Source organism: Paenibacillus sp. EKM301P (assembly GCF_011800295.1).
Lineage (GTDB): Bacteria > Bacillota > Bacilli > Paenibacillales > Paenibacillaceae > Paenibacillus > Paenibacillus polymyxa.
The window spans coordinates 173,015-221,920 of sequence record NZ_JAALFM010000008.1 but is presented as its reverse complement, the minus strand read 5'-3'; the positions used below and the strand labels follow the sequence as shown (position 1 = coordinate 221,920).

Genomic DNA, 48,906 nt, shown 5'->3' with positions numbered 1-48,906 from the left:
TGGCGCGCGGGTACTTGAACCGTCCGGAGCTGACGGAAGAGAAGTTCGTAGACAGCCCGTTCGCCGCGGGCGAGCGGTTGTACCGCACGGGAGACTTGGCCCGGTGGATGGAAGACGGGAACGTGGACTTCATCGGCCGGATCGACAACCAGGCGAAGATCCGGGGGTACCGGATTGAGACGGGGGAAGTCGAAGCGAAGCTGCTGAGTGTAGGTGGCGTGAAGGAAGCGGTCGTCGTCGTCAGGGAAGATCAAGAAGGTCAGAAAGCTTTGTGCGCTTATTATACAGCGGAAGAAGGCTTGACGGTGGCGGACCTGAAACGGGCGATCTCCAGCGAGCTGCCGGGGTACATGATCCCGTCGTACTTCGTCGAGCTGGAGCGCCTGCCTCTGACGCCGAACGGGAAAATCGACCGGAAGGCGCTGCCGGCGCCGGAAGGGGGAGCAAGCGCAGGCCGCGAATACGTGGCGCCGCGCACCGAACTGGAGGCGAAACTGGTCGCCATCTGGCAGGGCGTGCTCGGGCCGGTCACGATTGGCGTGACGGACAACTTCTTCGACCTCGGCGGGCACTCCCTGCGGGCGACGACGCTAGTCAGCAAGGTGCACAAGGAACTGAGTGTGGACCTGCCACTGCGCGATGTGTTCCGGCACTCGACCATCGAAGCGATGGCCGAGGCGATCAGCCAATTGGAGCGGCAAGAACACCTCTCCATTCCGGTTCTGGATAAGAGGGATTACTATCCGCTTTCCTCCGTGCAAAAACGGCTGTACATCCAGCAGCAGATGGAAGGCGCCGAGCTTAGCTACAACATGTCCGGCATGACGGTTCTCGTCGGGCGCTTGGAACGGAATCAATTCGAGGCGGCGCTCAATGGATTGATAGCTCGTCACGAAATTTTGCGAACCGGCTTCGAAATGGTCGACGGCGAACCGGTACAACGGATTTATCCGGACTTGAAGTTTGCCGTCGAGTATACGAAAGCGACGGAAAGTGAAACGAAGAGCATCGTAGACGGCTTTGTGCGCGTCTTTGATTTGGAGCGGCCGCCGCTGCTGCGTGTGGGCTTAGTCGAATGGGAAGCGGAACGGCATCTGCTCATGCTGGACATTCATCATATCGTCACGGATGGCATGTCGATGGGCATCTTCGTCGAAGAGCTGCTGCGCCTGTATAACGGTGAGACTCTGGAACCGCTTCGGATTCAATACAAGGAATTCGCCGCTTGGCAGCAGTCAGAACCTGTAAAAGAGCGGCTGAAACGTCAGGAAGCCTACTGGCTGGACGTGCTGGAAGGCGAACTGCCGACGCTTGAACTGCCTACGGACTTTGTCAGACCTGCCGCTCGCAGCTTTGAGGGAGATGTGCTGCCTTTCAGCATCGACAAGCAGATGACCGACAGCTTGCAGCGCATCGCCGATGAGAACGGTGCCACCCTTTATATGGTGTTATTGGCGGCCTATTCAATCCTGCTCAGCAAGTACTCGGGACAAGAAGACTTCATTGTAGGCATGCCGGTTTCGGGCCGCACACATGCCGACCTGGAGCCGCTCATCGGAATGTTTGTCAACACTTTGGCGATTCGCCATTATCCGTCCGGGGAGAAGGCGTTCCTCGCTTACTTGAACGAAGTCAAAGAAACGATGCTGGGGGCCTACGACCACCAGGATTATCCGTTCGAGGAGCTTGTGAAAAAGCTGCAGGCGCCGCGAGATCAAAGCCGCAATCCTGTATTCGATGTCATGTTTGCTTTGGAAACCAAGGAAGATAACGTTCAAAGCTTCGGGGATATCAAGATCGAATCTTATCCGGAAACTCATACGGTTTCCCAATTTGATCTTACCTTGGTCATTTCGTTGCTGGATGAGGGAATGAACGGGCAGTTTGAATATGCCACCAAGTTGTTTACGCGCAATCTGATCGACAATTTCGCTCAGGACCTGCTCGTAATCATCACCCAAATTTGCGAACAGCCTTCGGTGCTGTTGAAGGATATTTCCCTGAACGGGCAATCCGAACAGGAGCAAGATGTGCTAGAGGCCATTGATATTATTTTCTAATCCCTTACCCGGCTTGGGTGTATGCCGTATTTCTCTCGGCACGCATCCTGCCGGGTGTTTTTTTAAAAATGAAAAAGAAAAATCCACCACAGGAATCTGACGTCAAGTGCCACTGAGTAACTATTTCGATTTATTGGAAAATCGACAAAACACAACAGAAATCGTAGTTTACCTTTGGTATACTAAGAATCAAACCATTTAAACAGAGATAATTCCACCATAAAATCCGAATACCCGAAAAACGAAAAGAAGTAATTGCCGATCATTGCAGACGAGTTTAATTTTTTGACTATGACACCAGAAGAACAACAAAAGGCACACGAAGACTACAGGAAGAAATACAGATATCTAAAACGTGCGCCGCGGCTACTCGTTTACTACTAACTTGGAAGGATGTGCCGAATAGCTATTGGGCAGCGCGCGACATCGCAGCTGCTGCGATGTCTCTCAATAGCGCAACAAAAAACGAGTAGCAACCGAGAGTCGACAATATGACGTTTTTAAGAGGGGCTACCGCTATGTACTCGGTAGCCCCTCTTGTGAGCAAAAAGCCATTAATGTGTCATTCAATCGGGAAACTGTACCTGTCACTTAGAGCATCTTTCCTCAACTCGAATTTCTTCATCATAAAAGAAACGCCCAAGTGGAGAGCAACAAATCACCTGTAACCCCACTTACAGTTATTTCTTTCTAAGTATTACTCCAATAACCCCAGTTCCTTTTATACATTTGATCAGACTCTCCTAATACATGTCCATATATTGTTAATTTTGTGCCTAGGGGGACCAGATTGTATAATTCCATGACATCGTGGTTCCGCATTCGAATACAACCATGGCTCTGATGCTGTCCAATAGAATATGGTAGGCTTACCACAAAAAAACACTTTCAAGGTTGTGCCATATCTTACGACATGGTGCATTTTCTTGAAGGTGTTTTTCAGTCTCGCTCTATTTATTTTAAAAAGACAGCACTTCGGCATATGATCAGCCTTTCATGCCCTCGGAAAGTTAAGGATTATCATCCGGCGGTAAAGGGAATGAAGCTCGAATATAAGTTGTTGGAGCTATTTTTTGATGAACAGGCAACAACCGTTCATGTAGGTTCTTCTGGGATAACGATTTATAAAGTATAGATATAGCTGCAGCGGCTATCTGCTCAGATGGTATATCGATGGCCGTAATGGGTGGTGTAGAATACTGGGTAGCGTCTGGTCCGGTCATCCCGATCGATATGATAGCAACTTCCTCAGGGATTTTAATTTTCAAACGGTTAAATTCATGGATCATTCCCATAACGATAGTATCCGATTCACAGAATATCGTTTTAGGTCTATCCGTCATTTGAAGATATCTCTCTGCAGCTGTAACTCCTCCGGCAAGCGAATTCGGTGCTGTTATAATGTGTGATTGATCAACCACAATATGCTGCTTCCTGCACTCTTCAAGAAAAGCATTTATACGCTGGTTGGAAGCAACATAAGGACTTTCCACTGCGACTACTCCGATATGTTGTACCGACTGCTTAGTAAGCAAAGAAACCGCCTCTATTGCAACTTCGCCAGAGTCAACATAAACTGTGGAGAATTTTTTAGACTGGCGATTAATCAAAACGATTGGCATGCGGGGCGACAATGACTCCAAATACGCCAGATCTGCCTCGGAAGTAGCACCAATAATAATTCCATTATACGTATTATTCATGATCTCTTTAGCGTCTTTGGCGATTTGATCGTTCGTATAAATACGTATAACAAGCTCGAAATCAAATTGTTTTTTTTCTATTTCGGATTGAATCCCTGCCAACAATGCCGCCAGCATGTTCGTCCGGGCATCTAATGTCCAATATAAGGCAATGATCGGCTTGGCCCGATCTAAATTGCGCAGACGTCTTGCACTAACATTCGGCTGATATCCCAATTCATCTATGGCTTTCATGACTTTATTGTAGGTTGTCGAGGGAATACTTCGTTCCTTAGATTTGCCGTTAATGACAATGGAAACTGTCGAAACAGATACCTCAGCCAACTTAGCAACATCTTTCAGTGTAACCATCTTAGGTCTCCAATCTAATAACTAATTGGTCATACTTTCCTTAAATATAATCATAATCTAATTTTCTGTAAATGTGAACAATTGTGAAAAATAGAACATGTCCTTGATTTGCTCATTTTATTGATATAAAATGAATTTGTCAACGAGTACAACGTTATACTAAAACGTTGTACTCAACTTAATTTCAAAATGTGTCCGAAACCTTAGAAAGGAGAAGCGTGAATGCCTTATGTGTAGTGGATAGATAAGAATATTGATTTTTAAGTACAACGTTGTACTTACTGTGTAATCGTAATTATTGTTATGTTTCGGCAAATCCAAGGAATATAACGGTGATCTCTTTGGATGATTAAAAATATGATTCCGTAATATTAAAAAGAGAAGATGAGGTAGATGGCATACAATATCTCGGTTATTCATGGAGATGGTATCGGCAAAGAAATCGTTGACCAAGCGATCAAAGTAATGAATGAAGTCGGCAACGTATTTCATCATACCTTTCATTTTGAAAGATGTGAAGCCGGAACCGAGGCCGTTCAAAAATACGGTGAACCCCTTCCTGATAAGAGCCTAAGGCAATGTCAAGAAAGCGACGCGATATTACTCGGAAGCCTGTGGCTCGACAAGTATCCGGAATTGCCACAAGAAAAGCGTCCAAGCTATGTTCTTTCTCTACTTAGGAAAAAGCTAGAGCTTAAGATAAATCTTCGGCCGATCTCCGTGTATAAATCATTGGCGGAATTGAGCCCACTGAAAAACAGTATCATTGGCGAGGGATTTAATATTCTTATGCTTCGTGATCTGGCCGGCGGCATGCTCATGTCCCAAAGATACCGAGGAATCGGGGATTATGGCAAAGAAGCATTCGATAAAGAGTACTATAACGAAGAAATGATCAAAGCGAATGCTTGCGCTGCGTTTGAAATTGCTCGTGGGCGCAGCAAGAAGGTCACAAGTTTGGATAAGGCGGTCATCCTGGAAAGTTCGAAGTTGTGGCGTGAGGTTGTCCAAGAGGTTAGTGCAGATTATCGGGATGTAGCTCTGGTGAATCAGTACATTGATGATGCAGCCGCGCAGGTCATTACCGATCCTCATAACTATGACGTTATTCTAACGTCTGGCATGTTCGGAGATATCCTTTCGGATGAAATATCCGCATTGGCAGGAACACCGAATGTACTTCCGTCAGCGGAGCTCAATCGCCAGGGCAAAGGTCTGTTTACACCTAACCAAATACACAATAAAGATTATTCCATTGTAGGCAAGGATATCGCTAATCCAATCGGATCTATTTTATCCGGTGCGATGATGCTACGTTTTGCTTTTGGTTTGGAAGAAGAAAGCCAAGCCATCGAGGGAGCGGTTAAACGGGTACTAGATGAAAAATACGCAACAAAGGACATTTGCTTACCGGGAAGTAAACGGATTGGGACAAGCGAAATGGGGTCTATCATATCCGAAAAGATAAGAGAAATTGGGAAGGAGCTAGTTTGATATGACGATGATCGAATCCATTTTGAACGAAAAGTCCGGAGTAACCACAGTTATTGAACCGAACTATATCGTTTTAAGTGACAGTTTACCATTAGAAATTGTAAATGAATTAGAAAATATAAAGCGGCTTGAAGCGCCTGAGCGGGTGATCGTAATGCTCTATTTTGACACTCCCGCTGGGAATTTCATATCAGCTGAAATACAGAAAAAACTCATCCAGTTTACTCGCAAGCACGAACTGAAATTTGTCCAATCCCAAGGCATCGGATATCACATTCTGCTGAATCAATATGTAAAACCTGGTGACATCGTTGTTTCTTCAGGTAAGCATAACAGCATTTTCGGTGTAAAGCAGGCTCTCGGAATACATGTGAATCCATCCGAATTGCTTCATGTGTGCACAAACGGCAAGATGAATATAGTGGTTCCGGAAACCGTGTACATCGAACTTACGGGCCAACTAAAATCAGAAGCGTCCATCAAAGACTTCGTAATCTCCTTTTTAGCATCAAATGAACTTAAATACGCTGGCAAAGCCATCGAATTTTATGGAGAGGGCTTAAATTCCTTATCCCCGAAAGAAACAACAGATCTTTGCCAATTGGCTTCGAGAAGCGGTGCTGTGACAGCATTTCTTCATATGGATTTTCAAGGACCGGGCCAAGAAAGCTATGATTTAGGAGATGTGCAACCCATGGTTGCTCTGCCGGGGTCGATCCATCAATCGCAACCTGCGGCTGAATTGGCAGGTACTCCATTATCGGCTTGTTTCATCGGCGGATGCACAGGAGGCAGTATTGAGGATTTGAGAACAGCCGCAGCGATTTTGAAAGGAAAACGGATTCCCATAAATATGCGGTTATCGATTGGACCACAAACTAATGAAGTTTACAAGCAGGCTATTTCCGAAGGGTTAATTCAGACCTTTATCGATAGTGGTGCGCAAATTTTGAGCACAGGCTGTGCCAGCTGTGTGACAACGTCAAAAGGTGTTATTGCCGAAGGCGAAACGATGCTATCGGCTAGTTGCTGGAATTATAAGGGATGCAACGGCTCAAAGGACTCGCTGGTTTACCTCGCTTCCGCAGAATCCGTCGCTAACTCCGCGTTGAAGGGCTGTATCACATTAAATTCGAAGGGATGAGAAGATTTATATGGAAAAGAAATTTAACGGAAAGTTATGGAAACTCCCAGATGATGTCGATACAGATACTATTATTGCAGGTCGGCACGGAGTTATTCTCGATAAAAAGGAAATGGGCTCGCACTGTCTTGAAACCCTTCGCCCCGAATTTGCATCCCAGGTACAACCGGGAGACATTATTGTAGCTGGCAAAAATTTTGGCTGCGGATCATCGCGGGAAATGGCCGCCGAAGCGATCAATGTACATGGTGTTTACTGCATCATCGCTAAATCCTTTGCCCGCATTTTCTTTAGAAATGCGATCAATAACGGCATGCTACTGATTGAAAATGCAGAAATACCTGAGCACTGCGAAGAAGGGGACATCCTGACCGTCGAAGTGAACCAGTCAGTTACAGTCAACGGCAAGAGCTTCAGCATTCCCAAGGTGTCCAATAATTTGTTTGAAATTATTCAAGATGGCGGACTAATCCCCAATATCATTAAACGCATGGAAAAAGCCGAGGCAGAAGGGAGATAACAAAACAATGGGACATACACTGGCTGAAAAACTATTAATGAAAAATACGGGAGAACAAAGTCTGGCCCCTGGTGACATGGTAATCGCTCGGCCCGATCGATATATGATCCATGATATTTATACCTCGTTCCTGAAGCGCGCGTTAAAGGACATGCATGTGACCAAAGCGATCTACCCGGACCGCGGAGTAATCATCTTTGACCATTTGATGCCGACCAACCAGGCGGATACCGATCCTGCCCATTTTGTGGATGGACTTGAGCTGGCTGAAAAATTTCAAATTAAAAATGTTCATAAGGGCGAGGGAATCTGCCACTCTCTGATGCATGAACTAAGATACGCAAGACCAGGTGAAATCGTCGTAGCGACAGATAGCCATACAACGACCTATGGCGGAGCAGGTTGTTTTTGTACTGGCATTGGACATACCGAAATGGCAGCAGTTGTGGCAACGGGCGAGATCTGGCTCAAAGTTCCTTCGGCCATCAAGATTGTGCTTGATGGTGAGTTTCCGAAAGGTGTCGGAGCAAAAGATATTATTTTAAGAATCCTTGGTGACATCAAATCAGACGGCGGTCAGTACAAGTCGATGGAATTTACAGGAGCTGCCGTGCGCAGCATGAGTATGCAGTCACGATTCACTATAGCCAACATGGCTTTGGAAGCCGGTGCAAAGGTAGGATTATTCGAAGCAGATGAAAAAACAGCCGAGTATTACGACATGGACTACAATGATATTTCCTGGCTGAAAGTAGACGAAGACGCCAAGTATGAACAAGTTCTTCATTACGATGTCAGTAAGCTTGAGCCCCAATTGTCATGTCCGCAAGGCGTTGATAATGTTCATCCTATTTCCGAAATCGAAGGAACGAAACTGAATCAGGTTTATATTGGTTCTTGCACCAACGGTAGCATTGAAGATATGGAGACGGCAGCCAAAATTCTTGAAGGTAAAAAAATTGCTCCTTTCCTGAAAATGATCGTGATTCCGGCAACCATCAATGTTTACAAAGAAGCGATGGAACGCGGTTATATTCAAACCTTCATCGATGCCGGCGCCAGTGTATCGCACCCTTGCTGCGGATTATGTTGCGGGCAACCCTATGGTCTAATGAGTGACGATGAGGTGGTACTAGGTACTAACAATCGCAACTTTATTGGCAGAATGGGAACCAAGAAGTCGCTGATTTATTTATCTTCCCCGGCAGTGGCCGCGGCATCCGCCTTAACGGGGGTCATCACTCATCCAGCTAAACAATTTGCGCTACAACAATAATCAGATGGGAGTTTACTATGGATAAGCAAATTGGGGTTACCGCCATTCCGCCGAAGTCGAATTTCATAGCTCAATTTAAAAAAATAAAGATTTCAGGATTGTCGCTAAAATATTATATTCCCTTTTCTATCATTATATTGCTTGCGGTCTATACCGGGAATTTGAATAAAGATATTATCGGTTCGATTGCATTTCTCTTGATGGCTGGTGGTTTGTTCTCATATATTGGGGGCGTCATTCCTATTTTCGGCAGTTGGATGGGAGGGGCGATCCTCCTGCCGTTATTTGGCGGTTCCGCACTCGTGTATTTTGGTCTGATCCCGGATTACGTACAGACGAATATTTCTGGTTTAATCGGATCGGGCTTTGTTAATTTATTTTTGTCGGCAATCATCATCGGTTCGATTCTTAGTATGGATCGGAAGGTGCTTGTCTCCATCTCATTACGGCTATTACCGTGCATTATTGGTGCTCTGGCCTTTGTATTCATCTTCTTAGTTCTAGGATCGCTCTTAACAGGCTCAACGTTGCTGGAAGGTCTGTTTATGATCGGTTTGCCGAATTATTCTGGAGGCTCTTCTGGTGCAATCGCCGTTGTTCCGTCCATTTACAGCCCAATTTTTCACAAGCCGGCAGGAACTTTTTCGGGGCAGTTCCTAGTATACATGAACATTTCGAACCTGATTTGCGTCATTTTCGCTGGCTTGTTGCATAAACTTGGTAAGCGTTATCCTTCGCTAACAGGTAATGGCGAATTGCTGAAGAATGTGCGCAAAAGTGCAGACCAACCTGCACAAGAAAAAGCTAAAGTCTCGAGTGATTTGAAAAAAGATATTACAAAGTTAGGTACAGGCTTGTTTGTTTCGGTTGTTTTTATAATCGCCGGTAACATTTTGCAGAGCCTTATACCACAGCTTAACTTTATAGCCTGGGCTGTAATTTTGGTCATTATCGTGAAAGCAACAGGCTTTTTGGATGATACCTTGTGCCAATCTAGTGACTATTGGCAAGGATTTATGGTTCGAAACTTTTTACCGTTCCTGATCACGGGGATTGGGATTGCATCGCTTGATTTGAGCCAAGTGTCCTCCTATTTTACAGTTTCGAATTTTATCATTATCTTTTTTGGGGTTATCGGTTCTGTGGTAGGTTCATTAATCGTCGGCAAGTTTATGAAATTCCACCCCATTGATTCGATGATCGCCGTAGGTCTTAATTTAGGAAATCTGGGAGGAACCGGCGCTATCGGGGTATTATCAACTTCAGAGCGGATGGGGATGATGCCATTTGCAACGATCGCCAACCGGATCGGCGGAGCCATAATGGTTATTGTTATCAGTTTGCTGTTGCCATACTTTTTATAATGCACCAATTAAAAATGTTTCCGCTATTCGGCTGACATTGGACGATATATGGGCAGTATTAATGTGAAAATGTTCACAATTTACTGCCCGATAATAACGCATTTCCATTTTCCATTATAAGGCCAATCACCGAAAGGAGTTTTCACCTTGAATAAAATCGTAGTTTATCAAGCTCGTCCTGACGAAGCGGCATACTTCAAAAAATTTGGGAATGAGTTTGATTTGGATATCAAATATGTGAATCAAGAGTTAAATGCCGAGACCGCAATTCAAGCGCAAGACGCTGAGGCTGTAACGATACAAGGGAGCAATAAAGCGGATCGAGCAACTTTGCAAGCTTTAAGTAAGATTGAGGTCAAGTATCTCGCTTTAAGAAGCGCCGGATACAATTATGTAGATAGAGCTGCAGCTAAAGAGTATGGCATTCGCTTTTCTAATGTTACCTACTCGCCCAATAGTGTCGCGGATTTTACTACGATGTTAATTCTAATGTGTGAACGTAAAGCACAACAGATTTTAATGCGAGGCACCGTACAGGATTACACTTTGGCAGGTATTCAAGGTAGAGAAATCAGAAACTTAACTGTGGGAATTATAGGTACTGGCCAGATCGGAGCTACTGTTGCCAGAAATCTTTCTGGATTTGGATGTAACATTATAGGTTACGATATTTACGAAAATGATAATCTAAGGGATTTGATAGAGTATGTTTCGCTGGAAAAGCTAATCTCCACTAGTGATGTGATCAGCCTGCATGCACCATTATTCGATAGCAACTACCATATGATTAATCGGGAAAGCATCGCTAAAATGAAGGATGGCGTCTGCATCGTGAATTGTGGGCGGGGACCACTAATTGATACCGAAGCGCTGATTTATGGCATTGAGACAGGCAAAGTAGGGGCTGCAGGACTGGATGTCATAGAAGATGAATTGGGAATATTTCATGAGGATCACCGTTTGAATGTTCTGAACAATCACCAACTGGCTATTTTAAAATCATTTCCCAATGTCATTGTAACGCCACATATGGCATTTTATACTGATCAAGCGGTGAGTGATATGGTAGAAATTGCGCTAAAATCGCTCAACTCTTTTATGAATAATGGCACGAGTCAGTGGGAAATCAAGAGTTAGTTATCTTGACTCAAGTGGTCATTTTCATTTTGGGTAGTACCAGCGCCGTTGATACCACTCGCAAATGTGTGGGTTAAACTAGGGATTTATTAAACACCTAATTATATTCAAGCTACGCATCGGTGATCGCCAGCTTTGAATAGACTTTCAGCGATTTTCTTTACGGACGGAGCATGGCTGAATCAATGCATCAAAAAAAGCAGCCACTACAGGCTGCTTTTATATTACAGGCTAATTGCTCGTGTCTTTACCTAAAATTCAATATCTATTCAGAACTCGTTAAGCCAAGCTCCATTTTGCCATCGTTAGTAAGATTGACATTGTTGGAACGCCAAGTGCAATTAAACATGTTCCCATTTGAATATCCATCCGCTTTTTTCATGCTTTTTAGTGATTATGAACTGGAGCTTCTATCTGTAGGTAAGTTCAACTGAAATATAAATGTGTTATTGGTGTGATTGAGCGTTAAGGTGCCTTGATGTAACTCAACAATATTCCTTGCTATGGAAAGCCCCAGCCCTGCTCCTGTTTGGATACCTTCGCTGCTTCTTGAGTGGTCAACTTTATAAAAACGGTCAAACAGCTTCTCTTTTTGATCTTGCGTGAGAGGAATTCCTTCATTTTCGACCTCAATCGTAATTTGCTCAGGAGTTGCTTGTAGTCGAATGCAAATGCGTCCCGGCTTTAAGGAATATTTTAAGGCGTTCATGAGAAGATTATCGATTGCTCTGGCCATTTTATCGCTGTCAACGGAGGTAATGATCGAGGAGTCACCGATATCCTTTACGATATATACACCGTTTTCTTGAGCAATGGGTTCGAACTCGAACAACAATTGATCCAAAAGTTGAAATAAATTGATCCTTCTCAGATTTAAATGGGTATCGACCGAAGTGAGCCGTGTATATTCAAACAAGTCATCCAGCAACTTCTTCAAATGAATCGCTTTGTTATAGGTGTTCTGAACAAAGCGCGTATATTCATCTTTATCTTGATATGAGTCTGTTCTTAAAAGCTCGATATAGCCGATAATGCTGGTCAGAGGCGTACGCAAGTCATGTGAAATACCAGTGATCAGCTCCATCTTGGATTTTTCTATTTCACGTTCCTTTACAATCTGCTGCTCTAAACGTTCGGTCATTCGATTGATGTTGTGCGCGACCCGTCCAAGTTCATCTTGCCGAACCACAGGTACCCGATAATGTAAATTGCCTTCAGAAATAAATTGAAGCCCTTGCTCCAATGTAATTAAGTCTCTAACGATTCGTCGTGTCAAAACTAAAAAAGTAAAGATAAATATTACCATAAACAAGGGGGTAAGAAGATAAGGAAAAAAATTGCGAAACCAATGCCATTCCGTTATACTGCTAATTTTCTTGAAAAGTTGAACAAGAAGGCTATTTATAGCAATAGCGATAATGAGACTCAGCACCATCCTGATTAAAATGTTGACCTGGATGCGTTTTTTTCGTTTTGGCTTTTGTATATGTTCATTCAATTTTGTAGCCAACTCCCCACACCGTTTTAATATATTGTGGATCTCTTGGGAATTGCTCTAATTTTTCTCGTAAATTACGAATATGAACCATCACCGTATTGTCAGAGAACCCGTATGGCGCTTTCCATACATTTTCGTAAATGTGCTCTGAACTAAAAACCTGTCCAGGGTGGCTGGCAAGCAAGATCAGGATAGAAAACTCTAGAGGAGTCAGTGAAATTTCATTCCCCTTTAACTTTACCGAATGTTTACTCTTATCAATCACCAGGTCCTTAATAAGGATAAGCGAATTAAATTCTTCTTTTCCTATTAATGACTGACGCCGTAGCTGCGCTTTTACGCGAGCAAGCAATTCTAACGGATTAAACGGTTTGATCATGTAGTCATCGGCCCCGGTAGTCAGCCCATTGATTTTATCAATATCTTCTTCTTTGGCTGACAGCATGATAATCGGAATATTCGAGATTTCCCTTATTTTAAGACATGCTTTGATCCCGTCCATTCGTGGCATCATGACATCTAGGATAACCAGATGAATTGATGTTTTCTTTATAGCATTCAGAGCTTCCTCCCCGTCAGCCGCTTCAATCACCTGGTATCCTTCATTGCGTAGATATACATGAATGACATCTCGAATTTCGGAGTCATCATCCACAACAAGGATTGTACTCATTACTGATTGCTCCTTTTTTAAAAATTGGTAGAATTAAGATATTTAAGGTGCCATATTAAATTGTTATCCATAATTAGCCCACGTTCATTCCACCGTTTACATCGTTTCCCTTTTACGACAGACGTAAACGAAAGCAGGAGGGATATTGAGAGGCACCCAATCAATTTTTTCGATGATAAATTTTTCGGAAAGCTGCTTTTTCATTTGAAGCGAATATTGAAAGGCGATAAATAAGCCTCCAGGTTTGAGAGCTTTATAAATCTGTTCAACCAAGGTATCTCTCAATTCACGCTCAAAATTAAAAAAAGGTAGCCCGCTAAAAATACAATCCAACTGTTGAATGTTCTCTTGCTTCATTGCGTCTACTAAACGTGCAGCGTTCGGATGACAGGAGAAGTCTGGATATTCTGTCTGTAAATTATTCCTCAACGTCTCATCCATCTCAAATAATAACACTTTTGTTGCCTCACTTACCTGGGTATTGATACAACGCGTGATGGCACCAGTACCCGAACCGAGCTCTGCGACTGCCCTAACCTCGTTCCAAGGCGCTTGTTTAACCATTTTGGTCGCCAGAAACCGGGAGCTTGGTATAACACTTCCCACATTTTTTGGACTGTGAATAAAGCTTCGCAAAAATAAAAGATTTTCATTGAGTTTCAACTGATTATCCTCCATTACGGTTTATATACACAAATCATATTGAAAAAAACTAAGGATTTTATGAGTATATTTCTAAAGAAAATCTAAAGAATTCATCTATGGAAGGCTTAAAGTCTATGTCATCCAACCCAAAAAGCCTTACCAATCAAGTTGGTAAGGCTTTTTTATAAGAAGAAACAGTTAATTACTTTAGAATTTCTTTAGAAATATCCCTATAATCTCCTAAGATTTTTATACTAATATACTCTCATCGACATAACGAGGAGGGTTAGAACATGATTAGCGATATCGTCATACAGCTAGTCAATCAGTATGGATATTTGTTTTTTTTCCTAGCCTTCTGCTTAGGCCCATTCGGGATCCCAGTTCCTAATGAGTTAACTATACTAACAGGTGGAATTTTGAGTAACAACGGAGTTTTAAACCCGTGGATTGTATATATGGTTATCCTCGCTGGTTTGTTTGTAGCAATTACATTTGCTTATTTTGCAGGCAGAATTTTTGGAGAGAAATTCAAACCCAAGTTTCAAAACAACCGTCATTTCTTGAAAGCAGAGAAACTTTTTGAGCAACACGGAGATATTGCAATGTGTCTTGGAATGTTAATTCCAGTCGTTCGGTATATTCTGCCTGTATTTGTTGGTCTCAACGGTGTCTCGTACAAGAAGTTTGCTTTGATTTCGTATTTGAGCGCGTTTGCTTGGACCACTACATTCTTTGCTTTTGGCAAATTCTTTGGACATCATATATTAAATTTGCTAGATACAATCGATCCTAAATTAGCCGTGGCTGCCCTAATAATAGCCGTTGGCACTTTTATCATAACGAAGTGGTTCAAGTTGATCTTTACTGCATGAGACGATAAATGAAATAAATAAGACAACACGGTTTGATTTTTTGAAACGATATAAGGAGAACTGTAATCAATGAAAAAAGTAAAGAAAGAAAAAATATTGATTCTTACCGGAAATTATGGAAATGGTCATAATCAAGTAGCCCAAGCACTGCAAGATGCAGTGCAGATTCGGTTTCCTCATATGGAACCTGTCGTTATTGATTTTATGGAATGGATTCATCCCTATGTGAATCATTGGAGTCGATTGCTTTATCTGCAAGCCGTCAAAACATTCCCCCAAGTGTATGGATATCTATATCAGAAAACACGGAGGCCAAACGCTCTATCCCATATCGTAAAAATCGTTTTCTCTACTGGAATCGGACGAATGATGAAATTAATTGGTAAAGTACAACCCACTATAGTAATAAGTACATTTCCTTTGGCCGCAGGCGTGATGTCGAAGCTAAAATCATATGGATTAATCGATATTCCTACTGTTACTACGATTACCGATCACACCGATCATAGCTCATGGATCTATCCCTATACCGATCAATATATCGTAGGCTCCAAAATTGTTCGTGATTCTTTGATTCAGTTAGGTGTTGAAGAGATGCAGATTTCGGATACAGGAATTCCTATTCGGCCGCAATTTTCTCAGTCCATGGAAAGAGTGAAAACGGCAAAGAAGCATGGTTTAGATCCTTATATGCCTACTGTGCTTGTGATGGGAGGAGGTTGCGGCATGATTGGCGATGGGAGCTCTACGATTCAGGAATTTGATCAATTGCCTCAACCTGTACAATTCATCATTGTTTGTGGGCATAATGAAAAGCTTCGAATTAAATTGAGTGAGAAGCTGAAAGGTTCCAAACATCGCATCCATTTAACAGGTTATATTCATTATGTTCATGAATTAATGGCCGTATCTGACATTATGATTACTAAGCCAGGAGGAGTTACGACTTTTGAGGCGATTGCTATGGAACTGCCGATGCTACTTTGTAAGCCAATTCCTGGTCAAGAACAGGATAATGCCGATTTTTTAGTTCGCTCCGGTGTAGCCATTCATGCAGAGACATCTCGGGATTTAACAAAGCGGCTATCGAAATTGCTAAATGATGCAAAACTTCTTCAGGAATTGAAGACAAATACTAAACGGTTCCATCCTAAAGAGTCCGCGTTTGCGTCATTAGAAGTTATTTTTGGAATTGTGAAAATGAACAATAGAGTCAATGGAATAAATATATGCTCCTAAAGAAAGACAAGCATTGATTCATTACTGTTAAAAAGGAGCAGGATTATGGAGCAGACATTCATAATTATCATCAGTGGATTACTCATCTACACGATTATTCCAACCCTTATGGTTCGACTATTTGGAATCGGGGTTTATAAAAGAGGAACGAGCAAGCAGCCCATTGCTTTGACCTTTGATGACGGTCCAGACCCAGAATATACACCTCTTTTGCTTGATTTATTAAAGAAGCACAATATAAAGGTAACCTTTTTTGTTCTTGGTCAAAAAGCGGAGCAATACCCCGATCTAATTCAACGAATGCACAGTGAAGGACATCTTGTTGGAATTCACAATTACGTGCATTGGTCCAATGCCTTGATGAGTCCAAAGAAGGTTCGAGAGCAGGTAAACAAAACGGCCAACGTCATTGATCGTATTATTGGGAAAAGAACCTTTTACTATCGGCCCCCATGGGGAGTTATCAACCTGTTTGACTTTTTTTTGATGAGGAAATTTCGTATGATTCTTTGGTCTGTTATTGTAGGTGATTGGAAAAGCTCTGGCGGCAAGCAAAAAATTAAGCAAAGGCTGCTGTCCAAGTTAAAGGGGGGAGCTGTCATTGTTCTTCATGATAGTGGACAGACGTTCGGAGCAGACAGGGAGGCACCTGCATATATGTTGGAGGCACTAAATGAATTTATCACTGAAGCATTATATACAGGGTATTCCTTTCATAGAGTAGATGCTGATCGTTAAACGGGCTAAGTACATGAGTTCGAGAAAAATTGAATCGAAAGGTTCTAAAATAAAACTTAAGCCAGGAACATATTTTGTTCGGGCTTAAGTTTTTTTACTTAGGTCTTTGATGAGGACCATAGGGGTGTCAGACATTTTCCATATTTTAATACAGGCCTGGATACTATCCGTTCGTAGCATCTTAATATCTAGGATGACCAGTTCGAAAGAGATTGATTTAACTAGATTTAGCGCTTCCAGACCATCTGCAACTTTTATGACAAAGTATCCCTCATTGCGCAAATATGCATGAAAAACGTCTTGAATCTCTGAATCGTCAGCTACAACAAGTATTGTATCCATTACATGGCACCTCTTTTTTGCGACAGATATATACAAAAGCAGGAGGGAAATTGAAGGGCACGAACTCAATTTTTTCAATAGTTAAGTCTTCGGCAAATCTTTTTTTCATTTGTAACGAGTACTGAAAAGCAACAAAAATTCCTCCAGGTTTTAGTGCCTTCATAATCTGATTAAGTAAAGTTTCTCGCATTTCACTCGTGAAATTAGAAAATGATAATCCGCTAATAATGCAGTCCAGCTGGCCGATGTCATCGTGATTTAATTTTTTAACTAATTGGCAAGCATTAGAATGGCACACGAAATCCGGGTATTCTGCCTTCAGATTTTCTCTCATTTTCTTATCTCTTTCGAACAATAACACTTTTGTTGATCCAGTTAATTGTGTCTTCATGCAACGTGTGATAGCACCTGTACCTGACCCAAGCTCTGCAACTGTCTTTACCTCATCCCAGGGTACAGACTCAACCACTTTAGCTGCCAAAAATCGAGAGCTAGGTATGAGGCTTCCCACTCGTTGTGGATTTGTGAGGAAACCTTGCAAAAAAAGTAGATATTCTTTGAAATTCATTTGTTTCTTCTCCATGATTTATTTTCTCCCTATTTTTTTCGTTTCGATATAAAAATAGTAACGAAAAAATCTAAGGATTTTACGAGGATATATCTAAAGAAAATCTGAAGAAAGAAACCCTGATATACGCTCGACGGGCTCTATAAAACTTAAGGAAATCTAAACATAATAGAGTTTAATGTTTAATTTGTCGAGTTTTTATGTAAACGCTATCATTATATAATTTTACTTAGAAAGGAGGTGAAAGTAAGAAAACACGGAATATGGTACACATAAGCGATGTACTGCAACAGAGAATCGAATGAAAAGCAGGTGTAGAATGCAAATATAAAAATTTCAGGAGGTAAAGTATGATTAAATTTAGTAAGAAAATGTTAACGGTAGTTCTTGCAGCTTCCATGAGTTTTGGGGTGTTTGCAACAACCTCAAGTGCAGCGACAGACTATTGGCAAAATTGGACCGATGGTGGTGGGACGGTCAATGCTGTTAATGGATCAGGCGGTAATTACAGCGTAACATGGAAGGATACCGGGAATTTTGTTGTCGGTAAAGGCTGGACTACTGGATCGCCCAACAGAACGATTAACTACAATGCCGGTGTCTGGGCGCCGTCTGGTAATGGATATTTGGCTCTCTACGGGTGGACGAGAAACTCACTTATCGAATACTACGTCGTGGATAGCTGGGGAACTTATCGACCTACCGGAACGTATAAAGGTACGGTGACCAGTGATGGAGGCACATATGACATCTACACAACAATGCGATACGACGCACCTTCCATTGAAGGCCAAAAAACGACGTTTATTCAGTACTGGAGTGTTCGACAGACGAAAAGACCGACCGGGGGCAACTCCACGATCACTTTCAGCAACCACGTGAACGCATGGGCGAGCAAAGGAATGCATCTGGGGAACAACTGGTCTTACCAAGTGTTAGCAACAGAAGGATATCAGAGTAGTGGAAGCTCTAACGTAACGGTGTGGTAACCACTCAACTGCAAACGGTTCAACGAACGGGAGCGATTGGCATTTCGTCACGGGGAAAGCAGGATGAGGGCACATAACCGTATTACAACATAAACAAGGTAATAACGCCGGAGACAAATACTTATCTGGAAACTGGAACTGGGCTATCATAGAGAGCAACAATAATAAAACAAAATCGATCGGTACACGAAAACCCAACGAGTTAGGAATTTGCGATATGTCTGGCAATGTAAAGGAATGGTGTTAGGATTGTTACGGAGACTAAAGGGATACGGTAGTTAATGAAACAGCGACAGTTGAGGACGATTTCTCGTCTACGGCTGTCGCTGTTTTCATGTCTGAGAAGCACATAATACCTAAGGTTGTCGAAAAGATGAGGAGGGGGTATAGTTTATATGTATGTATTTTGCTCGGAAAGAGGTTTATATGGCAACAATTCATGATGTGGCGTTAAAAGCGGGCGTGTCGGTCACTACAGTATCTCGTGTAATGAATAACCGGGGCTATATCAGCGAAGTTACACGCAAAAAAGTGTTCGATGCAATGGAAGAGCTTAATTATCAACCAAATGAAATAGCACGATCCCTGCTACGCAAGCAGTCCAATATCATCGGTCTTATTATTCCCAATGTCTCGCATCCTTTCTTTAGTGAGCTTGCTAATCAGGTGGAGTATTACGCCTATCAGCAGGGGTGCAAGGTTCTACTCTGCAATTCGCATATGGACCCTGTGAAGGAAAAAGTGTATATCGATATGTTAAAACGAAACCGGGTAGACGGCATCATTATGGGTAGCCATACCTTGGAAGTAGAAGAGTACCGACATTTGAATTCACCAATTGTGACATTTGACAGACAGATTGATCCACAAATCCCGTACATATCTTCGGACAATTATCGCGGAGGTGAGCTGGCTACGGAACTGCTCATTCGCAAAGGGTGCCGGAAAATTGCGCATATATGTGGAAATCTGGAGCTGAACATGCTGTCCAATGAGCGGACCACAGCTTTCCGGGATGTCGTGAACAGGAATAGTGTCGAGCATGTAATCGTTCAAACAGACCTGAATGTGTTCGACCAAAAGGAGTACGAGCGATTGATTTCCAAACTCGTTCATGAACATCCAGATGTGGATGGGGTGTTTGCAACAAGCGATATTATTGCAGCTTTTGCGCTGAAAGAATATATCCGCGCCGGACGGCATGTACCGGAGAATGTGCGTATTGTAGGCTTCGATGACGTGAGCGCTGCTTCCTGGCTGACGCCTGAACTTACATCGGTAAGACAGCCAATTGCAGAGATCGGCAGGTTGGCGGTCGAGCTGATTCGTAGACAGGCCGAGGGAGAGCAGGTACAGCCTGTTAATCGGCTGCCTGTTGAACTGATTGAGCGTGCAACGACCTGAATGAAATCTGTTCCTCTAACAAGGGGAACAGATTTTTTTTAGAGAATGTTAAAGGTTTAACATGTCAAACGATTGACATAGAATGATTCTTTGACATATAATCCGTTTGTAAGCGTTTTATTTAAGCGTTCAGAGCCATTACAGAAATAGGGGGATGACAACAGTGAGGAAATTCAAAAGAGTTCAATGGATGGTAATGCTGCTTCTTTTGGTTATGGTGGTGTCTGCATGCGGCGGCTCCGGAGGAGAAGGCAATTCAGCTTCTGGAGGGGGATCAGCGGATTCAGGAAATGTGAAAATTACACTTTTGAACTCTAAGGGTGAAATCCTTTCACAACTGGAGGATGCCGCCAAGGCGTTCCAGAAAGACAATCCCGGCATTACTGTTGAAATCCAGCCGGTTCCGGCCGGTGGATCGCCTTTTGAGCGTGCCTCTGCATTGTATGCATCCGGAAACCCGCCGACCATGATCATGCTTGATACAGGTGATGTGGAAAAATTCAAGGATCGTATCCTCGATCTAAGCGGAGAAAAGTGGAATGCGGACACTGTTGAAAACGCTACCACAACGACGACGTTTGACGGTAAAAATTACGCGTTTCCGCTGGCTGTTGAAGGCTACGGATTCATCTATAACAAAGCGGTTGTTGATAAAGCGGTAGGCGGAAGCTTTGACCCCACCACAATTAAAACCCGAAATGATCTTGAAAAGCTGTTTCAGCAAATCGAGGCATCTGGGAAGAAAGCATTGGTGATTTCACCAATGGATTGGTCCCTAGGCGCTCATTATTTGCCACTTGCTTATGCAGGCCAGAACAAAGACATGGCTGAAGTGGACAAATTTATGGCATCTCTGAAAGCGGGCCAGGCTAACTTGGCTAGCAATCCAGTATTTAACGGACTTATGGATACATTCGACGTCATGATGAAATACAATATCGATCAGGCTTCCCCACTGGCAGGCGCTTATGAGCGTGGACCAGAACTGCTTGGCAAAGGCGAAGTTGGTATTTGGTTCATGGGCAACTGGGCATGGCCGCAAATCAGCGGTTTTGATACGGCTAACAAAGAATATGGTTTCTTGCCTGTACCCATCAGCAACAATGCTGATGACTACGGCAATCAGGAAATTTCATCCGCTGTTTCCAAACGTATTGTCATTGACAAGGAGAAGAGTACGCCGGAGCAGCAAGAGGCAGCGAAGAAGTTCCTGAACTGGATCGTCTATGATGCGAAAGGTCAGGATTTCCTCGTAAACAAAGCGAACATTATCCCAGCGTTCAAAAATATTACACTGCCTGCGGCCGATCCACTTGGCAAATCCATTCAGGATTATATTGCAAAAGGCAAGTCAGAGCAGTCGATGAGCTTGCTGCCGGCCGACCACTGGTCTAAGCTAGGATCTTCCATGCAAAAATATCTGGCGAAGCAGGGTGATCGCGCAACACTGGCTAAGGAAATCGAAAACTACTGGAAAAGCGTAAAATAAGGCTTATTTCAAATTACCCGGAAATAGAGAGAGAAATCCGAAACAAAGAGAGGGATCACCATGATTGCGGAAAAAGGAGTATGGAACCGGCTACGGTCACGGCTGCTGTTCACCGGACCAACCTTGTTTGCCTTCATAACGGTAATGATCATTCCATTTTTGTACGGCATTTATTTGACGTTCACAAACTGGGATGGTATTTCCACGACACTAACGCTGGTTGGCATCCAAAACTATCTGGCCGTTTTTCGGGATATTGAGTTTTGGAAATCGTTCGCCTTGACGCTCAAATATGTATTTTATACCGTTGTTCTTATCAATGTCATCGCTTTTATGCTGGCTTATGTGCTGACTAAAGGGTTAAAAGGACAGAGTATTTTCCGGGCAGGATTTTTCCTGCCCAACCTTGTCGGCGGTATTGTACTCGGTTTTATCTGGCAGTTCATCTTCAACAACGTGCTGGTCTATTTGGGGCAACATGCCGATATTCAAGCGCTCAGCACGACTTGGCTGGCTGATCCTGACAAAGCGTTCTGGACACTCGTGATTGTAACCGTGTGGCAGAACGCGGGTTACATGATGGTCATTTATATTGCAGGATTGACGGGTGTACCGAATGATATTATGGAGGCTGCAAGCATTGACGGGGCGAGCAGCTGGACCAGACTGCGGAAAATGGTGCTGCCCTTGATGGTTCCTTCTTTCATCGTATGTATATTTTTGTCCCTGCAGCGTGGATTTATGGTCTATGACGTCAACCTTGCGCTCACGAAAGGTGGACCGTTCAGTAGTACTCAAATGGTGTCGATGCATGTGTATGAAAAGGCATTCCTTTCCCGTGACTATGGTGTGGGGCAGGCAGAAGCATTCGTACTGTTCCTGATGGTTGCTCTCATCACTCTGCTCCAGGTTTATTTTAGCAAGAAGTTGGAGGTGGAGGCGTAATGGCAAGCAAAAAAATCGCTTCCTCCATGATCAAATTCATTGTGCTGACGATCATACTTATATTGTTCATCGTACCGTTCGTCTTTCTGCTGATCAATTCGTTCAAGGAAAATATAGACATCACCTCGAATCCGTTATCGCTTCCAGAGAGCTTCAATATGACCAACTATATGAATGCATTTGATAAAATGAATTATATCACTGCATTCACTAACTCATTGGTCATAACGGTGTTAAGTGTCTTGTTTATCTCCCTGTTTGCGGCGATGACGGCTCATTATTTTGTCAGAAACAACACCAAGTTCAACCAATATACATTTATGCTGATGGTAGCTTCCATGATTATTCCATTCCAGGCCATCATGATTCCATTGGTGAAAATTTACGGCTCACTTGATCTGCTGAACAGCAAATGGTCGCTGATTTACATGTATATCGGTTTTGGTAGCTCGCTGGCCGTCTTCATTTATCATGGATTCGTAAAGAGTATTCCGAAGGAATTGGAGGAAGCAGCGCTGATTGACGGCTGCACGCGGATTCAGACCTTCTTCCGCATCGTGTTTCCGGTATTGATGCCTACGACGGCCACTATTTCCATTCTCAATGTACTGTGGATCTGGAATGATTTTCTGCTGCCTTCGCTCATTCTGGTCGATCCTGAGCAAAGGACACTTCCGCTGTCCACATACAACTTTTATGGAACCTACACAGTGGATTATGGGCCATTGATGGCAAGTTTGGTACTCACGATATTTCCGATCATTATCATCTATCTGTTCGCCCAGAAATATATTATTCAGGGTGTTATGCAAGGTTCGATTAAATAACTGTAGGAGTAGGATGCCTTATCAAACATACTAGAGTGTATACGAGAGAAAATGCTGATCAATTTATTTCCCAATCCAAGCATATGCTTCGGCCGGATTATCGGCTGAACTATCATTTAATGGCTGAATTTGGCTGGATGAATGATCCGAACGGTTTCATTCAATATAACGGGCAGTATCACTTGTTCTATCAACATTATCCGTATAAATCGGTGTGGGGACCGATGCACTGGGGACACGCAGTCAGCCGCGATCTTATGAAGTGGGACTATCTACCGGTTGCTTTGGCCCCGGACGGTGAGTTCGACCGGGATGGCTGCTTCTCCGGCAGTGCGGTTGAGCAGGACGGGAAGCTTGTCCTGATGTATACCGGACATGTTGTAACTGGGCCTGACAAGGATCAGGATTACAAGCAGTCACAGGGAATTGCAGTATCAGAAGACGGAGTGACATTCGAAAAGTGGGAGGGCAACCCAGTCATCGGTTATGACGCCATACCGGACACGGTCAGCCGCAAAGATTTTCGTGATCCTAAGGTGTTCAGACATGAGGACCAATACTACGTCGTGCTTGGGTCTAATGATGCCCAAGGGAACGGGCTTGTACTGCTTTACCGATCTGAAGACCTGAGAAGCTGGACGTATGTCAATGTGCTGGCTGTGAGTGACGGACGCTTCGGTGATAATTGGGAATGTCCAGATCTGTTCCCGCTCGGCGATCGGCACGTATTCATGCTGTCTCCACAGCGCATGCCTGCTCAGGGAGAAGCATACCGTAATCTGCATTCCACCATGTACGGTATAGGTGATTTCAATGCGGAGGCTGGAACATTTACGGCAGAGCGGTATGCTCAGGTAGATCACGGATTCGATTTCTATGCCCCGCAGTCAACCTTGGATGATCAAGGGCGGCGTATCATCATCGGATGGATGGATATGTGGGAGTCGGAGATGCCAACCCAGCAGGGACATCATTGGGCAGGTGCGATGAGTCTTCCGCGGGAAGCGGTGATCGACCACGACAGATTGCTGTTCCGTCCGCTTGATGAGGTGGAAAATTACCGATCCAATCTGTTCGAGCAGCGGGATATCTTGCTGACAGGCGAGCAGATCATGGACACGTTCGGAGATAGCTACGAACTGAAGGCGGTATTTGAGTTCGAGGCTGGTCATACGGAGGAATTCGGCTTGAAGCTACGGGTGGGCGACGAAGAGGAAACGGTACTGTCGTATCGTCCCGATGACGGTCTATTCCGTTTTAACCGTGAGCGTGCCGGTATCGGACCGGGCGGAGAGAGAAGAGTGCCCTTGGGCTTACAAGAGGGGCGTCTGGAGCTTCGGATTTTCGTCGATAAAAGCTCTGTGGAAATATTCATCGGTGACGGTGAATACGTCCTCACAGGAAGAGTGTATCCCGGAATGGAATCAACAGGTATTCGTGCGTTTGCGAGCGGAAAATGTACGATGGTCTCGTTCCAGAAATGGGATATCCTCACATAGAATCGCATGACAAACAGGAGCCTGACCGTTGATGGTCAGGCTCCTGTTTTTTGTGGCCATTTTGCTCGTGGGATTTTAGGCGCGCTTATTTTGCAGATAAGCATCAATTTTGATGAGGGCTTCTTCTGTACCGCCGGATTGCTGGAAGCTATTATTTATTTTTTGTACGCCCTCTTTATACGCTGCGTTTGACACGACCTCACGTACGGCATCTCTTAACGATTGTGCATTGATTTGATCTTTAGTTATTCGATAGCCAGCCTGAAGTTCCGTTAACCGCTGTGCGACCATGGGCTGATCTTTGTCCTGAGGCAGCACTACCAAGGGGACATTAAAGTGAATTCCTTCATTCACACTGTTCATTCCACCATGAGTAATAAATACATCTGTATGACGTAATACCTCCAATTGAGGTACATAGGGTGAGATGATAAAGTGCCCAGGGGCAGGATTAATTTTCGTAAAGTCAGCTTTTTCGCCAGCTGCAATCACGACGATGCCTTCAAAATCGGAAAAAGCCTCAATGCAGGTGTTAAAAAAGTCCTCAGTATGGTCTAGAACAGTTCCCATCGAAATATACAAAACCTTTTTACCCTGTAGTCTGTCTAGCGGGAATGAATTTTCTCTTTTGCGCTCCGGGAAGCTGGGGCCAATAAAAAGATGCTCGTCCCCAAATTGTTCACCATTCGGTTGAAAATATCTGCTCGTATATACGACATTCAAAGCTCCTGAATTGTTCATAAATTGAACCAGATCTTTGGGAGCAACACCGAACCTTTCTTTCATGAGATGCAGTGATGATGTGACTTGTTCATCAGGCTGAAACGGTACTTTAGCGTCGGAGCGGAAGAGATTGGCGGCCATCAGATGATTTGAAATGAGAAAAGATGGGGATGAAGAAATGCCTGGAATATTCAAATAATCTCTTACTAATTCACCAGCTCCGAATCGATCATAGAACACCAAGTCAAATTGAATACGCTCGGACAGCTCCTGAGTGATGGCTAAGATGTCCATCGAAGTCTGGATATGAATATTCAAAAATGCGTTCAGTCCTGCCGGAGTGTTGGTATCAATGGAAGCAGTCCTGACCAGATCAGGATGCAGGTGAACCTTCGCTCCAACTGCTTCGAGTCTATTCTTGTATTTCTCAGTTGTAATGTAATGAACCTGGTCCCCTCGTGCTGCAAAGGCTTGTGTGATCCCAAGCGTGGGGTTTACATGTCCTTCTGCCGGAAAATTAACCATTAATACATTTAACATCCATCCTTACTCCTTTCCTTCTCTTTCATTTAAGATGCAGTTTTAACTGAATCTCTCAATCCATAATAACAATAATATTTATTTTTTCAAATGATATCCTTTCATGATTGCGTTTTAAAACAGTCAATATAATTCAAAAGAATAAGACAAGGACATGTTGGCATGAAATGTGTATAACAAATATTTACCTCGTGCATAGTAAAGACGAACCTATTTAGCGAGGGAGGTTTTTTCTAAATGAATGTCCAAAGAGCACAAGAAATAGCGTCCTCTTCCATCATGGCAAATGTGTTGTGCGATGGGTTACCCATCTACATTCAGCATGTGAACGAACAACGTGAGACGGCACGGATCTATGCGCTGAACAATCCGGAAGAGGAACGGGAAGTACCTTTGTACGCGTTAACAGAACGAGATCAAACCCTTGAATAGAAAGGAGCGACATGAAAAGTGAAACCCAATCAACAGAAAGAGATCGAGGCAGATCGTTTGAATTTTCGTGATCAGACGGACGATGTGGTCAGAGAAGTACCGGCCACAACAGATGCCAGCGAAGCTGTTGCAGCAATGACCTCGCATATCAATAAATATGATGTACCAGATGAGTTGGAAGAAGAATAGGGAGTGGACAAGCGCGCACAGGATAACCTGTTGCGTGCTTTTTATATGACGTATAATTGGATCGTATCGAACAAAAAGTATTCAATGCCCAAACGTACAAGTGAAGCTGCCCGTGTGTACGTTTTTTTCTTTTCGTTTTTTTGTAAAATAAGTTATACATGATTTCTGTTCAAAATGGACCAGCTGCTCATAGCGGCATTGTCTCTAATAAGTTGAAAAGCATGAATTCAGAATTGTAGGAGGGAATTATGAACGATGAATTCAATGTACAGGTTCAAAATCTAGATCCGGAAATAAGTGAAGGTGAAGTTGAGAACAAGGATATTTCGAAAATATTAACTATTATATGGATTTTTATAATTTATAGTGAGTCTGTCATTCTTCAACATTTGTTCGGTGGTTTATATCTGTTGCAAAGTTCCTTGTTTACTGTAATCATCATATTGCATATCCTCTTGTACTTGCATGCTCATAGAGTTGCAAAATATTTTTCATGGGTTTATTTTGTTGTACAAGGGGGCTTGATCTTTGCAAGTGCATTTCTTCTACCTGACAGTTTCTCCATAGTACTGGTTGGGCTAATGCCCGTTTTGGTGGGTCAGAGTATAGGTATTTATTATAAGCCGCTCAAGGTTATTCTTGTATTTTTGATCTCCTATGTGCTTTTTTGTGTGGCTGTGGTCTCTCACAATGAGGGCAGGCAATTTGTGTTGTTCATCCCGCTATTTTTTCTAATTGTCGTTGTTATAGTAGCTTATGCGGTTCTTTTTCTCAAACAAGTCAAAGCACGAATCCGCACGCAAAATGTTCTGAAAGAGCTTGAAGCCGCACATCAAAAGGTGGAAGAACTTACAATTGCCAATGAACGACAACGTATGGCTCGTGATCTGCATGATACGCTGGCTCAAGGGCTTGCTGGGCTAATCATGCAGCTTGAAGCCATTGATGCTCATCTGACAAAAGGAAGTACGCAAAGGGCTCAGGAGATCGTCCAACAATCGATGTCACAAGTGCGAAGAACATTGTCTGATTCGAGACGAGCTATAGACAATCTGCGTTCGAAAACCATCTCGGAAGTTGATTTTGCAGAGGCCGTGGAGGAAGAAATACAGCGATTTACTATGGCTACGAGCATTCGAGTAATACGCAACATCAAAATTAAAGCTTCCGTCCCCAGACTGTTGTTCGAACATGGATTGTTTATAATAAGCGAATGTTTAACCAATGTAGCAAAGCATTCACATGCGAATACCGTATGGATTCATATTTTAGATAACGAAGGCAAGATTGAAATCGAGATTCGCGATGATGGCAAAGGATTTGATAAGGATATTATTGCCAAGCAGACAGGACATTACGGAATTATAGGTATGCATGAACGTGTACGGATGCTGGGTGGAAACATAAATATCAACAGTATAGTTCAAGAAGGTACAGCTATAAAAATAGAGGCGCCTCTTACTAAAGGAGACCTATCATGAAATACAAGATTTTAATCGTCGATGATCATTGGGTCGTTAGAGAAGGGTTAAAGCTGGTGTTGGAGACCAATGACAGCTATGAAGTTATTGGCGAGGCCGGAGAGGGTATAACAGCTCTTAAATTAATCGAAGAACTTCAACCGGATGTTATATTGCTGGATTTATATATGCCACAAATGAGTGGTTTGGAAACTATGAAAGCCCTCAGAGAAAAACAAAATGAAACGCCAGTCATTATCCTGACTACCTATAACGAAGATGATCTCATGATTAAAGGACTTTCTTTAGGGGCAAAGGGATATTTATTAAAAGATACCAGTCGGGAAAACTTATTTCGCACGATTGAGTCAGCACTTAGAGGCGAAACGTTGCTTCAGCCAGAAATAACAGCTAGGGTGTTCGCTGCAACGAATAAGAAAGAAGCCAAGCCAGAGCCGCACGAAAGTAGCTTAGTTCTTACTGATAAGGAAAGGCACATATTAAAGTCGGTTGCACACGGTTTTAAAAGCAAAGAAATTGCATTTGATATGGGAATCTCCGAGCGTACCGTCAAAGCGCATTTAACGAATATTTATAACAAGCTTGGTGTTGATTCTAGATCCGAAGCCGTTGCCGTTTCGTTGGAGCGTGGTATTTTACAGCTTTAGAGATGTTAACTAAATATATGTTATTTCATTGCCCAGTCGTACATAAGGTGCTTGCCCCTTTGTACGATTTTTTTGTGTGTTCATTGTTATAACATGAAACAAGAAATGAAAAAGTTTACTTGACCCACGGGTTGCTGATAGCACCTTTAGAAGAGAGAATCAGGGAGGATGACATGAAGTTGAAGAGAAAAGGAATCAGGATCATGATTACAGGGATTGCATTAGCTATAGTAGCTTCCGGTTGCTCCAGTGCAACGGAGAACTCTGTAACACAAGCCAGTCACCCAGTAAAAGTAGAGAAACTTGTAATGAAACCTTTGGCCAATGATTTTAATTTGGCGGGAACATTGCAGGCAAGTAATGAAGCTAGTGTTTCCTTTGAAGCGGATGGACGTATATTGAACACTATGGTGGAGGTAGGGGATTCCGTAGAAAAAGGGAGCGTCCTTGCGAAGTTGGATACATCTGCTTACCAGTTGCAGCTGGATCGGGCCAAGGCAACCATGGAGAAGGCAAAGGCTGGTCTTAGCCAAGCGGAGGCTTCCATTCAATCGGCACAGGCGGGTATTCATAGTTCGCAATCCCAGGTCGATGCGGCCCAATCGAAATTGCAGGAATTGAACAATGGCGCCAAAAAACAGGAAATTGCCCAGTCACAAAATGCGGTTACTGCGGCAACCAATGCTTACAATAAGAAGAAGGCGGATGCCGCACGGACGCAGAGCCTGTTCCAGGCAGGCGCAGCATCATTGTCGGAAAATGAGAATGCACAGCTGGAATTAACGAATGCACAAAAAAGTTTAAGTGACGCACAAGAGCAGCTGTCTCTCTTGCTTGCAGGCGCCTCGCAGGAACAACGTACCCAGGCTTCAGCTGGTATAGAGCAGGCCAGAGCAGGGCTGGAGACCGCTATTGCTACGAAACAGCAAGGGCTAGCCAGTAAAGCTCAAGCGCAGGCTACCTATGAGGATGCATTGGCTGCTTATGAACAGTCATCCTTGTCACTTAAAAAAGCGACTTTAACCTCCCCGATCACTGGCGTGGTCATTGAAAAAAAAGTAGCCGATGGTCAACTGGGTTCCAGTGGAAGTGAGGCATTCATTGTCGGGAATATCAAGACCTTAAAAGTACTTCTGCCCGTACCGGATAGCGAAATCTTATCATGGAAGAAAAACCAAAAAGTAAATATTTCTCTCTATGATGAAATTAGAACAGGGACTGTTACTCAGATCTATCCATCCACGAATACCAAAACGGGCAGTATTAATGTGGAAGTCAGCATTCCTAATCCTGAACTGAATTGGAAACCTGGTCAAGTCATCAGCGCATCTAAAAGTGTGAATCAAGCGGAAGCACTGTTAGTGCCTGTGGAAGCCGTGATTAGCAATGGAAGTGACCCTTATATATTTAAAGCTGTGAATGGTAAGGCTGTTAAAACCACGATTAAAGTGGGAAAAGTGACGAATAATCAATTCGAAGTTCTCTCCGGACTACAGGCAGGCGATCAAATCGTTACACAAGGAGCAGGAACCTTATTTAATGGCGATTTAATTGGGAATGATGTGCTTGGGAAATCGGAGGAGTCGTCCGAATGATTAAATATATTGTTAAAAAGCAGAAAATTACGCTTATTTTCTTTGGCATGTGCATACTGCTAGGGCTCTTCAATTTTACATCATTACCCAAACAGGAGCAGCCTGATGTTATTCCTATGACAGCTAGTGTTACAACGATCTATCCGGGTGCCTCACCTGAAAGAATCGAGCAAACCATTACTAAGATCATGGAACAGAAAATTAAAGCTGTACAAGGTGTCAAAACGATTTCCTCTACTTCATCGAAAGGCCAATCCAGTATCATCATAGAAGCTTTGAATGATGCGGACCCGACCAAAGTATGGGCTGATCTTCGTACAAAGGTGCAGGATGCACAATCTGAGCTTCCAGAGGACGCGATGCAGCCTATGATCAATGATAGCATGACTAGCTCTTTCATTGGTTCATATGCGATTACTTCTGATAAGGTTGAGGATTTATATTCGTTAAATGAATTAATGAACAAATGGAAAGATCAATTAAAAACAGTCCCTGGTATTTCGCAGGTCAATATTCAAGGGATACCCGAGCAAGAGGTACGAGTTAGTTTAGACACGCAAAAGATGCAACAATATAACCTCTCCTGGGAGCAGGTTGTCCAAGCGATCAAGGATGAGAATGATAGAGTACCTACAGGAAGTATGGATTTCAATGAGCGTACTTATCAGCTGACGGTAAATGCCTCAACGGACCCATCGATTCTGAATAATGTCCAGATTTCAAGCAATGACGATGGATTTCCGATATCTTTGAAGGATATAGGTACTGCCTCGCTTGTTTTTAAAAAAGCAGCTAGTTATACGTATGTGAATACCAAGCCTGCTATTTCGATCAGTGTGAGTGGAGATATAGGCACAGACGTGCCTACAGTTTCCAAGGCAACAACAGCTAAAATCAATGAACTTGCGAGCAGTTTGCCGAAGAATGTACATTTTGAACTGCTTTTTGCACAAAATGATCGAGTGAGTGAAATATTTGGAAATCTGACCAAAGAGATGATTATTGCTATTTTATCGGTCATTGTGATATGTACTTTAGGTTTGAATTTGCTAACTTCTGCATTTGTAGCGTTGGCCATTCCTGTTTCCATCGCCATCGGCTTTATTTTCTTGCCCATGACAGGAACTACGCTGAATCAAATATCAGTCATCGGACTCATCATCGTGCTAGGGATATTGGTTGATGATGCGGTCGTGGTCAATGACAACATTGAACGCCGACGCTCTGAATTTGGGGAAAATGCTACGGAGGCAGCCATTAAAGGAACCAAAGAGGTGTCCTTATCGATCATTACAGCTACGCTAGCTACGGTTGCAGCATTTGCCCCGCTGCTATTTCTGCCGGGTAATATCGGAGACTTTATTAAACCGATCCCTACCGTTATTTCGTTAACCATGCTGGCTTCCATGATTATGTCGCTAACGATTATTCCTATTTTCCGCCAATGGTATGATCAACGTCGTAAAGGAAAAGAGAGGAACCAAACCGTTAAGCCACCTGGGCTTCTGGGGCATCAAATCCAGTCTCTATCCAATGTGTACTCTAAAAACTGGATGCCAAGAATACTACGGCGTCCACTTTTAACAGCGCTGGTTGGTCTTATGATTGGTACAGCCGCTTATGGACTACTTGCGGTTGTTCCCATTCAACTATTCCCAGAATCCGATCAAGCAGATGCCACCATCAGCGTAACGATGCCAGAAGGAACGTCGTTGCAGGCAACCAATCGGGTTATTAACGAGATTGGCATGTGGGTCAAAAAACAACCAGAAACAGAACGGTTGTCGGCAACGGCAGGTGGAGGAGCGCCTCAGATGTATAGCGATGTTGCAGGCGGTCACGGCTCCGGGGGAGCGGTCAACGGTCAACTTGCTGTCGTTGGAAAAGAGGGGCTATTCGATCTCCAAAAAACAGTGGATAGCTGGACTCATACGCTTCAAGCCAAATATCCATCTGCATTGATCAGCATTCGGGTTCCTCAATTAGGTATCCCGGTCGGCAGTGCGGTGTCTATCCGTATGAAGGGAGAAGACATTGATAAACTGCAAAACATGACAGCTAAAGTCAAAGAAATGGTTGCGGCGACCCCCGGAGCTGTAGATGTGACCGATAATATGGGAATGCAAAGCTATAATCTGAATTTCCAAGTCAATCCACAAGCATTGGATAAATATCGGGTTAGCTATTCCAATTTGACACGTACGCTGCTGTTAATGGGTGACGGAGTTAATGTAACGGATTTTGATACAGGTAAGGAACTACTGGATATCAATATATACATGAATAAACCAAACGATGATCCTGAGGTATTGTTCCAGCAATTAAGTGTAACCAATGCGGCAAAAGAGCAAATTCCCTTATCCCAGTTAGTCACGATGAAACCGGACTTTTCCATTCAGCAAATCCACCGCTATGATTTGGAGCGGACAGTAACGATCTCAGCCAATGCAAATGGGCGTACGGCTACAGAACTCACTAATGACATCCGTAGCAAACTAACCCATACACAGTTTGAACCAGGCTATACCTGGGAGATGGGCGGAGAAACATCCGCGCAATCTGATATTTTTACAGATCTGGGCAAGTTAGCTATTATTGTTGTATTTCTCATCCTGCTCTTGATCACGATGCAGTTTTACTCCGTCTCCACACCGCTCATTATTATGACCACTGTGTATCTGGCAGCGGCAGGTGGAATTCTTGGAAGCTTTATTTCAGGCATGCCAATTGGATTCATGAGTATTATGGGTATCATTTCACTGGCCGGTATCGTCGTGCGCAACGGTATTGTGTTGATAGAGTTTATTGAAGATGCGCGGCGTGAAGGAGCCGAACTGACAGACGCAATTCTTATGGCATGTTCTGCCCGTTTCCGTCCGATCTTGCTTACTTCGCTAACTGCGATTGTGGGTATGATCCCTATTGCCACAATAGGGGAAATCCTCTTCAAACCGTTGGCAACGACCATTATTTTTGGACTGATCTTTTCGACCATTTTAACCTTGTTTGTTGTACCGACTCTGTATATGGTCGTAGCTCATCTGAAGCTGAAGCGGAAGCAGAAGCAGGAAAAGTCTATAAATACCGATAGCTCATTGACCATGTAGGTAAATACAGATAAGAATATACTGCAATTTTTCTTATAAATACGGATCGTACATGAGGCGAATGTCTTTATGTACGATCTTTTTATTTGTTGACAGAGTCAACAAATATCATTACTATAATTGTTGCAAAAGTCCACTAAATAGGGGGAGTTATGGTCAATATCGATGCTAATATCATAGCGGATATGAGGCGTTTTAATCGGTTCTATACGAATTTACTTGGTGTTTTAGACAGACATGTGCTGGATAGCGGATATTCCTTTACCGAGGCACGTGTCATTATAGAGATCGGGTTGATCGAACCGTGTATTGCGAATACTCTGGTCGAATCTCTTCAAATTGACCGCAGCTATATGAGCAGGATCATTGCTAAATTTTGCAAAGAGGGCTTTCTTGTTAAGGAAAATTCAACGTTGGATAATAGAACAAATCTAATTCGTCTGACACCCAAAGGAAAAACGTTCTACAACCAATTGAATGAAAGATCTGATGAACAAATTCTAAGATTAGTTCAAGGACTTTCAGAAGAAGAGATTACAGAATTACATGCATCTATGTTGTTAATTCAGAAGAAATTGGATATTTCGGAGAGGATACAGAATGATACGATTTGAATGCGACTATACCGAAGGTGCTCATGAGCGTATTTTAAAGCGACTACTGGAGACGAATGAGGAACAAACCCCAGGCTATGGTGTGGACGATCATTGTGAAAAAGCCAAATCTTATATTAAAAAAGCATGTGACTCCGAAAATGCGGATGTACACTTTTTGGTTGGAGGTACACAGACCAATACAACGGTCATTTCTTCGATTTTGCGTCCGCATCAAGGCGTCATTGCGGCAACTTCTGGGCATATTGCTGTGCATGAGACCGGAGCAATTGAGGCTACTGGACATAAAGTACTGACATTGCCAAGCGAGGATGGGAAAATCCGGGGTGAACAGGTAAAGGAACTGTACGACGCTCACTGGGGTGATTCTGCTCCTGAGCATTGTGTACAGCCCGGGATGGTTTATATTTCTCAACCTACCGAGAATGGAACGATTTATAGCCGATCCGAGCTGGAAGTGCTAAGTGGAGTGTGTCGTGAATGTGGTTTACCACTGTTTATAGACGGGGCCCGTTTAGGCTATGGTTTGGTTGCAGAGGATAGTGATGCATCCTTGGCAGATATAGCCAAGCTGTGCGATGTATTTTATATTGGCGGCACTAAAATTGGAGCAATGATGGGCGAAGCCGTAGTTATCCTAAATGATGCTTTGAAACAAGATTTCAGATACATGATCAAGCAAAAAGGAGGGCTGCTGGCTAAGGGGAGAATGCTGGGCATTCAGTTTGAAACGCTGTTTGAAGACGGTTTATACTTTGAGATTTCCAAACACGCCATAGATATGGCCATGCTGCTGCAAAAAGGATTATCCGAGCAAGGATTTTCTTTCCAATATCATTCCACAACCAATCAGCAGTTTCCGATTATAGCAGATCGTATATTACAGGCATTGAGCGAAAAATATACTTACTCCTTTTGGGAAAAGGCTGATGATACCCATACTGCTGTTCGATTCTGCACTAGTTGGGCCACAAAGAAAGAAAATATTGAAATGCTGCTACAGGATATCAAAGCATTACAATAAAGATCATGGATAAACGATGAATATCATCTTGAAATTATAGAATGGATGATGTAATAGGCCATACTTCGTTGCATACATTGCAGCGAAATATGGCTTTTTTGTTGTGTAATTTGCTTAATTCAAGTGGCTTGTCTTTAGTTCCATGAAAGAGCAAGCAGATATAAAAATGGAAAAACAAGACAAGAGTGGATGTATAAAATTAACGCCTAATTATTTACACTGAATACCTATCGAACCTGTTTACGATATTGAAGAGGGGAGAGTCCGGTTATTTTTTTAAAGATTTTATTAAAATGGGAGGCATGACCGAAGCCGACATCCTCCGCAATGTGCTGGATTTTGTCTTTGGTGGTTCGCAGTCTGGTTTGAGCCGCCCTGACCCTCACTACGCGGATGTACTCGCTGAAATGAAAGCCAGTCAATTTTAGAAAGATGCGGCTTAGGTAAGCCGGACTAATAAAAAAGCAGGCGGCCACTTGTTCGAGAGTTAACGGCTCATTGAAATGGTCCTGAATAAAAGACGAAATTTCTGTGATTTTCTGATGCATGGGATGAGAGGAAACAAGTTCACTACGCTCGGCCGCTTCCGATCGGTGCACCAGGATAAGCATTTCCAGCAGCAAATGCTGTACACAGCGGTCATGCAGAGGCTGCTTATTCCTACATTCGGTATTCATTTGTAGGAACAGCCGTTCAACTTCGACTTGCTCTCTAGCCGGTAAGCGAAGCAACGCAGATTGCTGGTACGGCGGTAGATCCAGAATGTCATGATCCTGCTGTGGGAGAAACGTCGGGGAAAAATGAATCAAAATGCGTTCTGTTTCCTCCAATTGTGTACTGGCGGTAGAGTGTAAGTCATGAGGGAGGATGAATATCAGATCGCCCTTGCGAGCGGTGTATACCTTGCCGTTCATAAAGTAGATGCGTTCGCCCTGCAGCAAAAAATACAGCTCATAGTTGTCATGAACATGAGGTCTGGGCATAACGGTGAAGCCGGTACGGTAGATGTGATGAATGGAGAATTGTTGTTCTCCGATGACATATTTGTCTTCCTTCATTTCATTCATGTGCTTCTTCCTTTGCCAATTAAGATAAGTAAGCGCATTCATATATCCATAGTATATATGACACCTGCCCACGGTAAAAGCGGAAAAGATTGATGAAAGGAGGTGAAGACACTTCTGAACGTCTCGGATCATTCTTTTATAAAAGTATGCGCTGATGTGAGAGAAAATCTTAGGGAGGAAACAGAATATGAGCAAGCAGCGTACATGGAGAAAGGTGCTATGTAATGTGGTTGTGGGTTCAATGTTGTTGACCTTGTGCCCACCATTGATCCAAGCAGAGACTGCGGTAGGGACAGAGATGGGGAAAGTGGAGAAAGTAGAAAATATAGCGACGAATATTCCGGCGTTTCCGGGGGCTGAAGGTGGCGGTAAATATGTTACCGGTGGACGCGGAGGTGAAGTATACGAAGTTACCACGCTGGCAGACTACGGCAAAGGTGAGCAGGTGATCCCCGGATCTCTTCGTGCAGCGGTCAGCTCCGATAATCGGACGGTCGTATTCCGGGTGGGTGGAACCATTCATCTGAAGGAGCCACTTAAAATCCTGGGCAACAACCTGACGGTTGCAGGTCAGACAGCTCCTGGCGACGGCATAACTGTAAGCGATTACACAACAGGGATTGATGCAGATAACGTCATTCTCCGTTACCTGCGTTTTCGATTAACTGATCGTTACCCCAGTGAGGATGACGCGTTAGGAGCCAGGTACCATAAAAACATTATGATTGATCACTGTTCCTTTAGCTGGTCGGTGGATGAGGTACTAAGTCTGTACGATAACGTGAATACGACAGTACAATGGTCTATTGCATCCGAAAGTATGCTAATGACTACGCACCAGAAAGGCCGCCACGGCTATGGCGGTATATGGGGTGGTCGGAATTCCACCTATCATCATAACTTGCTGGCTCACAATGCAAGCCGCAATCCACGGTTCCCAACCGATAAAAAACAAATCGATGCTGTGGAAATGACTAATAACGTCATTTATAACTGGGGATTTTTCTCTTCCTACGGTGGCGGTGAAGGATCGTATAATGTGCTGAATAACTATTATAAGTTTGGCCCCAACACATATAAGGACGTGCGGAGTCAAATCTTTGTAGACGTGGGGAGTAAAAAATATAAAACACGCATTTATATTGGTGGCAACTACATGTACGACAACGAATCGGTTACTCAAGACAACTGGCAGCTTGGAACATCCATTGGATCGATTATTGACCCTTCCACTCGTTTGGCAGAGCCGATTGAAGTCAGAGGGGAATACGACAACGGAATTTCACCAGATGCGTATGGACCATATCAGGCGACAGATGCACAGACCGCATATACTGAGGTGCTCGCCGGCTCAGGAGCCACGCTGCCAAGAAGAGATGCGGTGGACGCTCGAATTATGAATGATGTGAAGAATGGAACGGGTGCGTTTATCAACTCCCCGCGTGAAGCAGGCTGGATTTACGATGATTATAGCGTAACCACCACGGAGCTTACTGACAGCGATCATGATGGTATACCGGATGAATGGGAACGCGCTCATGGGCTGGACCCCAATAATGCAGATGACCGCAACGGTCAGGAGCTTGCCGGTACAGGCGAGTATGCTCATTTTGCCAAGGGCTATACGAATCTGGAAGTTTATTTAAATGATCTCATTGAGAAGCTGTCCAATGGCAGTGAGGTGGATAATCCGGAGGCCTTCGTTCAGGTATCGGATGAAGGTGGACGTTCACTGAAGCATAACGATATTTTGGAAGCCGGACGTGATGCGACCATAACTGCAACGGCCAAGGATCAAGATGGCATTGCTCACGTTGAATTTGTCATTGACGGTAAACTTGCTGGAAAAGTAGAGAGTGCGCCTTATCAAATCAGTTGGAATCATGTGACGGACGGCACCCATTACATTATTGCACGGGTGACAGACCGCAAGGGGACTGCTACATTTTCCAATCCTGTTACCATCCATGTCAACACGACTGCACCAACGGGGAACTGGCTCAGCGAAGAGGTTGGCTCTGATGGTAACGATGGCTATATCAAAGGGCATACTCAGGTATTAAAAGAAGATGCAAACGGCAGCAGTATCCGACTGAAATCCGCGGGGGATATTGACGGAAAAGCTGATCTTTTCCATTATGCTTATCAGAAATGGGAGGGAGACGGTGAAATTACAGCTCGTGTGGAGAAGATTACCCCTGTGGATGATAATGCCGAGGCAGGGGTAATGATTCGTGAATCGCTGAAGCCTGGATCAAAAATGGCCTTTATGTCTTTAGCATTTGTTAAATATGGTAAACAGGGGATTCTTATCAGTCGTGATCAAACAGATGGTAAAACCACGCGTGCGTCAATGGAGACGTTTATTCCAACGCCATATTCGGTTCGTCTGGTGCGACAAGGGCAAAAGCTGACCGGATGGATATCCGCCGATGGTTTAACCAATTGGGAAAAAGCGGGTGAAACTATTGTGGACTTTCCAGATAATCAACCGCTATTGTTCGGGCTAGCTACCGATGCATCCAAACAACAAAACGATGTGTGGAATTACAATACGTCGGAATTCAGCAATGTCAAGGTCCGCAAGCTAACAGACTCAGGAGGAACTTCTCCCACTAGTGTGGTTGTATCGACCTATGGCCCTGCTGACTATACATCTCTGCAGGCAGCTATTGATGCAGTCCCTGACAACAGCAACACAAGAACTGTTATCCATCTCAAAAATGGTACGTACCGCGAAAAAGTAAAGGTAAATTCCTCCAAAAAAAATCTGAGTATTATCGGGGAAGATCGGGACAAAACGATCATTGCTTTTGATGATACGGCCAAGACCGTAGTGGATGGAAAAGAATTAGGAACGAGCAATAGCTATACTATGCGTGTGCAAAGTCCTGACTTTGTGTTGGAAAATGTGACGGTCGCCAACACAGAAGGGACCGGGCAGGTGCAGGCTGTAGCGTTATATGCCGAAGGTGATCGTGGAAAGTATCACAATGTCAAAATTACTGGCCTACAGGATACACTGCTCGTGAACCGTGGCAGACAATATTTTAAGGACAGTTACATCAGTGGCAGTGTAGATTTTATATTTGGCAATGCCCCTGCCGTGTTTGATAATTCGATCATACACAGCCTGCGTGCCGGATACGTAACAGCCGCTTCAACGGAAGAGAACCAGCCAGGTTTTGTATTTATTCAGTGTCGTCTGACAACCGAAGCTGGCTTGACAGGCAAGGTGGATCTTGGGCGACCATGGCGTCCTTACGCACATGTTACTTTTTTGAAAACCTATATGGATGACCATATCAAGCCAGGTGGTTGGAACAATTGGGGTAAGGAATCCAATGAGCAGACTGCAAGATTTGGAGAGTACGATAACTTTGGACCAGGTGCAGAAAGTAGCGGGCGTGTACCTTGGGCCAAACAGCTTACGGCTGACGAAGCAAACCAGTACACTGTTGAAGCTGTTCTGAGCGGGACAGATCATTGGAATTGGCGTCTATAATTGTATATTCAATAGATAAGCGGGGGATGCGCTTCAAGCGTTTTCCCCCGCTTATGTGCGTGTTTGTGAGCAATTTTGGATGTGATGCATACATAATCTAAAATTGAAACCATTTGTTTTTATGGTAAATATTTTATATATTGAATGAGGGAAGTGTGTAAATCATCAAGGACAAAACTAACATTTTTTCTTAAATACATTATGTTGTCGGAGGTGTAGGATGGCACGTGTGTTGGTTGTGATCACGCCTGCTGAAGGCCATGTTAACCCGTCATTAGGATTAATTAAGCAATTGGTCGATAGGGGAGAGGAAGTAGATTATGTGTGTTCAGAGGAATTTGGTACGAGAATTCAACAAACGGGAGCAAACCTGATCACCTATCCATTTAGTGTGGATGCATTTATTCACAATCCTGTATTAAAGCCGGCTGAATATAAACATCATTATCAATTCGTGAATATGATCGTTAAAGGTTTGATTGAACCGATTATTCCAAAGGTTATGAAAGCAATTGAAAATAAGGTGTATGATTATTTGATTTATGACTATTTGATGGGTTGGGGAGGCAAAATTATAGCAGAGAGGCTGGGAATACCTGCGGTATGTACGGTCTGTTCGTTTGCTTTCGTAGAGCCTCTGGGTTCTGACCAAGGCGGGGATGATCATGACATAAAAGTGAGAGCGCTTTATGATGATACGATGAAAGTAGTACATCAATTAGCTGAGGAGTTTCAGGTTGCCGTCCCTGCAATTGATGAACTCGATTCACATTCCCACAGCCTAAAGGTCGTATATACAAGCCGTTATTTTCAACCGCAAGCTGAAAAGCTGGATGACAGCTATATTTTTGCAGGTCCATCTATTGTACCTCGTAAAGATGCGCCCTCTTTTCCGTTCGACCAGCTTCGTGCTTTGTATCCGCAGGTTGTTTATATATCATTGGGAACTATTCTTAATAGAGATTTGGAGTTTTACAAGCTTTGCTTTGAAGCATTTCGTGATTTGCCTGTGCAATTTGTACTCTCATCAGGCCAATATGCGGAGATGGAGTTATTGGCGGATGGTATCCCGGACAATTTTATGATCAAGCCCTATATTCCGCAACTGGAAATGCTCCAGCGTGTAGATGCATTTATCACACATGGGGGAATGAACAGTGCAAGCGAAGCCTTGTATTACAACGTGCCAATGGTTCTGGTTCCCATGACATCGGATCAGCCGCTTGTGGCCAATCGGGTCCAAGAGCTGGGAGCAGGGATTGCTGTGAATAAAAATGAGCTTACCCCTGCTATCTTAAAAGCTGCTTTGGTAGAGGTTTTAAATCAAGCCATCTATAAACAACAGGCGCATGTAATTGGCGAATCACTCCGTCAGGCTGGCGGTTATACGTATGCGGCCGATGCAATTATGAGCCGTTTCTCTACTATAAAAAAATAGGGTGTGTGTGCGTCAGCTCCTGATTATAACCAATTCGGGCTACGCATGGCAGGGTAGCATAATAAAGCAGCACGTAATCAGACTTTAGGTTCTCGTCCAGATTACGTGCTGTTTCTTTTATTGATGGTGCTCTATAGGCTGTGATTTCTTTCTTGTAGAGCAGCCGATTGGTCAAACTCTAATTTTTTTGATATCGCCAGCAGACCAAGGCAACAGAGAATCAGGAATAAGCATATCCAATAGGAGTTTCGATAACCCATCCATTGAGCAAACAATCCGCCCATCAAGCTCCCCGCCAATCTTCCGATCGTTGTCGCATTGGAATACAGTGTCGAGGCGTATCCGGGCAGAGATGGCAACAAATCCTGCATATAGCTAATACCAATGGCTGATATCACTGCAACAAAGAAGGCTAGGAGAAGCTGTCCCGCAAATAGTTGCCACATCTCCGTAGACATAAGAACGAGGAGGTAATAGACAACGCCTGTTAAAGCCCCTAAAAATATAAGCAAACGGTTGGAGTATTTGGCTGCTAGTACGCCCAGCATGAGCATCAGGGGTATTTCTAAGATTGCGCAAATACTGGATACGAGGGCAACGTCATTCGTGTCACCTTTTAAATTGTGAATGATGAACAAGGAAATATTTAAACTATTCATCCAGTGAGACGTATAAAGCAGAGTAAGAACTACAAAAGGGATCAGGATTTTCATATTTTTATGTAATGTAATGTGATGAAGTGAAAGTTGATCCTTATTTTTAGCCTGAACAGGACGCTGCTTGATAAAAAAGAATAGAAGAACGGCAATAAGTACAAAAATAGAGGTCGTACCAACAAAAATACCTTTAAAGCCCGTATGTGCAATCAAGAAGGAACCCAAGAGCGGCCCGGTAATAAAGCCAAGAGAAAACATAGAACGAAGCGTTGAATTCGCAAAGGCATGATCCGCAGATTTACTGCGATCTACTGCTTCACGTGCACTGGCAAATAACTGCGGCATCCCAGGGGCGCCAATCGCTGTAAAGACAGTCATATAAATAAAAAGTACATAAAAGTTTTGGATTACAAGATATCCTGCAAAGGCGACAGCATTAAATAACGTACAAATCACTAAAATTTGTTTGCGATCCAATCCGGTATCGGAGCGTTTGGCAATAAGGGAGCTGATCCATATACCACAAATCAAAGTCACCGCTGTAAACACACCAAAGGTTCCCACCGATACGCCAAGTGTACTTGTAAAATATACAGCTAAAAAAGGTGCGCTTATGGAAATAGCCATACCTTGCAATAACATGCAGATCATGAATAGTGGGTAGTTAGGGATAAAGAAAAGATTTTGAATACGCTTTAGCATTTCATTTTTACACCCCTTTAGATTTAGAAGCAGAACTTACATACCTATCCAACCTAAACTATATATGACTTTAGCATAATTTGTATATTTACATTGTATAAAATATTATATAATTTTTTTTACTTTGATGAGCAACTCATATGCAAGGCCATATACAGACAAAGATATAAGATCAGGAGTGGGATGTAGATGTGTATGCGACTTTTCCTGTAGGATGTGCCTTAAAGGCTGAAGCGTTCTATGAACTGCTTGATCAGTTCATTCAATGATCCAGCGGCCTTCGTAGGAAGGCGGTGATCGGCTTTTTTAATGAAAACAAGCTCACTCTTCGGTAAATGCTGATACAATATGTTGGCATATGGATGAAAGTGTTTATCCTCTTCACCATAAACGAGCAGGACAGGAAGATGGATTTCCCCTAGCCGTGAGGTACAGTTATACTTCAAGCTGTAACGATAATATTGTTCGACATTCCGAGGGTTTCCCTGCTTCGCGTCGTTGAGTAACTTGCGGAACAAAGATAATTGTTTCGTTTGTGACCAAGCATTAGAAAGCGCAATCGTACCGACTGCGCCGATTTTGGATAGCGCAATGCCCAAAGAAATTTTGTTTCTTAGTCGCCATTCGTTTACCTCCGACATTCCGCTGATAACAATGCCCCCCCATGCCCGATCTGGATAAGTCAGGAGAAATTCAAGTACTATTGAACCTCCGGTAGAATATCCACACAAAAATACTTTATCCAAGCTCAATCGGTCCATCAAATGCTTAATATCCTGGGCGATGAGAGGGTAAGTAACCGTTTGTTCGGAAGGCTGACTTTTACCGTGTCCTCTGATATCAAAAGCTATAGTACGAAAATAGGGCGTTAGCCCTTGGATTTGGTATGTGAAATTTGAGCTTGTGAGTACCGGAGGGTGAATGAATAGGATGGCCGTTCCTTCTCCGGAATCTATATAGTGCATGGAATATTCGTGTATGTTTGTTGTGGTCATTGCTATGCTCTCTCCCTGAATGATTTTGATCTTAAATTTGGCTTATTAGATTCAAAAAATTCATGGAGTTGTAACTTTGAATGCAGGAGTTCTCTCTTTTCCCGAAGATCCAATGTAGGAATAATTTTTTTTGTATATGAAAAAATAAGAGGATCAAGGGCACTGTTTTTCTAAGAAGGGGACACACACATGAGCATGAAAAATAAAGTTACCGTTGTACTAATGTTAAGTTTATTGTTGTTGATCTTGGGCTGTAGAGCGGACTCCAGTCAAAAGCTAAAGCAACAGAGCGTGAACCCACATCACACAGCAAATCAAATGGGCAAAAAACCTGTCATTGTAATCTTGATTGATTCTTTAATGGATAAGCCTTTGCAAGAAGCGATTCAAGAAGGCCGTGCCCCCGCAATGCGATTTCTCCTTCATCAAGGGCAATATTTCCCGCAGGTAGTCAGCTCATTTCCCACAATGTCTGTGACCATCGACAGCACATTATTAACGGGAACGTATGCAGACCAACATCATGTGCCTGGACTCGTTTGGTACAGTGATCAAAAGAAACGCATGATTCTCTACGGCAATGGTGCCAAAGAAGCCTTGAAAATCGACCAACTGCAAGTATTTAATGACGCTATTTACCAATTAAACCAAGTTCAATTGAACAAAAAAACGAAAACAATACATGAAGCATTAGCTGACAAAGGAAAAGAATCCGCGTCCATCAATGCTATTGTTTTTAGAGGAAGAACGGAACATTCCTTAAAGGTGCCTCGTTTTATTGCAAACAGTAACCGTGTGCCAGAACAAGTGAAAATAACAGGACCTAAATGGTTTTCATATGCAACTTTTGCTCAACTGGATCCGGGGAATAGCTGGAATACTTCTCCGTGGAAAAAATTTGGGATGAACGACGAATTTTCTGCAAAAGAAACCGCTTTTCTAATCAATCAAAAAAAACTTCCAAACCTAACCATCACATACTTTCCAGGGAATGATAATTTGGCGCATAGAAAAGGCCCGACTCAACTGGAGGGAATTGAAAAAGCCGATCAAGCACTGCAAACTGTGTTGAACGCATACGGTTCTTGGGAAGAGGCTGTACAAAATGCTACATGGATCGTCTTGGGGGACAGTGGGCAAAGTGCGGTTTATAATGATCGACAGGCAGCCACTGTTGATATAAGGCCTCTTTTGGGCCATTACCGGATTGCGAAATTAAATCAACCCGTAACAAACGATGACCAAATCGTGATTGCCGCTAATGAACGGATGGCCTATATCTATGCAATTGACAATAACGTAGATTTGTCTGACGTGGTGAAGCTTTTACAGCATGAGAATAAGCTCGACATTATTGCTATGAAAGACGGTAAAAATAATATCCAGGTTACAAAGGGGAGAAATGGTAGCCTGTTTTCTTATCATCCCGGTGGAAAATTTACCGATGAATATGGACAATCATGGACATTATCGGGCGAAACGAATCTTGTGGATATTACGTTAAATAACAACCGGATCAAATATGGAAAATATCCAGACGTTTTGGCGAGGCTACACGGGGCAATGAATTCACATGAAGGGAGATATGTTGTCATTACGGTTCAACCTGGATATGAACTGGTTAGTGAAAGTTCCCCTACCCACATCGGAGGGGGAGCGCATGGATCGCTGCATGAACAAGATTCCCTTGTTCCGTTAATAATTTCTGGGACGAATACAAGGCCCAAAACACTGCGAATCGTGGACATAAAAGACTGGATTATGCAATTGGTGAAATGAATAAGTATCTTCGTTCTTGATATTAAAGTTAAGATTTATTAGTATATAAGCATATTGTTATATTTAATTGGAAGGAGGTCATACATTGGATCAACTAGGTTGTATAGCCGATCATTTAAAACTATTGGGGGATAAAACCCGATTGATCATGTTATCCCTGCTAAGAGAAAGAGAATGGTGTGTTTGCGAATTTGTAGATATTTTTGATATGTCGCAGCCAGCAATCAGCCAACATCTTAGAAAATTAAAGTCGCAAGGAATTGTAAAAGAAGAACGGCGAAGTCAGTGGGTATACTATTCCTTAAACGTAGACGACAAACCGCATATTCAAGCTGTTCTTGAGAGCATGCCAGGCTCCAAGCATATTTTGAAATCGCTAAATAAAGAGGAACCGATCGCATCTTGTGGACCGGATGCCTCAGCTTGTTCATCCTAAAGCCTGTTCCGTTTATCTCTTTGTGGTGTTTTTAATATAAGTATATGTTTATAAGGTAATGTAATGGAGGTTTAGAACATTGATTTTGTTAGCATGCATTATATTCTTAGTTACTTTAGTATTGGTGATCTGGCAGCCTAAACATCTTTCCATTGGATGGTCTGCCTGCGGCGGTGCCATACTCGCCTTGCTGGTAGGTGTAGTGGATTTGCATGATGTTTGGGAAGTGACTCAAATTGTCTGGAATGCCACACTAGCTTTTGTCGCCATTATTCTGATTTCGTTAGTCCTTGATAAAATCGGCTTCTTCGAATGGGCAGCACTTCACATGGCACGGATAGCCCGTGGAAGCGGAACCCGGATGTTTGTCTATGTGAGCCTGCTGGGTGCCGTAGTTGCTGCCTTTTTTGCCAATGACGGTGCGGCCTTAATTTTGACACCAATTGTACTGGCGATGGTTCGGGCACTGAAATTGGATGAGAAAATGGTATTTCCTTTTATCATTGCGAGCGGATTTATTGCAGATACGACGTCGCTTCCGCTTGTAGTCAGCAACCTCGTTAATATTGTGTCAGCCGACTTTTTTGGAATCAGTTTTATGGAATATGCGAGTCGTATGATTGTACCTAATCTGTTTTCCTTATTGGCTAGTATCGTGGTACTGTATCTCTTTTTTCGCAAAAGAATTCCTAAAACGTTTGATACGACACAGTTAATCACGCCTGCAAATGCGATAAAAGATCCAAAGATGTTCCGTATGTCCTGGGTTGTTCTCACAATATTGTTGGTTGGCTACTTTGCAAGCGAATTTTTAGACATTCCCGTCTCGGTGGTGGCCGGTATCATTGCCATCTTTTTCTTGCTGATGGCTAGAAGAAGCCCTGTGGTACCCATGAAAGAAGTCATCAAGGGCGCTCCATGGGCCATCGTGTTTTTCTCTATCGGAATGTATGTGGTGGTGTATGGTGTGCGTAATGCCGGTTTGACGGATCTGCTGTCCCATGTGATTCAAGCGGCTGCTGATCAAGGTATGTTTGTGGCCACCATGGTCATGGGATTTATTGCGGCGATTATCTCGTCGGGTATGAATAACTTACCTACGGTCATGATTAATGCGCTTGCCATTGATGCCACCCATACAACTGGTATAGTCAAAGAGGCACTGATTTATGCTAACGTTATAGGGTCGGATCTCGGACCGAAGATAACCCCAATTGGTTCGTTAGCCACCTTATTGTGGTTGCATGTGCTTCGTTCGAAAAACGTGAAAATTTCATGGGGTACTTATTTTAAAACAGGCATCGTCTTAACTATTCCTACACTTTTTATTACCCTACTGGGCTTATATCTGTGGTTAATCATTTCATAATGTACAATTGAAGGAGACGCTGATGATGGATAAGAAGACAATTTATTTTTTGTGCACTGGTAATTCTTGCCGCAGTCAAATGGCAGAAGGCTGGGCTAAACAATACTTGGGAGACCGTTGGAATGTATACAGTGCGGGCATTGAAGCACACGGCCTCAACCCTAAAGCGGTGCAAGCGATGAATGAAGTTGGGATGGATATTTCCGGTCAAACTTCAGATATTATTGATTCTGTTTTGCTGAATAGTGCGGATTTAGTTGTGACCTTATGCGGAGATGCTGCCGATAAATGTCCTACTACACCTCCGTACGTGCGCCGCGAACATTGGGGATTTGATGATCCGGCTAAAGCACAAGGAACAGAAGAAGAGAAATGGAGTGTATTCCAGCGTGTACGGGATGAAGTCGGGGCTCGTATTCGCAAATTTGCGGAGACCGGTGAATAAACCAGTGCACGGCTTAGGAAGGGCGAACTCAGGCATACTTCCTTAAAAGGGCGGTGTTTGTTTGGCATTTTTGAAATAGAAGATCTTCATGTTAATGAAAAAGGGTTAAAGCTCGTTAGACGACACTTAACCCTTTTTATTTTACAGGCGAGACTCTATCCTTTTATAGGCTCGTGCATAGGTGCTGATGGTGCCCCTTGCATAGATAACCCGCCGCCAGTTGAGCTTGCTGGAATAACGGGATGTGGCGATCCCTTTTCAGGAGCAGCGCCTGCAGTCTGCTTGGTCAGCTTCTGTTTTTCCCACAGTGCTCTGGCGATCACCAGCATGGAGAGTACACCGACATATAGTAACAAAGATCCGAGTTCCGGAAGCATCTCCTGAAAAGATGCACCGCGCAGTCCCATGGTGCGGAGGAATTTGTACATCCATACGAAGGGAAAGAAATCACCGATTTGAATCGCTAAAGGTGGAAACAGTGATCTGGAAAGAACGGCCCCCGATAGTACAAAAGCAGGCATGAGCACCATCACCATTCTGCCAATGGCAATCCCCGGATGTGCAGCGCCCCATGCAACCAGAACATTGAAGCATACGGTACCGAATACATACAGGACAACCGGAATCATGAAGAGGATCGGATTGGCTTCGAAACGACCTCCCCCAAACATTTTAAGCATCCCGAGAGAGAAGATTAAGCCAGCCGTCGAAAACAGCGTATAAGGAAGAATACGCAGTAGGATGTTGAACGGATTTTGCAGTTCGGCAGCCAGTCTCTTGGAAACCCTTAGTCTGGCGACGATAGGTAAGCTATTGATATTGAGTATCATAAAAGAGAACATACAAGTGAATGCAAGTATCGTCGTATTCTGATAATCATTGGTTGGGTTAAACAGGGAACGCACCTCCAAGGCAATACCATTGAGAGCTCCCTGAGCCTGTTCGGCGTTCATCCCCGTTTTCAACATAGCTGGAACAGACAGTTCCATATTCTCAGAAACGCTAATTTCCTGCATAGCTGTACGAATGGAAGTAATAGATTGAACGTTGGTATTATCAAGAATGAGACCCACGCGACTGGAAAGGGAACGATGGTGATTGTCCTCTAAACCGTGCGGCAGGGAAATAACGGCTAAATATTTTTCGTGATAAAAATACTGCTCAGGATTGTCCGTAAACGAAACAATCTCTGCTACGTTCATATATGGAGAAGCATCTATCTTCTGGATCAACTCACGGCTGTAGTCTGTGTTGTCCTGATCCACTACTACCACGTTAGCATCGTTAATTTGGCTGCTTGGGAGCAGCAGGGAGTACCCCAGCACTGCAATCAGAGGGAAGATGATAGCTATGATCGGATACTTGGAGTGAACCAGATACGT

Annotated in this window: 41 protein-coding genes and 3 pseudogenes (1 of these 44 running past the window's edge); 31 read left to right on the top strand and 13 right to left on the bottom strand. The window is 43.4% G+C overall.

Annotated elements, in window-relative coordinates; all coding sequences use genetic code 11:
* A partial coding sequence (locus HFD99_RS19195) for a condensation domain-containing protein (protein WP_167440976.1) occupies window positions 1–2,060 on the top strand: 2,060 nt, incomplete at its 5' end.
* Window positions 2,061–2,798: 738 nt separating this feature from the next.
* On the opposite strand, the pseudogene HFD99_RS19190 reads toward HFD99_RS19195, so the two are convergent.
* A pseudogene (locus HFD99_RS19190) lies at window positions 2,799–2,924 on the bottom strand (L,D-transpeptidase); the annotation flags it as partial.
* A gap of 146 nt (window positions 2,925–3,070) precedes the next feature.
* The gene (locus tag HFD99_RS19185) at window positions 3,071–4,114 is read right to left on the bottom strand and encodes a LacI family DNA-binding transcriptional regulator (RefSeq protein ID WP_016820441.1); all 1,044 of its coding nucleotides are present in this window, start codon (window positions 4,112–4,114) and stop codon (window positions 3,071–3,073) included.
* 393 nt (window positions 4,115–4,507) lie between these two features.
* Here HFD99_RS19185 and leuB point away from each other — a divergent pair, with 393 nt between their 5' ends.
* From leuB to HFD99_RS19155, 6 genes are all read left to right on the top strand, one after another.
* Window positions 4,508–5,608: a 3-isopropylmalate dehydrogenase gene (gene leuB, locus HFD99_RS19180; protein ID WP_016820440.1), complete on the top strand. Its 1,101-nt coding sequence runs from the start codon at window positions 4,508–4,510 to the stop codon at window positions 5,606–5,608.
* 1 nt (window position 5,609) lies between these two features.
* Entirely contained in the window at window positions 5,610–6,752 is a 1,143-nt protein-coding gene (locus HFD99_RS19175) for an aconitase family protein (protein ID WP_123797677.1), read from the top strand.
* A 10-nt stretch (window positions 6,753–6,762) separates the two neighbouring features.
* On the top strand, window positions 6,763–7,272 hold the full coding sequence (locus tag HFD99_RS19170) for a LeuD/DmdB family oxidoreductase small subunit (RefSeq protein ID WP_016820438.1): 510 nt from the start codon (window positions 6,763–6,765) through the stop codon (window positions 7,270–7,272).
* Window positions 7,273–7,279: 7 nt separating this feature from the next.
* On the top strand, window positions 7,280–8,548 hold the full coding sequence (locus HFD99_RS19165) for an aconitase/3-isopropylmalate dehydratase large subunit family protein (protein ID WP_016820437.1): 1,269 nt from the start codon (window positions 7,280–7,282) through the stop codon (window positions 8,546–8,548).
* A 17-nt stretch (window positions 8,549–8,565) separates the two neighbouring features.
* Window positions 8,566–9,912, top strand: coding sequence for a 2-hydroxycarboxylate transporter family protein (locus HFD99_RS19160; protein WP_016820436.1), 1,347 nt, complete (start codon window positions 8,566–8,568; stop codon window positions 9,910–9,912).
* Between the two features lie 147 nt (window positions 9,913–10,059).
* Entirely contained in the window at window positions 10,060–11,049 is a 990-nt protein-coding gene (locus HFD99_RS19155) for a D-isomer specific 2-hydroxyacid dehydrogenase family protein (protein WP_016820435.1), read from the top strand.
* A 274-nt stretch (window positions 11,050–11,323) separates the two neighbouring features.
* On the opposite strand, the pseudogene HFD99_RS25785 reads toward HFD99_RS19155, so the two are convergent.
* The 4 genes and pseudogenes from HFD99_RS25785 to HFD99_RS19135 all read right to left on the bottom strand — a co-directional run.
* Window positions 11,324–11,428 (bottom strand): annotated as a pseudogene (locus tag HFD99_RS25785) (beta-glucanase); the annotation flags it as partial.
* 15 nt (window positions 11,429–11,443) lie between these two features.
* Window positions 11,444–12,547 carry a sensor histidine kinase gene (locus HFD99_RS19145; RefSeq protein ID WP_123797676.1) on the bottom strand — a complete coding sequence of 368 codons (1,104 nt, stop codon included), beginning with the start codon at window positions 12,545–12,547 and terminating at the stop codon, window positions 11,444–11,446.
* The gene (locus HFD99_RS19140) at window positions 12,540–13,220 is read right to left on the bottom strand and encodes a response regulator transcription factor (RefSeq protein WP_025365909.1); all 681 of its coding nucleotides are present in this window, start codon (window positions 13,218–13,220) and stop codon (window positions 12,540–12,542) included. Before HFD99_RS19140 ends, HFD99_RS19145 begins: the two co-directional genes overlap by 8 nt.
* 96 nt (window positions 13,221–13,316) lie before the next feature.
* The gene (locus HFD99_RS19135) at window positions 13,317–13,883 is read right to left on the bottom strand and encodes a class I SAM-dependent methyltransferase (RefSeq protein WP_090890991.1); all 567 of its coding nucleotides are present in this window, start codon (window positions 13,881–13,883) and stop codon (window positions 13,317–13,319) included.
* Window positions 13,884–14,158: 275 nt separating this feature from the next.
* On the opposite strand from HFD99_RS19135, the gene HFD99_RS19130 reads away from it, so the two are divergent.
* From HFD99_RS19130 to HFD99_RS19120, 3 genes are all read left to right on the top strand, one after another.
* On the top strand, window positions 14,159–14,740 hold the full coding sequence (locus tag HFD99_RS19130; RefSeq protein WP_102997577.1) for a DedA family protein: 582 nt from the start codon (window positions 14,159–14,161) through the stop codon (window positions 14,738–14,740).
* A 69-nt stretch (window positions 14,741–14,809) separates the two neighbouring features.
* Window positions 14,810–15,979 carry an MGDG synthase family glycosyltransferase gene (locus HFD99_RS19125; protein ID WP_102997578.1) on the top strand — a complete coding sequence of 390 codons (1,170 nt, stop codon included), beginning with the start codon at window positions 14,810–14,812 and terminating at the stop codon, window positions 15,977–15,979.
* Window positions 15,980–16,024: 45 nt separating this feature from the next.
* Window positions 16,025–16,717, top strand: coding sequence for a polysaccharide deacetylase family protein (locus HFD99_RS19120; protein ID WP_031462287.1), 693 nt, complete (start codon window positions 16,025–16,027; stop codon window positions 16,715–16,717).
* 84 nt (window positions 16,718–16,801) lie between these two features.
* Here HFD99_RS19120 and HFD99_RS19115 read toward each other — a convergent pair whose 3' ends face one another.
* Together HFD99_RS19115 and HFD99_RS19110 are read right to left on the bottom strand one after the other, a co-directional pair.
* The gene (locus tag HFD99_RS19115; protein ID WP_016820428.1) at window positions 16,802–17,059 is read right to left on the bottom strand and encodes a response regulator transcription factor; all 258 of its coding nucleotides are present in this window, start codon (window positions 17,057–17,059) and stop codon (window positions 16,802–16,804) included.
* A complete protein-coding gene (locus tag HFD99_RS19110; RefSeq protein ID WP_123797675.1) occupies window positions 17,034–17,642 on the bottom strand; it encodes a class I SAM-dependent methyltransferase in 609 nt (202 codons plus the stop codon). Before HFD99_RS19110 ends, HFD99_RS19115 begins: the two co-directional genes overlap by 26 nt.
* A 335-nt stretch (window positions 17,643–17,977) precedes the next feature.
* Here HFD99_RS19110 and HFD99_RS19105 point away from each other — a divergent pair, with 335 nt between their 5' ends.
* The 7 genes and pseudogenes from HFD99_RS19105 (at window position 17,978) to HFD99_RS19075 (ending at window position 24,780) form a co-directional block, all read left to right on the top strand.
* Window positions 17,978–18,616, top strand: a complete 639-nt coding sequence (locus HFD99_RS19105) for a glycoside hydrolase family 11 protein (RefSeq protein WP_016820426.1) — start codon at window positions 17,978–17,980, stop codon at window positions 18,614–18,616.
* 103 nt (window positions 18,617–18,719) lie between these two features.
* Window positions 18,720–18,860, top strand: a pseudogene (locus HFD99_RS19100) (SUMF1/EgtB/PvdO family nonheme iron enzyme); the annotation flags it as partial.
* A gap of 155 nt (window positions 18,861–19,015) precedes the next feature.
* Complete coding sequence (locus HFD99_RS19095; RefSeq protein ID WP_102997580.1) at window positions 19,016–20,020, top strand: LacI family DNA-binding transcriptional regulator; 1,005 nt, start codon at window positions 19,016–19,018, stop codon at window positions 20,018–20,020.
* A 163-nt stretch (window positions 20,021–20,183) separates the two neighbouring features.
* The gene (locus tag HFD99_RS19090) at window positions 20,184–21,509 is read left to right on the top strand and encodes an ABC transporter substrate-binding protein (protein ID WP_123797674.1); all 1,326 of its coding nucleotides are present in this window, start codon (window positions 20,184–20,186) and stop codon (window positions 21,507–21,509) included.
* A 60-nt stretch (window positions 21,510–21,569) separates the two neighbouring features.
* Window positions 21,570–22,454: a carbohydrate ABC transporter permease gene (locus HFD99_RS19085; RefSeq protein ID WP_045244978.1), complete on the top strand. Its 885-nt coding sequence runs from the start codon at window positions 21,570–21,572 to the stop codon at window positions 22,452–22,454.
* Window positions 22,454–23,281 (top strand): carbohydrate ABC transporter permease, encoded by an 828-nt coding sequence (locus tag HFD99_RS19080; RefSeq protein WP_123797673.1) that lies wholly within the window; start codon window positions 22,454–22,456, stop codon window positions 23,279–23,281. The genes HFD99_RS19085 and HFD99_RS19080 overlap by 1 nt, the downstream gene beginning before the upstream one ends.
* 35 nt (window positions 23,282–23,316) lie before the next feature.
* On the top strand, window positions 23,317–24,780 hold the full coding sequence (locus HFD99_RS19075) for a glycoside hydrolase family 32 protein (protein ID WP_123797672.1): 1,464 nt from the start codon (window positions 23,317–23,319) through the stop codon (window positions 24,778–24,780).
* Between the two features lie 75 nt (window positions 24,781–24,855).
* Here the strand turns inward: HFD99_RS19075 and HFD99_RS19070 are convergent, their stop codons facing one another.
* The gene (locus HFD99_RS19070; protein ID WP_123797671.1) at window positions 24,856–26,043 is read right to left on the bottom strand and encodes a macrolide family glycosyltransferase; all 1,188 of its coding nucleotides are present in this window, start codon (window positions 26,041–26,043) and stop codon (window positions 24,856–24,858) included.
* A gap of 237 nt (window positions 26,044–26,280) precedes the next feature.
* Here HFD99_RS19070 and HFD99_RS19065 point away from each other — a divergent pair, with 237 nt between their 5' ends.
* The 8 genes from HFD99_RS19065 to HFD99_RS19030 all read left to right on the top strand — a co-directional run bounded on the left by HFD99_RS19065 (window position 26,281) and on the right by HFD99_RS19030 (window position 35,132).
* On the top strand, window positions 26,281–26,475 hold the full coding sequence (locus HFD99_RS19065) for an H-type small acid-soluble spore protein (protein WP_016820419.1): 195 nt from the start codon (window positions 26,281–26,283) through the stop codon (window positions 26,473–26,475).
* A gap of 18 nt (window positions 26,476–26,493) precedes the next feature.
* On the top strand, window positions 26,494–26,664 hold the full coding sequence (locus tag HFD99_RS19060) for a hypothetical protein (RefSeq protein ID WP_013373210.1): 171 nt from the start codon (window positions 26,494–26,496) through the stop codon (window positions 26,662–26,664).
* A gap of 248 nt (window positions 26,665–26,912) precedes the next feature.
* Window positions 26,913–28,145, top strand: coding sequence for a sensor histidine kinase (locus HFD99_RS19055; RefSeq protein WP_025365900.1), 1,233 nt, complete (start codon window positions 26,913–26,915; stop codon window positions 28,143–28,145).
* Window positions 28,142–28,792, top strand: a complete 651-nt coding sequence (locus tag HFD99_RS19050; protein ID WP_025365899.1) for a response regulator — start codon at window positions 28,142–28,144, stop codon at window positions 28,790–28,792. The genes HFD99_RS19055 and HFD99_RS19050 overlap by 4 nt, the downstream gene beginning before the upstream one ends.
* Window positions 28,793–28,965: 173 nt before the next feature.
* On the top strand, window positions 28,966–30,387 hold the full coding sequence (locus HFD99_RS19045; RefSeq protein ID WP_025365898.1) for an efflux RND transporter periplasmic adaptor subunit: 1,422 nt from the start codon (window positions 28,966–28,968) through the stop codon (window positions 30,385–30,387).
* Window positions 30,384–33,494, top strand: a complete 3,111-nt coding sequence (locus tag HFD99_RS19040; protein ID WP_025365897.1) for an efflux RND transporter permease subunit — start codon at window positions 30,384–30,386, stop codon at window positions 33,492–33,494. Before HFD99_RS19045 ends, HFD99_RS19040 begins: the two co-directional genes overlap by 4 nt.
* A gap of 152 nt (window positions 33,495–33,646) precedes the next feature.
* Complete coding sequence (locus tag HFD99_RS19035) at window positions 33,647–34,108, top strand: MarR family winged helix-turn-helix transcriptional regulator (protein ID WP_016820414.1); 462 nt, start codon at window positions 33,647–33,649, stop codon at window positions 34,106–34,108.
* The gene (locus HFD99_RS19030; RefSeq protein WP_045244983.1) at window positions 34,095–35,132 is read left to right on the top strand and encodes a threonine aldolase family protein; all 1,038 of its coding nucleotides are present in this window, start codon (window positions 34,095–34,097) and stop codon (window positions 35,130–35,132) included. The genes HFD99_RS19035 and HFD99_RS19030 overlap by 14 nt, the downstream gene beginning before the upstream one ends.
* A gap of 227 nt (window positions 35,133–35,359) precedes the next feature.
* Here the strand turns inward: HFD99_RS19030 and HFD99_RS19025 are convergent, their stop codons facing one another.
* Window positions 35,360–36,199, bottom strand: coding sequence for a helix-turn-helix transcriptional regulator (locus tag HFD99_RS19025; protein ID WP_016820412.1), 840 nt, complete (start codon window positions 36,197–36,199; stop codon window positions 35,360–35,362).
* Between the two features lie 187 nt (window positions 36,200–36,386).
* Here HFD99_RS19025 and HFD99_RS19020 point away from each other — a divergent pair, with 187 nt between their 5' ends.
* Together HFD99_RS19020 and HFD99_RS19015 are read left to right on the top strand one after the other, a co-directional pair.
* Window positions 36,387–39,704: a pectinesterase family protein gene (locus tag HFD99_RS19020; protein ID WP_123797669.1), complete on the top strand. Its 3,318-nt coding sequence runs from the start codon at window positions 36,387–36,389 to the stop codon at window positions 39,702–39,704.
* A gap of 220 nt (window positions 39,705–39,924) precedes the next feature.
* On the top strand, window positions 39,925–41,142 hold the full coding sequence (locus tag HFD99_RS19015; RefSeq protein WP_025365895.1) for a macrolide family glycosyltransferase: 1,218 nt from the start codon (window positions 39,925–39,927) through the stop codon (window positions 41,140–41,142).
* A gap of 131 nt (window positions 41,143–41,273) precedes the next feature.
* On the opposite strand, the gene HFD99_RS19010 is transcribed toward HFD99_RS19015, so the two are convergent.
* Both HFD99_RS19010 and HFD99_RS19005 read right to left on the bottom strand, forming a co-directional pair.
* Window positions 41,274–42,500, bottom strand: coding sequence for a sugar efflux transporter (locus HFD99_RS19010; RefSeq protein ID WP_031462276.1), 1,227 nt, complete (start codon window positions 42,498–42,500; stop codon window positions 41,274–41,276).
* Between the two features lie 221 nt (window positions 42,501–42,721).
* Complete coding sequence (locus HFD99_RS19005; protein WP_123797668.1) at window positions 42,722–43,495, bottom strand: alpha/beta fold hydrolase; 774 nt, start codon at window positions 43,493–43,495, stop codon at window positions 42,722–42,724.
* Window positions 43,496–43,684: 189 nt separating this feature from the next.
* Here HFD99_RS19005 and HFD99_RS19000 point away from each other — a divergent pair, with 189 nt between their 5' ends.
* The 4 genes from HFD99_RS19000 to arsC all read left to right on the top strand — a co-directional run bounded on the left by HFD99_RS19000 (window position 43,685) and on the right by arsC (window position 47,524).
* Window positions 43,685–45,274: an alkaline phosphatase family protein gene (locus tag HFD99_RS19000; RefSeq protein WP_025365892.1), complete on the top strand. Its 1,590-nt coding sequence runs from the start codon at window positions 43,685–43,687 to the stop codon at window positions 45,272–45,274.
* Window positions 45,275–45,359: 85 nt separating this feature from the next.
* On the top strand, window positions 45,360–45,710 hold the full coding sequence (locus HFD99_RS18995) for an ArsR/SmtB family transcription factor (RefSeq protein ID WP_025365891.1): 351 nt from the start codon (window positions 45,360–45,362) through the stop codon (window positions 45,708–45,710).
* 79 nt (window positions 45,711–45,789) lie between these two features.
* The gene (locus tag HFD99_RS18990) at window positions 45,790–47,079 is read left to right on the top strand and encodes an arsenical efflux pump membrane protein ArsB (RefSeq protein ID WP_017425594.1); all 1,290 of its coding nucleotides are present in this window, start codon (window positions 45,790–45,792) and stop codon (window positions 47,077–47,079) included.
* Window positions 47,080–47,104: 25 nt separating this feature from the next.
* Complete coding sequence (arsC, locus tag HFD99_RS18985; protein ID WP_016820404.1) at window positions 47,105–47,524, top strand: arsenate reductase (thioredoxin); 420 nt, start codon at window positions 47,105–47,107, stop codon at window positions 47,522–47,524.
* Window positions 47,525–47,679: 155 nt separating this feature from the next.
* On the opposite strand, the gene HFD99_RS18980 is transcribed toward arsC, so the two are convergent.
* On the bottom strand, window positions 47,680–48,906 hold the 3' portion of the coding sequence (locus HFD99_RS18980; protein WP_123797667.1) for an ABC transporter permease. Its footprint extends 24 nt past the window's final position; the window shows 1,227 of its 1,251 coding nt (coding positions 25–1,251); its start codon lies off the right edge, out of view — the gene reads right to left on this strand; its stop codon occupies window positions 47,680–47,682.

Coding starts and splice junctions, on each gene's coding strand:
- HFD99_RS19160 (WP_016820436.1), top strand. CDS start 8,566: ATGGATAAGCAAATTGGGGTTACCGCCATTCCGCCGAAGTCGAATTTC.
- HFD99_RS19110 (WP_123797675.1), bottom strand. CDS start 17,642: ATGGAGAAGAAACAAATGAATTTCAAAGAATATCTACTTTTTTTGCAA.
- HFD99_RS19000 (WP_025365892.1), top strand. CDS start 43,685: ATGAGCATGAAAAATAAAGTTACCGTTGTACTAATGTTAAGTTTATTG.
- HFD99_RS19025 (WP_016820412.1), bottom strand. CDS start 36,199: ATGAATGAAATGAAGGAAGACAAATATGTCATCGGAGAACAACAATTC.
- HFD99_RS19050 (WP_025365899.1), top strand. CDS start 28,142: ATGAAATACAAGATTTTAATCGTCGATGATCATTGGGTCGTTAGAGAA.
- HFD99_RS19165 (WP_016820437.1), top strand. CDS start 7,280: ATGGGACATACACTGGCTGAAAAACTATTAATGAAAAATACGGGAGAA.
- HFD99_RS19185 (WP_016820441.1), bottom strand. CDS start 4,114: ATGGTTACACTGAAAGATGTTGCTAAGTTGGCTGAGGTATCTGTTTCG.
- HFD99_RS19065 (WP_016820419.1), top strand. CDS start 26,281: ATGAATGTCCAAAGAGCACAAGAAATAGCGTCCTCTTCCATCATGGCA.
- HFD99_RS19020 (WP_123797669.1), top strand. CDS start 36,387: ATGAGCAAGCAGCGTACATGGAGAAAGGTGCTATGTAATGTGGTTGTG.
- HFD99_RS19070 (WP_123797671.1), bottom strand. CDS start 26,043: ATGTTAAATGTATTAATGGTTAATTTTCCGGCAGAAGGACATGTAAAC.
- HFD99_RS19130 (WP_102997577.1), top strand. CDS start 14,159: ATGATTAGCGATATCGTCATACAGCTAGTCAATCAGTATGGATATTTG.
- HFD99_RS19115 (WP_016820428.1), bottom strand. CDS start 17,059: ATGGATACAATACTTGTTGTAGCTGACGATTCAGAGATTCAAGACGTT.
- HFD99_RS19175 (WP_123797677.1), top strand. CDS start 5,610: ATGACGATGATCGAATCCATTTTGAACGAAAAGTCCGGAGTAACCACA.
- HFD99_RS19105 (WP_016820426.1), top strand. CDS start 17,978: ATGATTAAATTTAGTAAGAAAATGTTAACGGTAGTTCTTGCAGCTTCC.
- HFD99_RS19080 (WP_123797673.1), top strand. CDS start 22,454: ATGGCAAGCAAAAAAATCGCTTCCTCCATGATCAAATTCATTGTGCTG.
- HFD99_RS19005 (WP_123797668.1), bottom strand. CDS start 43,495: ATGACCACAACAAACATACACGAATATTCCATGCACTATATAGATTCC.
- arsC (WP_016820404.1), top strand. CDS start 47,105: ATGGATAAGAAGACAATTTATTTTTTGTGCACTGGTAATTCTTGCCGC.
- HFD99_RS19085 (WP_045244978.1), top strand. CDS start 21,570: ATGATTGCGGAAAAAGGAGTATGGAACCGGCTACGGTCACGGCTGCTG.
- HFD99_RS19120 (WP_031462287.1), top strand. CDS start 16,025: ATGGAGCAGACATTCATAATTATCATCAGTGGATTACTCATCTACACG.
- HFD99_RS19045 (WP_025365898.1), top strand. CDS start 28,966: ATGAAGTTGAAGAGAAAAGGAATCAGGATCATGATTACAGGGATTGCA.
- HFD99_RS19010 (WP_031462276.1), bottom strand. CDS start 42,500: ATGCTAAAGCGTATTCAAAATCTTTTCTTTATCCCTAACTACCCACTA.
- HFD99_RS19055 (WP_025365900.1), top strand. CDS start 26,913: ATGAACGATGAATTCAATGTACAGGTTCAAAATCTAGATCCGGAAATA.
- HFD99_RS19125 (WP_102997578.1), top strand. CDS start 14,810: ATGAAAAAAGTAAAGAAAGAAAAAATATTGATTCTTACCGGAAATTAT.
- HFD99_RS19015 (WP_025365895.1), top strand. CDS start 39,925: ATGGCACGTGTGTTGGTTGTGATCACGCCTGCTGAAGGCCATGTTAAC.
- HFD99_RS19040 (WP_025365897.1), top strand. CDS start 30,384: ATGATTAAATATATTGTTAAAAAGCAGAAAATTACGCTTATTTTCTTT.
- HFD99_RS19030 (WP_045244983.1), top strand. CDS start 34,095: ATGATACGATTTGAATGCGACTATACCGAAGGTGCTCATGAGCGTATT.
- HFD99_RS19140 (WP_025365909.1), bottom strand. CDS start 13,220: ATGAGTACAATCCTTGTTGTGGATGATGACTCCGAAATTCGAGATGTC.
- leuB (WP_016820440.1), top strand. CDS start 4,508: ATGGCATACAATATCTCGGTTATTCATGGAGATGGTATCGGCAAAGAA.
- HFD99_RS19095 (WP_102997580.1), top strand. CDS start 19,016: ATGTATTTTGCTCGGAAAGAGGTTTATATGGCAACAATTCATGATGTG.
- HFD99_RS19170 (WP_016820438.1), top strand. CDS start 6,763: ATGGAAAAGAAATTTAACGGAAAGTTATGGAAACTCCCAGATGATGTC.
- HFD99_RS19035 (WP_016820414.1), top strand. CDS start 33,647: ATGGTCAATATCGATGCTAATATCATAGCGGATATGAGGCGTTTTAAT.